Raw genomic sequence first — 56592 nt, 5'->3', positions numbered from 1 at the left:
AAACGTTCAAACGGGTTCCGGTTGCATACTCGACTATGGAACTCGAGGAAATCAACACCATCGCAGTTCTCGGTGCCGGCAACATGGGTCACGGGATCAGTGAAGTCGCCGCCCTCTCAGGGTACGACGTCAACATGCGTGACATCAACGACGAGTTCGTCCAGAACGGCTACGACCAGATCGAGTGGTCGCTGGGCAAACTCGCCGAGAGCGACCAGATAACCGAGGACGACGCCGACGCCGCCCTCGAACGGGTGACGCCGCTCGTCGACCTCGAGGAGGCCGTCGCCGACGCCGACGTCGTCATCGAGGCCGTTCCAGAGAAGATGGAGATCAAACGGGACGTCTGGGAGGACGTCGAGGCCTTTGCCCCAGACCACGCCGTCTTCACGACGAACACCTCGAGTCTGTCGATCACCGACCTCTCGGAGTTCACGGAGCGTCCCGAACGGTTCTGCGGGATGCACTTTTTCAACCCGCCGATCCGGATGGACCTCGTCGAGGTCATCTCCGGCGAGCACACCGACGACGCCACGCTCGACGTCGTCGAGGCGCTCGCGGAGGACTTCGGGAAGACGCCAGTACGCGTCCGGAAGGACGTCCCCGGGTTCATCGTCAACCGCATCCTCGTCCCGCTGATGAACGAGGCCGCCTGGCTCGTCGAGGACGACGTCGCCACCATCGAGGAGATCGACGCGACGACGAAGTTCGACGTCGGGCTGCCGATGGGGAGTTTCGAACTCGCAGACTACGTCGGCATCGACGTCGGCTACCACGTCCTCGAGTACATGCACGATGTCGCGGGCGATCGTTACGAGCCGTGTCCGCTGATGAACGAGAAAGTCGAGAACGAGGAGTTCGGCCAGAAGTCCGGCAAAGGCTTCTACGACTACGAGGACGGTGACGGCGCGGACGTCTCGATGGACGAGGACCTGTTCAGCGAGGCCGTCAAGGAACGCCTGCTGGCCGTGCTCGCGAACGAAGTCGCCTTCCTCGTCGGGAACGACGTCGCCTCGCCCGAGGAGATCGACACCGCGGTCAAACTCGGCGGGCGCTGGCCGAAAGGACCCGCGAAGTTCGCCGACGAATACGGCATCGCCACGCTCTTCGACGCCCTCGAGGACGCCTACGAGGAGACCGAACACCCACGGTACGAGCCCTTCGACTACTTCGCTACCGTCGCCGAGGAAGGCGGCTTCTACGACGACACGGACGACGAAGACGGCGCGCCAGAGTTCGACACGATCGAACTGACCTACTCCGGTGACAAGGTCGCACAGATCGAACTCAACCGCCCCCAGCAGATGAACTCCATCAGCCTGGAACTCATCGAGGAACTCGACGCCGCACTCGACCTCGTCGAGGAGGACGACGACGTTCGCGCGCTCTTGCTGACGGGTGCCGGCTCGAAGGCGTTCTCCGCAGGCGCGGACTTCATGAGCATCGCCGGCAGCGGCACCGACCCGTTCGGTGCGGTCGAACTCTCGAAGTACGGCCAGGAGACGTTCGGCCGCCTCGAGGAGATCGAGATGCCAGTCGTCGCCGCCATCGACGGCTACTGTCTGGGCGGCGGGATGGAACTCGCGACGTGTGCCGACGTCCGGATCGCCACCACGCGCTCGGAGTTCGGCCAGCCCGAGTTCGACCTCGGCCTGCTGCCGGGGTGGGGCGGCACGCAGCGTCTCCAGCGCATCGTCGGCATGGGCCGTGCAAAAGAGATCATCTTCACCGCAGAGCGGTTCCCCGCCGAGGAGATGGCCGAGTACGGGTTCGTCAACGAGGTCGTCGAACCCGACGAGTTCGAGACGGCCGCACACGAGTACGCCGCGAAACTCGCCGGCGGCCCGCCGCTCGCGATGCGCTTTACCAAGCGCGCGATGCACAGCGGCTGGGACAACCACGAGGCCGGACTTGAGGTCGAGTCGATGGGCTTCGGACACGTCGTCAACTCCGAGGACGTCCACGAGGGTATCAACGCCTTCTTCGGCGACGACGAACCCGAGTTCGAAGGCAAATAACGCCGGTCTCGACGCTCTGACTGTCGGTCTCGCCAGCGAACGGGCGTGACGGTTCGACGAGTTGTCGAGACCGGCCGGCGACCCGTCCGGCACTCGTTTGCGACACGGGATCGTCCTCGTCCAATCTCCTTCTCTCGCGCGTTCGCAGATCGGCCGTCGATGACCGAATGGTAAACCGTACGACGACGATCCGTGAATACCCGATCGCGTCACGAGTGCGATCGCAACGGCCTGATTCGCCCGACGGGATAACGGTGAGCGCGAGCTTTATCACTGGTTACTACCATGGGAAACCTGTAATGCTATCGATGAAGGGACAGGAGGGGGCCCGTCGATGAGCGACGGACCTGACGTGCTCGTCGTCGACGACGAAACCCAGCTCGCGGATCTGTTCGCGATGTGGCTCCAGCAGGACTGGGCCGTCGCGACGGCCTACGACGGCGAAGAGGCGCTCGAGATGTTGTCCGATTCGCTCGAGGTGGTCCTCCTCGATCGGCGAATGCCCGGGCGTTCGGGGGACGACGTCCTCCGGGAGATCCGGGACGTCGGATGCGACTGTCGGGTCGTCATGGTGACCGCGGTCGATCCCGACTTCGACATCATCGAGATGGGCTTCGACGATTACCTGGTCAAACCGGTCTCGAAGGACGAACTCGTCGAGGTCGTCCAGAGCGTCTCGAGGCGAGCCGACTACGAGGCCGACGTCCAGCGGTACTACTCGCTCGTCTCGAAGAAGGCGCTCCTCGAGGCAGAGAAGACGGAGTGGGAACTCGAGGACAACGAGGAGTACCGGCGACTCCGCGAGCGCGTCGACCGCCTTCGGAAGCGAGTCGACGATACCGTCTCGGGGATGACCAGCCACGACGACTTCGTGGGCGCATTTCAGGATCTCCGGTCCGAGAACTGATCGGTCTAGGGCGCCTGTCGGTAGACGAGGTTGCGCTGGACTTCGTTTGCCCCCTCGTAGATGACCGGAACGCGTGCGTCCCGGTAGACGCGAGCGATGCGTCGCTCGTCGAGAACCGACCGGCCGCCGTGGAACTGCATTCCCTGTTCGGCGACATCGACTGCAGTTTCGGTCGCTTTCGTCTTGGCCATCGCCGCCCAGTAGCCCTCGTTCGTGCGGTTTGCGACGTTCTCGCAGGCGCGCCAGGTCAACGTGCGAGCGCTCTCGAACGCGGTGAGCATGTCCGCGAGCCCGTGCTGAACCGACTGGAACTGATTGATCGTGCGGCCGAACTCCTCTCGTTCGTGGGTAAACTCCCAGGCTTCCTCGATGGCGGCCGCAGCCAGGCCGATCCCGTGGCCCGCGACGATCACCCGGCCGTGGTTAAAGAAGTCGGCGAGCAGCATGAAGCCGGCCCCTTCGCTGCCGATCAGGTTCTCCGCGGGGACGCGACAGTCGTCGAAGGTGATGTGTGCCTGCTTCGAGGCGCGCATCGCCATCTTCTCGGGGATGTGCTCGGCCTCGTACCCGTCGGTGTCCGTCGGGACGATGAAAAGCGAGTGGTTGCTGTACCGGTCGTCCTCGTCGTCGCCAGTCTGCGCGTAGACGGTCACCCAGTCGGCCTCGACGCCGTTCCCGATCCAGTACTTCTCACCGTTCAACACGTACTCGTCGCCGTCTCTCTCCGCCTGCGTCTGCATCCCCGCGAGGTCGCTTCCCGTCTCCGGTTCCGAGACGGCAAGCCCCGAGAGCTGGTCGCCCTCGGCGACGGGACGGACGTACTCCTCGCACTGCTCGTCGGTGCCGTACTCGTAGGTCATCTCGCAGCCGAAGCTGGCGAGCTGGAGCGTCAGGGCGATTCCAGCGTCCGCCCGGTAGAACTCCTCGGTGAGCGCGAGCAGTTGCGCCAGATCGAATCCTCGTCCGCCCCACTCTTCGGGGACGTCCTGGGCGACGAGACCCGCGTCCTGTCCGGCCTCGAGTATCTCTCTGGGGTACTCACCCGACTGGAAGTACTCCCGGGCGTTCGGTTCGATGTACTCGCTCGCGAACTCCCGTGCCTCGGCTTTCACGTCTCGAGCGCGTTCCGGAATCAGGCTGTCGTCGAGAAGCTCCATACGAAATATTCGGCATCGAGTCGTTTATAACCAAATATTGGTCCCCATGAACGTATTCGTCTTCGATACGTTGCAGGGCGCTACGATACAGCTGACACTGCATACCTGATGCGATTCGTAGAACAGTGTATGAAACTCGAGCGGCGTTGACGAGACGGTTCGCGTCTCGTTTGCACACCAGCAATCGAAGATTTCTGGGGAGGCTGTATCCTCTCCCTGCTCGCGCCTTCGGCGCTCGCTGATACTACTGGACAACACTCAGTACATACCTGATCGCGACTCGAGTGTGTTGCCGACGCAACCGCAAGACGGTTCGCGGTTGCGGCGGTACAGACTCACAGCCATCGTTCTGACGTGGTCGCCGCCGCGATTTCCGTATCGGTGCCGACTGTGTACAGAAGCGGCGTGACGACCGATCAATGGAAAGAAGGAGTCCGACACGTCGAGGAGTGCTGTCTCGATTCCAGTGAGGTTCAGCCAGCATCTGTCGCGAGCGCGCTCGCGAGATCGAGCAATTGAACCGCGGCTGTGTCTCCGATTCGGTAGTACGTCCACTTCCCTTGCCGTCGCGTCTTGACGAGCCCTGCATCTTTGAGTTCTCGAAGATGGCTAGCGACTGTCGACTGGGGCGCGTCCAAGACGACTTGCAGTTCACACGCGCACAACTCACCATCTCTGAGTGCTTCGAGGATTCGAATTCGGTGTTCGTTCGCCAGCGCTTTGAACACTGTGAGCGGGCCCTCCACCTGTTCATCGTCTGGAGCGAGTTCGAACAGCGACGTCAGTCGATTCTCCGGGTTCTCGTACAGTCGTTCGAGCGTCTGACGCGTTGATTCGGGCACTGAGTCGGTCATTCTTCCGTCTGTTTGTCTCTTATTTCGCGTCTCCCGTGAAGTATCTACTCGTATCTCGGGTCAACTCTGGTCCTTCGGTGTGTGGCAACGTGCTAGTCGATGTCCTGCACCCACAAATCGATGATGTTCGGTTTGGCACTAATCGGTTGCGGTCACTGGCCTGTGCACCACCTCGCGAAGGGATATATTGGGATCGACTATCTCAAAGAAGGAGGTTGAACAGTAGCCCGATAATCATGATACCCGTAGCGACTGTCACCGCAAACGATACGATGAGTTCCTTTTCCATCACCTTCTTGAGGATCATGAACTGCGGGAGCGAGAGTGCGGCGACGGACATCATGAACGCGAGTCCCGTACCAACGGGCAGTCCCTTCCCGATGAGCGATTCGACGACCGGGATCACGCCGAGGATGTTCGTGTAGATCGGCACGCCGACGGCGACCGCGCCGAAGACACCAAGCGGTCCAGACAGGTACCCGGTCACGATCGCCTGTGGAACGAAGCCGTGGATGGCTGCTCCGAGTCCAACACCGACCACGACGTACGGGAGGATGTCGGTGATGATGTCTTTCGCTTCGACGTACGCCTGTCGTGCACGTTCTCTGTGCGTTGGCTCGTCGATGTCGACGTCCGAATTGCCGAAATCGAACTCTTTGATGTACCTGTCGAGGCCGGCCTTGTTCAGGACGAACCCGCTCGTCATTCCGATGGTGATGCCGCTTACAGCGTACAGTGCCGTCAGTTCGAACCCGACGACACCTGGGAGAACGACGAGTGCGGCCTCGTTAATCATCGGGGAGACGGCGAGGAACGTCATCGTGATGCCAAACGGGATACCTGCCCCGACCATGCCGAGGAATATCGGAATCGTCGAGCACGAACAGAACGGCGAGACGATGCCGAGCAGTGCGGCGAGGAGGTAGCCGGTAATCGCCCGCTTGCCCGCGAGGTAATCTCTGATTTTCTCTGGCGGGAAGTACGTCCGCAGGTAGCCGACACCGAAGATCACCGCCACCAGCAGCGTGACGATTTTCAACGTATCGTAGACCCAGAAGTGGACTGCTGCTCTGGGTGCACCGGTCAGGCCGAGGGTATCGACGACCCACGTCGCAAACTGCTCGAAGACCATCTCGGCTACAGGCGCTCCTCGATGTACTCTTTCAGTTCTGCTTCAGATGGATTCGACCCAGTGAACACCATCTCGTCGTCGATTTCGAACCCGGGTGTCGACATGATGCCTTTCTCGGCAAGCTTCACGGTGTCGCCTTCCTTCTTGACCTCGGCGTCGAATCCGTGCTCGTCGACGACGTTCTGCGTTTTGTCTTTCAGGTTCGAACAGTTGCTACAACCGTCTGGTCCGTAGATCGTGATTTTCATCGTTCACCTCTGGCCGCTCCAACACCGTGAGCGCGACTGTAGACACTGCCACGGGCGACTGAACTCGTTCGACCTGTGGCGGTCACGGTCTCGCCAGGTTCCGGAGCTGCCATACATATCGCCATTTTTCGGTTTGACACAAATACGTTTCGATAATATTCGATTCGTTTTCACCGATCGGTCCGAGTATGATGGGCTATCCGGTCCTCTGGCAAACTGATCCACACCACGTGATAACCCCCGAATCCCGATTTATCGGCGCTGTAGGGCGGAACACTGACGCCAAGAGCGTAGCTAATCGAAGTCGGCTTCTCTGAGTGGTTTCTTTCGGATTGCGGTAGTCAAATCGACACAACTAAATTTGACTAGATCGGCTTCAGAGCTACGCATAACTCGGCGCAGTATCGACCGTGTTCGCCTTCTGGGTGACCGTCTGAATCGTCGGTACGGATCGTCACTACTCGATCAGACAGTCTCGCATCGTGGCTGTGTGGCCGACACCAGTACGATGCGAACGATTCGAGATATCTCAATTTGATTCCCACTTTAGAGGGAGGCGTCTCAAACGAGGTTCGGACACGACGACCCAACAGCGGAACTCACACGGATGACAGGGGAAAGCCCTTCATACGGACCGCGGTACGGCGTCCCGCAGCGACCGCCTCCCGCCCAGCCGCTGCGGCAAAGCGGGACAGCAGCCCGTATCAGCCGTGTGGGGACGTCAAATCTGGCCGACGACGAATGGCACCACACGACGCCGATCTACCGCCGGAAAGGAATCGCGAAACTGAAACGGTGTACACACTGCTCGCGACTCGGCGGCCAGTGCTGGCGGTACCTCGCCAGTACCGGCTGCGCCGCTCGAGCAGTGTGCGATGACTGTCGGGTGGCTACTCTCGAATCGGCGGTCCGTCGCCGATTTCGACTGCCTCGAGGCGAAGACGTACGACGCGTTCGGAACGACCGTCGACCGGAGGTCGGCCGCCGCCGTCAATCCGGAACCTGCGTGACGAAGGTCTCGTTTCGACGGCGGAGCTGTGAGATGTCCCACACCACGTCGCTGACGAGGTGTGCGTACAGGACGGCGGCGGTGAGTACGGCGAGTTCGGTGCTCTCGAGTGCGAGTACGGGAGCCAGTACGCCGACGATGACGAGGTGACTCAACAGTCTCGAGAGGACGCCGACGTCGCCCCGTTCGAAGATTCCATCCTGGTCGACGAGGGCGGTACGGGGGTTCTCGAGACAGAATCGAAGGGCGTCCCAGCTGCCCGTCTTGATCCGGGCGATGACGAAGTGATCGAGATCGATCAGGACACCGGCGGCGACCGCGTACGCGACGAGGAAGAAAGCGGGAACCTCGTATCCGAAGAGAGCGATCGGCGAGAACGCGTACGCCACCGCCGTGCCGACGACGAACGAGATGGCAGCGTGGTGTTTCGAGTAAATCGGCGGTCACCCGTCCTCGACGACGACGTGGAGGTACAAAACCGTCTCGCCCGGTTTCAGCCTCGACGAGAGCGACGACTGGCCGCTACGTCCCCTCCAACCGTGCTCTACCCGGTCAGGCCGACGAACGGCCAGTCATCGCTCTCGGCGTTCTCGTCGCCGATACTCGGCGCGCTGACGAGGACGAACGCGCTCTCGCGGTCGCCGTTTTTGATCTGGCGCGTCGACTCCGGCGAGATCCACACCGCGTCGCCGGTCTCCATCTCGACCGCTTCGCCGTCGACGACGACCGTCGCCTTCCCCTCGATGAGGACGTAGACCTCCTCGTGGTCGTTGTCGGTGTGGTCGTGTGGCCTGCTGTTCCAGCCGGGGTCACAGCGGGCGATCGTCACGCCGACCTGTTCGGTCTCGAGTGGCTCTCCGAGAAAGTGCATCGCGTTCGATACCTGCTCGACGTCTTCGTAGTTGACCTTCGTGTACGACATCCTACCGTCCTTTTCGAGGGGCAAATAGTAAAACCACGCTACTATTGTCTGTTTGCGGTCCGTCTCCGGCGTCGGCAGGCCGCGTTCGTCCTACCGGGCAACAGTCATACGGCCGGAAAACAGTCAGTGACCGCCCCGATCGCGTCTCGCGTGCGATCGATGTGTGAATCGCGCTGTCCGACAGTATCAGCCCTGGTGGGCGATCGGATCGAAGTCGTCGACGGGAATCACCGAGTAATCGACGGTCAGCGCGTCTTTCGTCGCCCGGATCTTGCCGACGAACGTCGAGATGTCCTCGAGCGTCCCCTCGAGGACGAACAGTTCCATACAGTAGTGGTTGCCGACGTGACTGTGGAAGTTCGAGGCGACCAGCTCCTCGTGTTCGTGACGGAGTTGCATCATCCGTTCCTCGACGCTCGTCGTCTCGTAGTCGAACAGTACCGTGACGATCCCCATCAGGTCGCGATCCTCGAGTCGGGTGTCCTCGAACTCGCCCAGGAGATTTCGCGAAGCTTCCCTGACGACTTCGCTCCGGCCGGTGTAGCCGTGCTCGTCTGCGAACTGGTCGATCCGCTCGAGAAGTTCGTCCGGCATCGAGACGCTGACGACTGCCATATAACAACTCGGGCCCGTGCGAGTATTAACCCTTATCATACGCGAGCTGTGAGCCGGCTCTCGACCCGGTCAGAGAGACGGCACTGCCGTCTGGCGTCGACTGGTACCGATAGGCACAAGACGTTCTCCCACGAGGCACACGCACACTGCATGTATCTCGCCCACGAGACGTGGCCAGACCTCGAGGAGTACGTCGCAGGCGAGTCGCTCGCGGTCGTCCCGCTCGGCTCGACCGAACAGCACGGGCCACACCTCCCCGAGGGGACCGACTACCTGATCGCTCGGGCGCTCGCCCGCGCGGCGACCGACCGAACGGGACACCTCTGTACGCCGCCCGTGACGGTCGGCGTCAGTCCCCACCACCGGCAGTTCCACGGGACGACGTGGGTCGACGCGCCGGTCTTTCGGGACTACGTCGAGAGCCTCTCGCGGAATCTCACCTACCATGGGATCGACCGCATCGTCTACGTCAACGCCCACGGGGGGAACGTCGACCACCTGCGCGAGGTGGGCCGTCGGCTGCGCGACGACGGCACTGCCTACGCCGTCGAGTGGATGTGGGACGAGTCGATCCCCGATCTCATCGACGAGGTCTTCGAGACGCCCGGTCCCCACGGCGGACCGAAAGAGACCGCGATGATCATGCACATCGCCCGCGACCTCGTCCGAGAGGAGCGCCTCGAGGACGCGCGCGACGGCGGCCGGACCGACCTCGAGAACGTCCCGGCGACCCTTCACGGCGCGCGCGTCTCGTACGACTCCGTGGAGATCAGCGACAACGGCGTCTTCGGCGACCAGACCGACGCGACGCCCGAGATCGGCGAGCGGCTGTTCGAGGCTGCGACGGACCAGCTCGTGGCACTGCTCGAGTGGCTCGACGACCAGCCGTTCGACGACCTGGTTCCCGACCCCCACGTCGATCCACAGCCCGGAAGCAGGCGGTGACCGCGGCTCGAGCGACGCCCGGCGGCAGCCGACGAGCGTGGTACCCAACAGGTATTTATACGGCCGGGTGCACGTCCCATCAACATCGGTGACGACGTGATTCCGACTCTCGAACGTTCGGACCGGTTCAGACTCGCACTGGCACTCGGCTTTTTCGCCGTAGCGGGCGCGACGAACCCGTCTCTCGACTCCGGAGTGGGGACTGTCGTCGCCACGTCCTTCGCTGTGGTCGGGGTCTACGCGCTCGCCCGGCACGCACGGACGATCTCGAGGAAGCGACTCGCGATCCTCTCGATCGGCCTCTGGTGTGCGTTTCTCGTCCTCTCGCTTGCGTACCTCGTCGGCCTCGAGACGGTCGCGGCCAGCACCCCCGGCGGGAGGGCCACCACGATCGCGCTCGTCGACGGCGTGACGTGGTCGATGCTCCTCGGTGCCGGCGGCTCGACGGCGTTTCTCGGATTCCGCGAACTCGGCGCACAACGGGGATCGGAGTCGCCGGAAGAGCAGGTCCTCGACCAGGACCTGGACCTCTAGGGCGTCGCGGTTCGGCTCTTGGGAAGTGATACAGGCGAGGTTCGGTCGAGAGCACCGCCAGTTCCGGTCGTTTTCACGCGACTCGAGAGGATCGCCGCCAGTTCGTCGATCTCAGGCGATCCGATAGCTCACCGCGATTCCCTCCCCGAGGGGCAACGCGATCGTCTCGAAGGCCGGATCCGCCGTCACCGCCTCGAGATAGTCGGCGATGCCTCGGGTGTGTTCGTTGACGTCGTCCGGGCCCTCGATGTCCTCGTCGGGTCGCTGCCCGCGTCTCGCTTTCGCCTCGTTCTCGACGATCTCGAGCAGTTTCTCGAACTGGATGGGGCCGGCCCGCATCGCGTTGTCGGCGACGATCGCGCCGCCGACGGGGACCTTCGATCGGACCGCCTCGAAGGCGTCGACGTACCGGTACTTCTGGTGGTCGATCAGGACGACGTCGAAGGGACCGTCGTAGCGGTCGACGGTCTCGAGTGCGTCGCCGAGTTCGTACCGCGCGACGTCGTCGTAGCCACCCTTTGCCATGTACTCGCGGGCCAACTCGAGTTCGTCCTCGTCGACCTCCGTGAGGACGACCTCGCCGTCGTCGGGCAGCGCGTCGGCGAACCAGTAGGCGGAGTAGCCGTAACCCGAGCCGAACTCGAAGATTCGCTCGGCGTCGGTCAACCGGGCGAGCAGTCGCAGGAACCCGCCGACCTCGGGGCCGACGTGGGGGAACCCCTCGGCGGCCGCGTGCTCGTCCATCTCGAGTAACGTCTCGTCCGGGTCGGGTCCGACCGCGCGAACGAACCGCGCGACGTCGTCGGTGAGAACGTTCATACGTGGCTCGGCGGCACCGATCCACCTAATCCTTCGGATGGCGGAACGGCGGCTACGTGGTTTTGCACCGTCTCGCTCGCGTGGGATCGCTATGCGTCGATCAGTACCTCCGTCGCTTTGATCACCGCGTCGACGTCGTCACCTTCTGCCAGTCCGAGTCGGTCGACCGAGTTGCTCGTAATAATCGCGGCGACGGTCTGGCCGTCGTCCAGTTCGAGGACGACTTCCGCAATCGGGTCGTTCGTCTCGACGGACTGTACCGTTCCGGTGAGCCTGTTTCGTGCACTCAGCGTCATGCGACGGTTCCTATCTCAGTCACGGGGTTAACGATTTGCCCAGAAATGCCAGCCCTGGCCAAATGCCAGCCCCGGCCGCCACCGTCCTGGACTCGAGGGGTGTCGGCCGTCAGTGCTCCGCGAGGTTTACCGAGACGTGCTTCGTCTGGAGATAGGAATCCAGCGCCTCGAGTCCCTTCTCTCGACCGATACCGCTCTTCTTGAAGCCGCCGAACGGCGTCTGATTCGAGTCGCCGAACCACTCGTTGACGTACACGCTTCCCGCCTCGACGTCGCGGGCGATCCGGAGCGCTCGTTTGACGTCCCTCGAGAAAACGCCGCCGGTGAGGCCAAACTCGACGTCGTTTGCGATCTCGACGGCCTCGTCGCGGTCCGAGAACGGGATGACGGCGAGGACGGGGCCGAAAATCTCCTCGTTCGCGATACGCATCCCGGGGTCGACGTCCGAGAACACCGTCGGCGGGACAAAGTGACCCTCGCGATCGAGCGCCTCGCCGCCACACTCGAGGGTCGCTCCTTCGCGGGTCCCGACGTCGATGTACCGCTTGACTTTCTCGAGGTGGGCGGCGTGGTTGAGCGGCCCCATGTCCGGGTCGTCGACGCCGGGGCCGAGGTCGTACGACTCGGCTACCTCGACGATGTGGTCGACGAACTCGTCGTACCGTGATTCGTGGACGATCGCGCGGTCGGCGGCAGAACAGATCTGTCCGGCGTTGGTGAAGATGCCGGTGGCGATCCAGTCGACCGCTTCCTCGAGGTCGGCGTCTGGCATGACGATCGCCGGATTCTTTCCGCCGAGTTCGAGCGTGACGGGCGTGATCGTCTCGGCCGCCGACGTCATGACGGCCTGCCCCGTCGGGACGCTGCCGGTGAACGTGATGGTGTCGACGCCGTCGTGTGCCGTGAGCGCCGCGCCGGGTTCGGTCTCGCCGGTGACGACGTTTACGACGCCGTCGGGGATGCCGGCTTCTCGGCAGCACTCGGCCAGCTCCAGCGCCGTAAGCGGCGTCGTCGGAGCGGGTTTGACCACGACGGTGTTGCCGGCGACGAGTGCTGGCGCTACACCGCGAGCCGTGATGTTGAGTGGGAAGTTCCAGGGGATGATCTGAGCGCTTACGCCGTACGGTTCGCGAACGGTGAGGTTCAGCGACTCGTGGCCGAGCGGAATACTCTCGCCCTCGAGTTTGTCCGCCGCACCGCCGTAGTACTCGAAGTACCGCGCGGCGCCCTCGACGTCCTGCCGTGCCTGTGACAGCGGCTTGCCCTGATCGCGACTCTCGAGGCGTGCGAGTTCCTCGGTCCGTTCCCGGAGTATCGCGCCGACTCGCTCGACGATCCGCCCGCGCTCTACCGGGGACTTCGTTCGCCAGGCCGAGAACGCATCACTCGCGGCCGCGACCGCCCGGTCGACGTCGGCTTCGGTTCCGGCCGCCACCTCGGCGATCGGTTCGCCCGTGGCGGGATCGGTGCTCGTGAGATGCTCGTCGGACGATGCAGCGACGTATTCGCCCCCGATGAAGAGGCGGGAGTAGTTTTGCTCGTCTGTCATGGTCGATCTCGCTCAGCAGTTGGATACTACCCAACTATTCTGGTAGTTACTGTACCACAGCTAGCAAGTTGCGGATAAATAAAACTCTATGACATTAATCTGATGATATAACCAGATGTGATTTCAAATTTGGCGCACTATCCGGGAGATGAAACAACTAGTGATTCATCCGTCCCGGCTTGCATCGGCGCGCCGTCCGCGCCAGCAGATACTTTTTGAGTTTCCACATCGTTATCACACGCGAGATGTCCGCGGACAATCCAGTCTCCGAGCACGTCGAGAACCTCGTCTACGAACCCGCGCAGGTTCACGACCACGGCGTCGACCTCACGGTCAGCGCCATCTACGACGTCGTCGCGCCTGGCCGACTCGACTTCGGCGGTGACGAACTCGAGGACGCGGACCTCGAGCCACACCCGACGACGAAACGGAATCCGGACGACGAGTACGAGTGGTGGGATCTCGAGGGCGGCCAGTACGTGATCCAGCACAACGAGTTCGTCACTGACGTCGAAGAACCGCTGTTCTTACAGCCGCGACACGAACTGCTGGCACGTGGCGGTTCGCACCCATCGATGCGGGTGTTCGACCACCTGCCGCTGGTGCCGTTGTCCGTCGCCGACGGCGGCCTTCGCCTCAAGGAGAACGCGCGCGTGTCGACGTTATTGCCGGCGACGGTGGATCGACCGTAGCCGGAACCGCCATCCGGCGCGACGGTGACGTCCAGTGTGTCGGCTCGAACGAGAACCGGCCGTTCGAACTCGTCGTACGGCTCTGGACCGTCTGCAAAGCCGGTTCAGCACATATTCTGGTGGCGGCCGTCGCGTCGAACGGACGATCCCGACTCGTCCGGGAACCGTCTCCCGGCCGGACATACATGATGATCGTCCATTAACTACATTTGCATTTGCGCGGTAGCGTATAATGTACAATGGTAACAATTGATATGGAGCAACCGGAGGGTCGCAAAGAGGCCCTGCGCCGAATGCTCACGATCCGGCTGTTCGACGAGACCGCCGAGAAGCGGTTCCTCGACGGCGACATTCCAGGGTTCGTCCACCCGTACATCGGTGAAGAGGCGGTCGCCGTCGGCGCGATCGGGGCGCTCGAGCCGGACGACTACATCACCAGCACGCACCGGGGACACGGCCACTGTCTCGCGAAGGGACTCGACCCGGAGCGGATGATGGCCGAACTGTACGGGAAACGCGAGGGCTACTGCAAGGGGAAAGGCGGTTCGATGCACATCGCGGACGTCGACGCCGGCATGCTGGGCGCAAACGGCATCGTCGGTGCCGGACCGCCGCTGGCGACCGGCGCAGCGTTTAGCATCCAGTACGACGACCGCGACCAGGTCGCGCTGGCGTTCTGTGGCGACGGCGGCATCGCTCAGGGGCAGGTCCACGAGGCGATCAACATGGCGGCCACGTGGGACCTTCCGGTCGTCTACGTCGTCGAGAACAACCAGTACGGCGAGGGGACGCCTGTCGAGAAACAACACAACGTCGAGAACCTGAGCGACACCGCCCACGCCTACGACATCCCCGGGTTCACGATCGACGGGATGGACGTGACGGCGGTGTACGAGGCCGTCGCCGAGGCCCGAGACCGGGCCGACGCCGGCGACGGCCCCACGCTGATCGAGGCGAAGACGTACCGCTATCGTGGCCACTTCGTCGGCGACGAAGAGGAGTACCGCACCGACGACGAGGTCGAGCGCTGGCAGCGCGAGGACGACCCGATCGAGACGTTCAAACAGCGACTCGTCGACCGCGACGAACTCACCGACGAGGAGTTCGAGCAACTCCGCGAGGAGATCGCGACGGCCGTCGACGAGGCGGTCGAGCACGCGCGAGAGGCACCGACGCCGGAACCGGACGAGGCCTACGAGGACATGTTCGCGGAACCGGCACCCGAAATACAGCACTTCGCGGCGCAGTTCCGCGCCGACGGCGGCGAGCGAGGTGACGACCGATGACAGCACACGCAGAACTCGAGACCGAAGCGACCGATCGGATGACCGTACGCGAGGCGATCAACCAGGCCCTCCGCGAGGAACTCGAGCGAGACGAGGACGTCTTCGTGATGGGCGAAGACGTCGGCGTCATGGGCGGCGTCCTCGGCGTCACCGACGGCCTTCTGGAGGAGTTCGGGGAAAAGCGGATCGTCGACTCGCCGATCAGCGAGGCCGGACTCGCAGGTCTCGGCACCGGGGCGGCCGCGACCGGCACGCGCCCGGTCATCGAGATCATGTTCTCGGACTTCCTGGGCGTCGCCGCCGAGCAGATCATCAACCAGATGGCGAAGATGCGCTACATGTTCGGCGGGAAGATCGAGATGCCCGTGACCGTCCGAACCACCGAGGGCGGCGGGATGGGTGCCGCGAGCCAGCACTCGGGGACCATCCACACCTGGATCGCACACTTCCCCGGCCTCAAGGCGGTCGCGCCGGGAACGCCGGCGGCCGCCAAGGGACTGCTGAAGTCGAGCATCCGGTCGAACGACCCGGTGTTCTTCTTCGAGAACAAGATGATCTACGAGGACAGCGGCGAGGTCCCGGTCGACGAGGAGTTCACGATCCCGATCGGCGAGGCGTCGGTCGAACGCACCGGCGACGACGTCACCGTCGTCGCGACCCAGCGCCTCGTCGGCGAATCGCTCGGCGTCGCGGACGACCTCGAGGGCGACGTCGACGTCGAAGTCATCGACCTCCGGTCGCTGTACCCACTCGACACCGACACGATCGTCTCGAGTCTGGAGAAGACGGGCCGACTCGTCGTCGCCGACGAGAGTCCGCTCTCCTACGGCACCCACGCGGAAATCGCGACGCGGGCCATGGAGGAGGGATTCTTCAGCCTCGACGCGCCCGTCCAGCGAGTCGGAACGCCAGACACGCACATTCCGTTCAGTCCGCCGCTCGAGGAGGAGGTCCTTCCCAGCGGGGCCGACGTCGAAAACGCCATCAACCGGATCGTCTGACCCAGGCGTTTTCACCGTGGCAACCATTGGACTCGTCGTCAACCCCGCAGCAGGGCGTGACATTCGTCGGCTGACCGGCGGTGCGAGCGTCGTCGACGACTACTCGAAGCGACGAATCGCCGAATGCGTGGCCGCTGGCGTGGGCGTTGCAGCGGACGAGTGCACGCTCGCGGTGATGCCGGACAGCGCTGGGATCGGTGCCCACGCCGTCTCGGAGGCCCCAGCGGCGGTGACGGCGGACTTACTCGAGATCTCCGTCGAGGGGGGCCCGGCGGACACGCGTCGTGCCGCCGCGCGCTTTCGGGACGAGGCCGACGTCGTGGTCGTCCTCGGCGGGGACGGGACGAACCGCGACGTCGCCCACGAGGTCGGCGACGTCCCACTCGTGAGCGTCTCGACCGGGACGAACAACGTCGTGCCGACGGCGGTCGACGGGACGGTCGCGGGTGCGGCGGCGGCGCTGATCGCGACCGAGGCGGTCGATCCCGACGCGGTCAGCATCGACCACGGAATGGTAGAGGCGGTCGCCGACACGCCGACGGGCGAGAGTCGACTCCAGGGGCTGGCGACGCTCGGCGTCCTCGACGTGGAGTTCGTCGGCACCCGCGCGATCCTCGACCCATCGACGGTCGTCGGTGGCGTCGTCTCTCGAGCGTTCTCCGCCGAAATCGGCCTCTCGAGCGTCGCCGGCGCGCTCACGACCCACCGTCCCGGAACGCCCGGCGGCGTCGGCTTCCGACTCGGGCCGCCGGAGACCGCCGCGGAGACGGTACAGGCGATCGTCGCCCCCGGCGTAGTCGAGCGCGTCGGCGTCGAGGAGTGGCGACCGCTCGCGGCCGACGAGTCGACGCGATTCGAGGTCGATCGCGGCGTCCTCTCGGTCGACGGCGAGCGCGAACTCGAACTCCAGAACGCGGTCGTCGACGTTGCACCGATCGACGACGGCCCCAGAATCGTCGACGTCGACGCCGTATTCGTGGCTGCAGAAGGTGCGTTGCGAACGGATCGACTCGAGTGACCGCAGTCGTCCCGTTTCGATCCGATCTCGAGGTCACTCGGTGAGCGGCAACACGACTCCGAAGAGCAGCGGCGAGAGAAAGCCGACGAGGAGACCGCCGACTGCCAGGTCGAAAAACAGCGTCTGTTCCCACGCCGGGATCGATTCGAAGTACGCGTTCCCGATCATCGCACCGCCTACGCCGACGACGAACAACCCCAGTCCGAGCAGCAGTCCGCGCTTCGTCAACGTCGGATAATCGAGGGTGCCGTATCGTCCCATGCCAATAGGCTCGACGGTCGATACCGTAAGTATTGCTATCCAGCGAGTGGAAATATCACCCCTGACTCGCCGCGTCTCGACGCGAATCACTCTGATCGTGCGCTCACGCCCGCGTCCAGTCGAGGTCGACGGGGAGGTCCTCGCGCAGCAGTTCCGAGACGTGACACGTCCGTTCGCCGTTTTCGACGATCCGCCCGAGGACGTCGTCGTCCGCGTCGGCCGCAATTTCGACGTCGACGGTGACCGACTCGAGTGACCCCTCCGCCGGCTCGCCGGTCATCTCGACGTCGACGGACTCGAGGTCGACGTCGCGGATGTCCGCCTGGATGGCGATGCTTCCCGAGAGGCAGGCGGCGAACGCGCCGAGGAAGTGATCGACGGGCGTCGGGGCGTCGCCGCCGCCGAACTGCGCTTCGGGGGCGAACTCGTACTCGAACGATCCTGCCGAGACCGTCCCGGTGAACTCCGGCCCCGCCGAGGCCGTCACCGACCGGTCGGGGCGCGTGACTGCGGCCGCCTCGGTCGGCGTGACGCCCTCGAAGAGGTCCCACGGTTCCTCGACGTACTCGACGAGCGTGGCGAGGAACCGGGCAGCGTCGGCACCGTCGACGATCCGGTGGTCGAACGAGAGGTCGAGCGGGAGCACCGGACGCACCGCGGGCTCGCCGTCGTCGCCCGGAACGACGCGCTCCTCGAGACTGTCGACGCCGAGGATCGCGATCTGCGGGGGATTGATGACCGGATCGAACGACTCCACGCCGAGGACGCCAAGGTTCGTGACGGTGAACGTCCCGCCCTGCAGGTCGTCCATCGTGTACTCGCCCTCGAGCGCGAGGTCGGTGACGCGCCGCCGTTCGTCGGCGAGTTCGTCGATCGACAGCGACTCGACGTCGCGCATCGCCGGCGTGACGAGTCCCTCCTCGACGTCGACGGCGATGCAGACGTGCTGGGCGTCGTAGATCCGATGGACGCCGTCCTCGTAGGTCGCGTTGAACTCGGGGTGCTCGATCAGCGTCGCGGAGAGCGCTCGCAGGAGGACGTCGGTGACCGAGACGTCCCCCTCGAGCTGGTCGGACGCCGCCGTCGCAGCGGCACGCAACGCCGCCGCGTCGGCCGTTCGGTGTTCGGTGACGTGGACGGCCTCGCGGTAACTCTGGCCGAGTCGATCGGCGATCGTCCGTCGCATCCCGCTCAGTTCGCGCTCTTCGACGCCGTCGCCGCCCGCCGCCTGCGCCTCTTCGACGTCCTCGGCGGTGACAGCCCCCTGCACGCCCGTCCCCTCGATGGTCGCGAGGTCGACGCCCAGTTCGTCGGCCCGCTGTTTGGCACGCGGCGTCGCCTTTACGTCACTGGTGTCTGCCGATCCCGCATCGGGTTCTGTCGCCGTGGCTGTCGACTCGGCCGGTTCGGGTGTTTCGTCGGCCTCGGCGTCGACCTCGAGGTCGCTCTCGACTTCCTGCTCGAGGTCGGACACGTCGGCGTCTTCGGGAGCCAGAATGCCGATCGGCGTGCTCGGCGGGACCGTCTCGCCCTCCTCGAGGTAGGTTCGACGCAGGATGCCGTCCGCTCGCGCCTCGACCTCACCGATGCTCTTTTCGGATTCGATCTCTGCGATCAGTTCTCCCTCCTCGACTGTCTCCCCCTCCTCGATCGCCCACTCGAGGAGCGTCCCCTGTTGCATCTCGAGGCCAAGTTTTGGCATTCGAATGATATATGACATTAATACACGTCCGTTCGACTCAAAGCTACTAAAGCGTATGCGTCGGGCGTTCGACGGCCGGACGCGACGGAGGAACTCACTCGTCTCGCTTCCAGTCGCCCGGTTCGACGGCGTAGTACTCTCCTTTGGCCTGTCGGGCGGTCGGCCACACGGTCACCAGCAGGATGCCGAGGTAGTACAGCACGACGGCGGCGACGACGGTAGTTCCGGCGATCCCTGGCACGGCCGCGGTTTCGAACCACGGCTCGCCCGAAACGAAGAACGTGATTCGAAACAGCCAGGCGACGAGCAAAATCGTCAACAGCGGAAAGTAAACCCGCTGTAACCGCCGGGTCATCGCCTCCCGGCCGGAGACCTTGAGGGTGGGCTTTCGGAGGTCGTCGGCGAGTTCACGCCGCCACTCCCGGTGGACCGATCCTTCCGGGTTGAACGCGTTCGCGAATACGTTCTCCTCGATCATTCGGACTCGCGAACGCGTCGCGTCGTACGCCCGATATCGCCTGACGTCGAACACGAGAAAGATCGTCAGCGCGAGCATGCCGATCAACAGGAAGTAGGGCGGACTGTCTTGCGAGGCGAACGACAGGGCGAGGACGGCGGCGATTACGCCGATGGCCCAGTCGATCGTGAGGTCGAGTCGACCGATCTGCGTCGACATCTGGCTCACCTCCCCGCGGTAGTAGTGTGGAAGCAGCGAGAGAAAGTCCGTCGACTTCTGTCCCGCGTCTGCAGCCACTTCACGGGCCGCTCTCGTTTCGGGGTCGAACGTCTCGTCGTCGTCCATGAACCTCTTACGCCGCCGACAGCAAAAGCGACTCGCAGCGATCCGCTTTCACGCCCCTCGAGCGCACCGCGCTCACTCCTCGTCTCGCGCGTCGGACGCTGGCGGCGTGACGCCGAGGCGGCCCTCGACGAACGCGGCGACGTCGGCGGCGAACGCCTCGACCTCGTCCCAGTCCGTGAACTCGACGTCGCTCGACGTGTCCACGTCCGGCATGGTACGTCTGGCGATCTGTTTCATGACCAGGCGCTTGAGAAAGCCGTACTCCGAGTAGCGCAACGCACCACCGAAGAGGCCGATCCGGTCGGGGTGCCACCCGGTGTCCTCGACGAACTCGTCGACGTAGCCGGCCGCCTGCGCCTGCCTCTCGTGTTTCTCGTCGGCGGACGACAGCGACACCTGGAAGAAGGCCGTCGGTTCCGCGGCCAGCACGTCGCGGTTCGACGTGACGAACTTGCGAACCGACGACTGGTGTCTGCCTGCATGGACCGACGCTCCGACGAGGATCGCGTCGACGTCGTCGATCGCGAGATCCGACGGACGCTCGCTGGCGTCGACGGCCGTGGCGTCGTGACCGCGCTTTGCGAGCGTTTCGACGATGCGATCGGCGACCTTCGCCGTCTGGCCTTCGCTGGAGCCGTAGCAGACGAGAAACGATAGCATGTGTCTGGATACGGCTACGACGTCAGCCCAGATAAACCGTCAGCCGCGCCACGATTGCGGGTCTCGAGAACGCACCCGGTTCGTCTCACTGCAACCGTTCTGCCCGCGCGTGGAACGACGACACGGCGTCGTACAGCGCGCGTCGCCGCGAGCCGTGCATGACGTAGTGGTCGCCGCCGTCGAGTTCCGTGTACACCGCCCGATCGCCTGCGACCTCGAGGTCGTCGTACAGCCGGGTCGCGTCCTCGCGACTCGAGATCACGTCGGCCGAGCCGCGAACGACCAGCGTCGGGACGTCGATCTCGCTCGCGTCGTAGGGAGGCGTCCCGTCACAGGCGTCCCGGACGTCCGCGAACGCACCCGTCTGGGCCACGTAGGCGTCCTCGCCGTCGATGCCCTGTCCCGACTCGACTTGCGTCCGCCACACCGCCTCGAACAGCTCCTCGTCGTCCTCGTCTCCCTTGCGATCCTCGACCGCCGCTCTCGTCTCGACGACGTACGCGTCGAGGTCCGGCTCGAGGCCCAGCGCTGCGAGGCCCGCTTCGAACTCGTAGGCCGGCAGGTAGACGGGCGCACACTGCGTCAGCGAGGCGAGGTCGGGATCGTTCTCGCTCGCGAAGACGCCACCGGTCATCGTCCCCCACGAGACGCCCACGAGGTGGACCGTCTCGTGTCGATCGGCGACGTACTCGTAGGCTGCCCTGACGTCCTGTTTCGCGTCGTTCGCACGTACCGGCGGGTCGTTCGCCTCCGGTGGCTCGTCGAACTCCGGCGGTCGCTCGCTGTCCCCGTACCCGCGGACGTCGAGTGCGAACGCGGCCCGCTCCTCGGCGGCGGCGTGGAGCCACGAGTACGAATCGTCACCGGGGACCGGCGGCGCGAACAGGGCGCGAGAACAGGTCAGCGCACCGTGGAGGAACACCACCGCCGCGTCGGGGTCCGGCGGTGACCGTTCCCAGAGGTTGAGTCGCGTTCCGTCGTCGGCCGTGATGTCGTGACTGTCCATGCCAACACGTCGCTCGCACGGACGATCAAACGACGGGTTGGCATTCGAACGTTCCGCGACTCGAGTCGCGAGCCGACGCGAGCGGTCGAATCGCCACCGGCCGTCGCTCGGGCGGACGAACGCAGGAGTTTTGACTCCTGGTACGCGTTCGAATGGCATGGAGATCGGGACGGCAGCAGTTTCTCGAGGAGAGTGCGCGACCGGCTACCTGGAGGTAGCCGACCTGCCGACGGGCGGGACGGAACGCCTGCCCGTGATCGTCGCTCGCGGTGAGCGCGCCGGGCCGACGCTGTGGATCACCGGCGGCGTCCACGGCAACGAGATGACGGGAATCGCGGCAGTACAGGACGTCCTCGCCGACGGCGTTCCCGACGGGCTCGCCGGCACCGTCGTCTGCGTTCCGACGTGCAACCCCGCGGGACTTCGTCGACTCGAGCGGACGTCGTACTACCACGACGACGATCCGAATCGGTTCTTCCCGGACTCGACGGCCGACCGGGTGCGCCCCCGGCGCGTCCAGGAACTGATCGACCGGCGGCTCTACGACGCCATCGTCGACTCCGCGGACGCACTGCTCGACTTCCACACCGCACAGGTCGGCTCGATGCCCTTCGTCATCCGGGATCGGGTCCTCTACGGCACCCAGCGCGACGAGGAGACGGCCCGGACACTCGCGGCGCGACTCGACTACCTCGCGCGTACGGTGGACCTTCCGCTCGTCACCGAGTATCCCACGGCGGAGTACGAAGACCGGAACCTCCACCGCTCGACTGCGGGGGCCGTCCTGAACGACGCCGGCATCCCCGCGCTAACGCTCGAGCTCGGCAGTTTCGACGTCGTCGAGGAGGAAAACCGGGCGGCAGGCGTCGCGGCCGCGTATCGAGCGATGGTCGGCCTGGGGATGCTCGAGGCGGTCCCCAGCCGGATCGACACGTCACACGAACTCGAGGCTCCGGTCGAGTTTCCGGTACGGCGGTACGTCGGCCCGCACGCGTCACGGTCGGGGTTCGTTCGCCACCAGGTCGCAGCCGGCGACGTGATCGCAGCCAGCGATCCCGTCGCGGACGTCGTCGACCCACACGGCGAGGTCCTCGAGACGCTCGAGAGCGAGCACGACGGCTACGTCCTCGGCCGACGGCCGCCAGTCGTCTACGAGAACGATCCCGTCGCGAGTATGGCAGTCCGCGACGAGGGGGAACTCGTGACAGCCCGCCAGTGAAACGACACCCTTAAAGGGAACACACTCGTCGTTTCTGATGCGGGACCGTGGGGTAGTGGTATCCTCTGCGGATGGGGTCCGTAGGACCCGAGTTCGACTCTCGGCGGTCCCATACAGATTCTCTACGTGTTCAACTCTTGGCCGTTCGTCTCCTCGAGACCGCCGCATTCGATTCTTGGTTTCGTGCTGCCGGACAACACGGTTCAGCCATCGATCGCACGCGAGACGCGGTCGTCGCTGACGACAGCCGTCGAGACGCGATCGAGTATGCACTGGCTGTTGTCAGATAGTCTCAGGACACCAGTTAGGAGAGAACGTGTGTCGTGGAATCGGCCAGAGGCTCATTGGATTCCGTAGTGAACGGTAAGTACAGGGCGTAGATTCGTCGTTCTACGATTGCAGTAATTGGAGGAACCGTTTTCCGTCACTTGCCAGGCCTTCGTACGGCCCCTGTGTGTACGTTTTCGGTACAATCGTCTGGTATGCTCTGTATCCCTCGCTAAGGAGGAGGTTCACCACGACCCAAAACGGCACGCCGTCGACACCACGCAACAGGATGCCGCCGAGGGCACAGACGATACTCCCGGTCACGAGCGGTCCACCGAGAATACCGATAGCCCGAACGAAAGTCGAGTCTACGCCACTCGACTGGCAGGTACCGTACCGAAAGAGACTCGAAATCCCGTCTATCCCGACGGTGAGTGAGAGCCGTCCGATGGTCGCTGTCTGACCGTCGGGGCTCCCGATCGTAATGTGTGCTCGTCCGCCCGTCAGCAGGATCGGCAGTGCATGCCCGAACTCGTGGCAGACCAGAAACCCGACCATCCCGACGGGAATCGCGAAGAACAGTATCAGAGCCGGTACGCTCTCCGCCATCGCTAGTCGTTCTTTTCTCGAAGCGGCCAATACGCGGCTAGTTCAACTGCTTCGAGCGGCCCGCTAACGATGGTGTTGGGGGCTGCAAGGAGAGCGACTAGCAGGCCGTCACCGTGTGGGCTGGATTCTGTTGACGTGATGATTAGTGATGATATAGATACATAATTAGCCGTTTCGGTTTGCGAAATCAGTCTCAGAGGTGCCTGAGAAGGTAAGTCCCCGCTAGAACGTCCAGAGCGGGAACCTGATTGCTCCCCCGCCTGCCAGGCAACCGACGACGTCCGGCGTGCGCTCGAGGATCGGACGATTCGGACGAACGGCGGTCACGCTACGGACGGTACTCAGCGCGGTCACTGTACTCGATCAGCGGGAAATCCTAAAAGAGACCGAGAACTTCGAGTACGACGTCGACCAACTTATCGACCCATCCGGTCTCTTCTCGATCCTCTTCCTCGGTGGAGCAGTCACCCGTCGAACATTGGTCTTTAGCTAAGCCTCAGCAGCCGGTTGGATGGTAGTAGCGAGCTGTTCTTGCAGGATTGGTCGTTGCCTGTGGATCTTCTGAGCGTCTTCGATCAGTCGTTGTAGCAGTGGCGGCGGTGAGTAGGCGAGATACTCTCTCAGTTCGCGGAGGATGAGCTGGGCGTGCGACCGAAAGGTCGCCGCCCAGCGTTCCGGCGGAAACACGATCCCATCATCAGCGTGCTCTATGACCAGACCGAGTAAATCACGACTCACGACCAAGGATAACAACGCTGCGTACAGCAGAATCTCTACGATGTGCTTCTTCGTCGTGTCGAACTCGTCCAGTTCGTACTGCGTCTTCAGTTCACGGAACAACAGCTCTACTTCCCATCTACATCGGTAGATCGTCGCTAGATCGGCCGGGAGAAACTCTTCCCGAGAAAGGTTCGTGATGTACAGATGGTAGTCGTCGGCGTCCTCGTTGCGGACGCCGACGACGCGGAACCGTTTCGTATCACGTGACTGCGTGCCCGCGTACTCTCGTCGGTCAAACTCGACCTCGACTTCCACGTCGATGTACTTCCGGGAGAGATCATCCACGATGTCGAAGATCTTCTCGCCTTCTAAGGGAATGGCGCGGCCGCGCCATTCCCGTAATTCCTCCGTTACAACCGGGTTCGCGCTCTTTTTCAGTCGGCTCACGAAGTAGCCGTCGTTCTCGTCGATCAACGCGAACCGCCGGTACTTGAAATAGGCGAGGTCGAAGATCGCTAGCCGTCCTTCCAGCCACGATCCTGTGTTAAACAACGTGCTGTCGTGCGTTTTCTCGTCTGTGACGTTGAAATGTTCGACTGTCTGGTCAGTGACGTTGTGGAGCAGGTGGAGCTTCGCTCCAGCCTGCTCCTCGTGACGTGCTTTGTACGCTTCAGAGAGCAACTCGTGCAACCGCAGGACGGTTCCATCAGCGACCATCACGTCCGAAACCGGTCGAACTCATCAGAGACGGTGTGAGGACAGCGACCTCGTCGAACCCGTATTCGACGAGGTCGCGGAGGTACTCTGCGAGCGTCGGAGTCAACCGCTGGTAGAAGCCGCCCGGAGAAAGTGACTCGTCAGCGGTAGAGTTGTAGGTACGTCTGAAGGCCGCAAGCGTTCGGCTTTCGCCTGCGGCGAAGCCGAACGCAAACGACCAGACAAGTGGCGGGAGCTGAAGCTTCCCCTCGCGCTCGACCACGCCGACGGCATCGGCGTGGTCTTCGAGCGCTTCAGAGGGAAGGAGGTTAGTGAGACGGCGTTCAATGTGACGTGAGGAGGTTTCGGTGTGCACAGCTGTCACCTCCTCATTCCTTCCGAAAAGCAACTCCGATAAGCCGCCGCTGTCATGCGGTTCTTGGCTTAGCTAAAGACGGATGCCCGTCGAACTTGCCATCTACCGAATGGTACGTCAACACACACTTAAAAGATCGGGTAGAACGGTCAGTGCACACGGACACGAACCACGAGATCGGAGGTGAGCGATGGCCGCCTCGTCGAGTCTGTCGAGTACGCGATCGAGAGTTTCGTCGGCTGTAGCCAGCACGTGATGGGTCTGGCCGATCGAATCGCCGATCCTAATCACCCGTGAGGTCGGTAGACCTTCCCGTTACCAGGCTGGTCGTCGCGGCATCCGCATCGGCAACGTACTCGAGCATCGTGCGCTTGATCTCGACGGGCGTGCCGTTGCCGAACGTCGCGTCGTGCCACGAGCTGCGCTCGAGGTCGAGCCGACGCTTCTCGGCCGCGAGTTCTTCTAATACGGTCTTGCTGTCCCGCTTTGCCGTAGCGACCGCCCGACGGGACGCGGTCGCTGCGGGACGGGCGTACAGCGGTCTGTATGAACCGAGAGGGTCCGCCGCTGGCTTCGAATACGGATCGCGTGTAGTCCCACGTCAGCTACGGTGGACAGCGGACGGGAGCGACGCGCCGTGGAGAACGTTTCTCTCGAGTCGACACTCACGCATCAGCGAACGCGAAAGACGGTCGTCTTTCGTCGCCGTCTCGCGCGACCACAGGTTGAATACGACAGCACTCGTAGCGACGACGGATCGCATGACGAGCGCGGGGATACTCACCGTCGGCGACGAACTCCTCGCCGGCGAGGTAGAAAACAGCAACGCGACGTGGCTCGCCGACCGGCTGACCGACAGCGGCGTCGCTGTCGCTGAAATTCGGGTGGTTCCCGACGAGCAGGCGTCGATCGAGACGGCCGTCGCCGAATTCGCCACCCGGTTCGATCACGTCGTCGTCACCGGCGGACTGGGATCGACGCCCGACGACGTGACCCTCGAGGGAGTCGCCGCGGCGCTCGAGCGGCCACTCGAGGAAAACACGGTCGCTCGTGCAGACGTCGCGGAGACGGTCCGCGAGATCGAAGCGAAGTACCCCGAGTTCGAGTTCGATCTAGAGCGGGCGGCCCGGTTCCCGGCCGGCGGGCGACCGATCCCGAACGACGAGGGGATCATGCCCGGCTGTGCCGTCGAGAACGTCGTCGTGCTGCCGGGAATTCCGTCGGAGATGAAAGCTGTCTTCGAGCGCGTCGAGGGGGAGTTCTCGGGCGACGTCACCTCGCGGACGGTCGTCGCGTACGCCCCGGAGAGCAACCTGAATCCACTGCTGGTCGAACTCCGGGAACGGTTCGACGTCCGGGTTGGCTGTTACCCCGAGGGCGAACGCAAGCGAATCAAGGTCTCTGCGCCGGGTCGCGATCGGGTTGCGTGGGCCTACGAGTGGTTGCGAACGCGTCCCGAAGTGCGAGAGTGAGACGGGCTGCTGTCCCCGTGTTCCGGGGCACCCTCGTGGTCGCGGGTGCGCCGGAACCGACGGACGGAAGTCCGTACGACGGTCGGAACTCGCGGCGTCGGGCCGCAAGGGATTAAGTACCACCGGAAATAGTGGGGGATATGGTCACGTTTCTCTCCGGGGGCACTGGGACGCCGAAGATGCTGGACGGCGCCGCCGTCGCGTTCTCACCGGAGGAGATCACGGTCGTCGCGAACACCGGCGACGACGTCGAGATCGGCGGACTGTTCGTCTCGCCGGACGTCGACACGCTGCTGTTCCAGGGTGGTGGCGTTCTCGACCGCGAGAAGTGGTGGGGGATCGACGGCGACACCCACCGGACGCACACCGCACTGCGGAACGTCGCGTCGGCGGCAGGGCTTCCCGACGGGCCACAGTACCTCGACGAGGAGTTGCAGACCGTCGGACGGGAGATCGCTCGCTGGCGGCGCTTCTCGGGGGTCGCCGAGTTCATGACGATCGGCGACCGGGATCGCGCCGTCCACGTCACGCGAACGAGTCTCCTCGATCAGGGCGAGACGCTGAGCGCAGTCACCGCGACGCTCGCGGACGCGTTCGGGCTGACGATCGACGTCGTGCCGATGAGCGACGACCCCGTCGCCAGTCTCGTTCATACCGACGAGGGAATGATGCACTTCCAGGAGTTCTGGGTCGGACGCGGCGGCGAACCAGCGGTCGAAAACGTCGAGTTCCGCGGGTCGTCGAAGGCCGAACCCGCACCGGGCGTCCTCGAGTCGCTCGAGGACACCGTCATCGTCGGGCCGTCGAATCCCATCACGAGCATCGGCCCGATGCTCTCGTTGCCGGGCGTCGGCGACGCGCTCCACGATACGACGGTCGTCGCGGTCTCGCCGTTTCTCGGCGACGAACCGTTCTCCGGACCGGCCGCCGACCTCATGGACGCGGTCGGTGCGGAGCCAGGCACCCGTGGACTCGTGGCCGCGTACCCTTTCGCCGACGCGTTCGTCGTCGACGAGAACGACGACGTGGCGTTCGACCGACCGACAATTCGAACCGACATCAGGATCGACGGCCGAGAGGACGCCGCACGGGTCGTCCGCGCCGCGACCGAAGCGATCGAACTGGTCTCGTAATCGATGTTCACGCCACCACTCGCACTGGCGAGTCTGAGCGGTCGATCCGACGCCGCGTGGGCACGCGCCGGGGCCGATCACGCCGGCGCAGCCTTCCTCGGCGGCATCGCGCTCGACGACGACGCTCGAGACGCCGCCAGACGGATGGTCGACCGCGGCCGAGAGGAGTTCCTTCCGCCCGATCCGCTCGCGTTCGTCGACCGACAGCTCGCCGCCCTCGAGGACGTCCCCATCGTATCCGGGGTCAACGTCCGGAGCGCGACGCTCGAGCCGATCGGACCGGTCGCCGAGTGCTGTCGCGACCACGGGGCGTTGCTCGAGATAAACGCTCACTGTCGACAGGACGAACTCTGTGCCGTCGGCTGTGGCGAGACGCTCCTCCGGGACGGCTCCCGGCTCTGTGAGTACGTCGCGACGGCGGCCGAGACGGGCGCGACCGTCGGCACGAAAGTCCGGGCCGAAGTGCCGGGCGTCGACCTCCCGGAACTGGCCGCCGACCTCGAGGCCGCGGGCGCGTCGTTCGTCCACGTCGACGCGATGGACACGGAGTCCGTGATCGAAGACGTCGCCGCGGCGACGAACCTGTTCGTGATCGCCAACAACGGCGTTCGCGACGAGGCGACGGTGCGGGAGTACGTCGAGTACGGCGCGGACGCGGTGAGCATCGGTCGGCCGAGCGACGATCCAGTCGTCCGCCGGCGCGTTCGCGAGGCCGTCGATCGGCAGCTGGCGCTCGAGACGGGTCCGTTCTCGGACGACGGGCGGTGAACGCGCTCGTGGTTCGACGGCTGGCCGAGCCGGTGCGACCACCAGTGATCGATCAAAATACTTTCCTGTAACAGACACATACTTTTGTCGATGAATCGGCCGTCCCTCCACGACAGTTTCGCGGTCGCGCTCGCGCTCGCCGTCGTCCTCGCCGGCTGCTCGGCACTCGAACCGGACCCGACCAGAGAAGATCGGGCAGTCGCCGCCCTCGAGCAGTCACAGGACCGACTCGAAGCGGTCGAATCGTACCGAACCAGCGGCACGATTCGTGTCGTCGCCAGCGCCAACGACCGGACCGAGCAGATGACGGTCGAGCACAGAAGCGTCGTCGACGTCGACGAACGGAAGATGCGGACGAACTCGACCGCCGACGGGGAGACGACGCAATCGTTCCTCGTCGACCGAACGACCTACCAGCAGTGCCCTCGCCCCTGGGGCGGCTGGGCGGTCGAGGAGGCAGAAAGCGACGGCAACTGGCTCGACCTGACGCCCGCGGCGTCACAGCTCTCGTTGCTCGAGGAGGGGTCGCTCACCTGGAACGGGACCGGGACCGTCGACGGACGCGAAGCGGTCCGTCTCGTCGGTCACCCGCCGGCGAGTGCGCTCGACGAGGAGCAGGCCGGGGGCGGGTCGATCCCCGGCCTCGGCGGGCCGAACGTCGAGGACGTGACGGTCGAACTCTGGATCGATCGGGAGACGGACCTGCCGCTCGAGTCGACGCTCGAGTTCGAGGTCACGGGCGGCGACGGATCGGCCCACGCGTCGTCGACGACCCGGTACGCCGAGTACGACGAACCGGTGTCGATCGAACTTCCCTACGACGAGATCGAGAATACGTACGAACTCGGCTGCCCTGGATCCTGACGCCGGTCGATAGTGTGCTACCGGTGACGGCCGCCGTCATCGATCACTGCTAAACCCCCTCGGCGCACATCATCGGGTATGCGCAGCCCCGACCAGAACGCAGAACTGGCGCTCTTGCTCGAGGTCGCCGGCACGCCCAAACCGGGGAACGTCGACCGCCACCGCGACCTCGAAGACCTGCGATTCGAACACTTCCTCGCGGGTGCCGTCGGTGCACGGAACGGTCTTCGGATGGCAGCCAGCGGTGCCTCGGTCGGCCCGGCGTTCGAGCGAAGCGTCGAGGAGATGGCCGACCAGGGCGGCGGCAACACGCAGTTCGGCGCGCTCCTGTTGCTCGTCCCGCTCGTCTGTGCCGCACGCGAGGATCTCTCCCAGCCCGTCCTCGAGTCGGTCGTCGAGGAGACGACGGTCGCCGACGCCGCGTCGTTCTACCGCGCGTTCGAACACGTGGACGTCTTCGTCTCCGATCCGCCAGAGGACATGGCACCGCTGGACGTGCGCCGCGGGAGCGATGCGATTCCGGCTCTCGAGGAGCGCGGACTGACGCTGCTCGACGTGATGGACCGCAGCGTCCCCGGTGACGACGTCGCTCGCGAGTGGGTAAGCGGCTTCGAGCGGTCGTTCGCCGCGGCCGAGCGGATCGCCGCGGCCGACGGCCCGTTACCGGACCGTGCCGCCGAGACGTTCCTCTCGTTGCTCGCCGACCGGCCGGACACGCTCGTCGTCAAGCGTCGCGGCGAAGCCGTCGCACGGGAGGTGACGGAACGGGCCGCCGAACTCGTAGACGCCGACGCGTTCGCGACCGACCGTGAGGCCGTCGAACGGTTCGCCGACGACCTCGTCGCGCGCGGGATCAATCCAGGGACGACGGCAGACCTCACCGCTGCCGGACTGTTCATCGCTCTAGAGCGCGAAGCCGTCGACGTATGAGCGAGCATTCCGGCGGCGAGGACGAGACGGCGACGTGGCCCGTCGATCTCCACGGCGTCACGGAGTCGATCGTGACGACGCTCGGGCCGAACGACCGCTGGAACGTCGCGGCGCTCGGCCTGTTCGCCGACGATCCCGTTACCGCCCGAACCTGGGGAAACACCCGCACTCGCCGCAACTTCCACCGGCAGGGCGGCGGCTACGTCCAGTTTACCAGCGATCCCGTCGACTTCGTCGACGCCGCCCTGTCGATCACCGAGCGCGACGATCCCGTCCTCGAGTCCGCCGACGCCTGGGTGCGCGTCGCCGCCGACCAGGTCGACGAGGGTACCGAGGACGGGACGCGATGGGAGGCCTGGGTACTCCGACCGCTCGAGTCGACGGTCCGCGACCGGCGAGTGCCGACGATCAACCGGGGGTTCAGTGCCGTGATCGAGGCGACGGTCGCCGCGTCTCGACTCGAAGTGGCCGGCTACGACGACGCGACGCTTCGCGATCGACTCGAGTACGCCGCGTCGGTCGTCGATCGGGCGGGCGGGCCGCGAGAGCGGGAGGCGATCGAGCGTGTTCGACAGTACTCCTCGTGGTAACCGGCCAATTCCCTGGTAGCGGGCGGCCGAAACCGGCGACGCAACGGTCGCGACCTGGACTTGCGACGGCGTACCTCAACCCTTTTATTATCGCTGTTCTTTGACTCGGACATGAGCGAAGACGAGGGCACGAACCAGACCGCCCAGGGTGTCTCGTCCGCGGACGAAGCCGACGAGACCGACGCCGAGGACGCTCCATCGGCGCCCGAAACCGAGCGGGATGAGGACGGTGACGCCGAACGTACTCCCGAGACGAGCGAGGACGTCCAGCAGATCCTCGATCGCGTCACCGAGTACGACGACGAACTCGCCCACGACGTCAACTCGATCGTCGAGACGGCGCGGGAACTCAACGAGACGGTCCAGGCCCAGCGAGCCGAACTCGAGGACCTCCGCGAACGGATCGAAGAGCAAGCCGAGACGATCGGCAACCTCCAGGACGAACTCGACGACCGCGAGCAGGAACTCGAGGAGAAAGACGAACGGGTCGACGAGCTCGAAAGCGCCGTCAAACGGACGCAGGCGGACTTCCAGAACTACAAGAAGCGCGCGAAAAAGCGCCAGAAACAGCTCGAAGAGCGCGCGACCGAGGATCTGGTCACGCGACTCGTCAGCGTCCGCGACGACCTGAAACGCGCACTCGAGGAGGAAAGCGGCGACGTCGAGGGGCTTCGCGACGGCGTCGAGATGACCCTCCGGGAGTTCGATCGCGTCCTCGACGAGGAGAACGTCGAGGAGATCGACCCCGAACCCGGGACCGAGGTCGACCCCCAGCGCCACGAGGTGATGGTTACGGTCGACAGCGCGCTGCCAGAGGGAACGATCGACGAGGTGTACACGTCCGGCTACGAGATGGGCGAGAAGGTCATCCAGAACGCACAGGTGACCGTGAGCAACGGCGAACTCGAGGACGAAGACGAGTTGGCGTCCGAAGAGGGAGACGACGAGTCCGAGGCCGGCGACGAGGACGACGCGATCGAACTCGAGGGCGACGTCGACGCGGACGACCGCGAAGACGAACCCGCTGACGAGTAACGTCGCGGAACACGTACGTTTGAAGACTTCTCGAGACCGATAACGTCCACAGCAGCGGCTGCCACGTTCGCTCGGACGTGAATTTAATTCGTCACCTCGACCCGTGTAGCAACCTTTAAAACAAAGTGCGCATAACTACCTCCAAGATGGCGAGCAACAAGATCCTCGGTATCGACCTCGGGACGACGAACAGCGCTTTCGCCGTCATGGAAGGCGGCGATCCGGAAATCATCGTAAACGCCGAGGGTGAGCGAACGACGCCCTCGGTCGTCGCCTTCACCGACGACGACGAGCGACTCGTCGGGAAGCCGGCGAAGAATCAGGCGATCCAGAACCCGGAGCGGACGATCGCCTCGATCAAGCGTCACATGGGGGAAGACGACTACACCGTCGAGATCGAGGGCGAGGAGTACACGCCCCAGCAGATCTCGGCGATGATCCTCCAGAAGATCAAACGCGACGCCGAAGACTACCTGGGTGACGAAGTCGAGAAGGCTGTCATCACGGTCCCGGCGTACTTCTCCGATCGCCAGCGCCAGGCGACCAAAGACGCCGGCGAGATCGCCGGCTTCGAGGTCGAACGGATCATCAACGAACCCACCGCCGCGTCGATGGCCTACGGACTCGACGACGAGTCCGACCAGACGGTGCTCGTCTACGACCTCGGCGGTGGCACCTTCGACGTCTCCATCCTGGATCTGGGTGGCGGCGTCTACGAGGTCGTCGCCACAAACGGTGACAACGACCTCGGCGGGGACGACTGGGACCACGCCATCATCGACTGGCTCGCCGACAACTTCGAGGACGAACACGGCATCGACCTCCGCGAGGACCGCCAGGCCCTCCAGCGGCTCAAAGACGCCGCCGAGGAGGCCAAGATCGAACTCTCCTCGCGCAAGGAGACCGAGATCAACCTGCCCTTTATCACGGCGACCGACGACGGCCCGATCCACCTGGAAGAGTCGCTGACCCGTGCCAAGTTCGAGTCACTCACGCAGGACCTGATCGACCGCACCGTCGAACCCACCGAGCAGGCACTCGAGGACGCAGGCTACAGCAAAGACGACATCGACGAAGTCCTCCTGGTCGGCGGGTCGACCCGGATGCCCCAGGTCTCCGAGAAGGTCGAGGAACTCATCGGCGAGGAGCCCCAGAAGAACGTCAACCCCGACGAGGCCGTCGCGCTGGGCGCGGCGATCCAGGGCGGCGTCCTCGGCGGCGAGGTCGACGACATCGTCCTGCTCGACGTCACGCCGCTTTCGCTCGGTATCGAAGTCAAAGGTGGCCTCTTCGAGCGCCTCATCGAGAAGAACACCACGATCCCGACCGAGGAGTCGAAGATCTTCACCACCGCCGCGGACAACCAGACCTCCGTGCAGGTGCGGGTCTTCCAGGGTGAGCGTGAACTCGCCGAGAAGAACGAACTGCTCGGCGAGTTCCACCTGACCGGCATCCCGCCGGCACCCGCCGGAACCCCCCAGATCGAGGTCACGTTCTCGATCGACGAGAACGGCATCGTCAACGTCTCCGCCGAGGACAAAGGGACCGGCACGACCGAGGAGATCACGATCGAGGGCGGTGCTGGCCTCTCGGACGCCGAGATCGACCGCATGCAGCGCGAGGCCGAAGAACACGCCGAGGAGGACAAGCAGCGCCGCGAACGCATCGAAGCCCGTAACACCGCCGAGGCGACGATCCAGCGCGCCGAGACCCTCCTCGAGGAGAACGACGAGGTCGACGACGACCTGCGCTCGAGCATCGAGGACGCGGTCGAAGACCTGGAGGAGACGATCGACGACACCGACGCCGGCGCAGAAGAGATCGAGGCCGCGACCGAAGAGCTGAGCAAAGAGCTCCAGGAGATCGGCAAGCAGATCTACCAGGGTGCCGCCGCCGGCGCGGGCGGTGCCGGCGCAGGTGCCGGCGCTGGTCCCGGTGGAATGGGCGGCGGTCCGAATCCCGGCCCCGAGGACGCTGCCGGTGAGGGCGAGGAGTTCGTCGACGCCGACTTCGAAGACGTAGACGACGACGAGCAGTAGCGACCCACTGCATCACGTAGCCGACACGTAACCGTCTGTTGACCGTTCCGTTCTCCGCCTCGACTCGAGGCGCGTTTTTCAAGTGTCTCAACACAGTATCGGTGTACAACGAATGAGCGAGGACTTCTACGACGTGCTCGGTGTGAGTCGGGACGCGTCTACCGAGGAGATCAAACAGGCCTACCGAAAGAAAGCAACCGAGTACCATCCGGACGTCAGCGACGATCCGGACGCTGAAGAGAAGTTCAAGAAGATCCAGAAGGCGAAGAAGATCCTGACCGACGAGGAAAAGCGGGAAGCCTACGACCGGATGGGCCACGACCGGTTCGAACAGGCCGAAAAACACGGCTTCGACGCCGGTGCCGGAGGCATGGGTGGCGACCCGTTCGGTGGCATGGGCGGCGCCGGGGGCATGGGCGGCGGCCTCGGTGACATCTTCGAGCAGTTCTTCGGCGGCGGTGGCCGCGGTCGCGACCGTCCGCGCAAGGGTCAGGACCTCCGGACCGCCCTGAAGATCGGCCTCGAGGAGGCCTACGAGGGCGTCGAAAAGCAGTTCACGATCGAACGGCCCGAGGAGTGTGAGGAGTGTGACGGCGCCGGTCATCCGCCGGAGGCCGACGCGCGGACCTGTCCCGAGTGCCAGGGTCGCGGGCAGGTCACGCAGGTCCAGCAGACGCCGCTCGGTCGCGTCCAGCAGACGACGACCTGTCCCCGCTGTGAGGGCGAGGGGACGCTGTACTCCGAGACCTGCAGCGAGTGTCACGGCGAGGGATACGTCCGCCAGGAGGCGACGCTGTCTGTCGAGGTGCCAGCGGGCATCCGCGACGGCCAGACCCTTCGGATGGAAAGCGAGGGTGCGCCGAGTCCAAACGGCGGACCCAACGGCGATCTGCTGATCGACATCTCGATCGCAGAGCACGAGGAGTTCGAACGCGACGGCGACGACCTCCGGTACCGGCTGCCGATCTCGTTCCCGCAGGCGACGTTCGGCGACACCGTCGAAGTGCCCACGCTCGACGGCCCGGTCGAACTCGAGATTCCCGAGGGGACCCAGAGCGGCGAGACGTTCCACCTCGAGGAGAAGGGAATGCCTCGCCTCCAGCGGCGGGGCTACGGCGACCTCTACGTGCAGGTACAGGTCGTCACCCCCGAGAGCCTGAACGCGGAACAGCGCGAGGCCCTCGAGGCGTTCGCCGAGGCCGGCGGCGAGGAGATCGACGTCGAGCAGGGCTTCTTCGAGCGACTCAAGTCGAGTTTCTGATCGGCGTCCTTTTGGCTCCGCAACCGGAACATCCGGTATGGACGCGGAGACGGTCGACGACCTGTTGACGCGGGACCGACGGAGCGAACGGCCGGCGCTCGAGGACGCGACGGGTCGCGAGTTCGACTACCACTGGTTCTGTACGTCCACGTGGAAGGCGGGAAACTTCCTGCGCCACAGCGGCGTCCGAAACGGGGTATCCGTCGGCGTCGTCGGCGATAGCCCCTTTGCGCTGCTCGCGTTTTTCGGGACGGCCCTGCTCGAGGCGACGACGCGGTTCGATCCACCGACGAGCCTCGCGGACGAGGCCGACTTCCGGACGCTCGTCGCCCCCGTCGACGACCTCGAGCGTTACGACGTCCCCCAGGGTGCCCAGCGCGTGGGATACGGGACGCAGCCGGAACGGCCGGACGTTCACCACTTCGACGCGGGGCTGTGGAGCGAGAACCCGTCGTTCCCGCCGCTCTCGATCGATCCGGAGACGCCGTTGCTCTCCGACGGCGAACGGACGGTCTCACACGGCGACGTCGTGACCGCGGCGTCGGCGGTCGCCGACGAATACGAACTCGACGAAGACACGCGGGTCGCCGTCGCGGGAGCGCTGTCCGACCACCGGGCGGTAACGGCGGGCCTGATCGCGCCGTTGCTCGCCGGGGGAACGATCGTGCTGCTGGACGAGGGTACCGTCGCCGACCGCGCCGACGTCGCCGTCGGCGGTGACGGCGACCTCGAGCGGATCGACCTCGAGCGCGTCCCGCTCTGATGCTGCCTGCTGTCCCTGTGTCCCGAAAACCGTGAGCCGTCCGGCGGGTGCGTCGGAACTGACTCGCATTCATCGTTGTGGGGCTCTCGTCGCGACCGGCGGTTACAAGAGCCGACGCGCGAAACGCACGCGTATGCAACTCGAGTGTCTCTTCTTCGGTCCGTTTCGCGAGGACGTCGGCGAGGAGGCCGTCGACTGGGAGACCGACGCCGAGACGGTCGGTGACCTCCTCGCCGACCTCGAGACCGAGTACCCGGTTCTCGAGGGGCGACTCGTCGACGGCGACGACCTGGCCGGGGAGACGGTCGTCACGAAGAACAAGAAGGACGTTCGGCACATCGACGGCCTCGAGACCGAACTCGAGGACGGGGACGTCTACCGGCTTGTGCCGTCGGTCTACGGTGGGTAGGGTGCTTTGGCGGTCGACCGGCCAGCCGGACACGGTATCCTCGGGGCCACTCTTTTTCGCGGTGACTGTCGAAAGATAGCGTATGACAGCCGACGACCGCTGGCGAGACCTTCGAACGGCCTGTGAGCGACTCGAGCCAGGCGCAGAACTCGTGACGCCAGTCTCCGAGCGGCGGTTTCGGATCGGCGCGACCTACGGCGATCGAATCGTCGTCCGCTTTACCGACAGCGGCGAGGAGCGCCCGCTGGGACGCGAACAGTTCGAGCTATTCGTGGATCGACTGGCAGACGGGCCGATCGACGTCACGCAGTTGACGCCCGGCATCGAACCGTACGCGACGGTCCTGACGCTGTCCGACGAGTACGCGGTCGACGACGACGCCGTCACGTACGCACCCGAGGACGCGACGGCCGGCGAGACGCCGTACCTCGTCTCACCCGCGGCGGCACGCACGCGACCGGAGCGCCTCCACGACGACGCGCTGTTGCTCGCAGACCACCTCGAGCGACACGAGGTGGACGATCCGGGGTCGCTCGAGACCGACGCACTGGCCGATCGGTACGTCCTGCTGTCGGACGTCCAGCGCGGTGCCGACCGGCTTCGGCGGGAGGCCAGCGAGGTGGTACTCGACCGCCTGGGACCGGGTCAGTCGCTGCGCGGCCGGTTCGGAACGGTCCACCGGACGACGCGTGAGCGACGACGGCCGAAAGACGAGGCGACGGTGCTCGACGCGCTCGACGAGCACGGCGTTCCCCACGAGTGGGTACTCGGGATCGACCCGGACAAACTCGACGTCGTGGTCGCCGCGACCGACCTCTCCGAAGCGGAGGTGTACGACGTCGACGAACAGGTCTATGCCCAGAAGACGGGCGTCGACGAGGACGAGAAGTTCTCGCGCCTGCAGGGACTCGCCGACAGGATCGACGAACTCGAGGGCGAAGACGGCGAGCAACTCCGCGCGGAACTCGAGGACCTCGAGGATCGGATCGACGAGGCGCTGTCGGCCGACTAGCGATGTCATAGAACGGCATGATCTACGATGTGAGCGCCCTGATTCGATAAGTCAGAGGGTCTATGCAGCAAATCGGTGACTATAGAGAGTATACCCTCATAGACGGTATCCTCGGGACCAATCAGTTTTCAACCTCATACTTCCAAGCCAGTAACCCGAAGCTGACCAAGACCGTGGCCGGACCTAAAATATCCACTATGGTTCCAAAGGCACCATTCCCTCCCAACAGATACGCACCGATAGCAACGAGTAACATAATGACCGCCCACCCGCGAAGTAGCCGCTTTACAGGAACTGATCCTGTGCTGTCATCCGAGACGGTCACATTATATCAAAAATACAATTTCCAGTGATTAAATTCTTTGATACCGTCTGAATATGAGGTGAGTGATTGCTCAGAATGACCCACCCCATATCAATACACAAAAATATCTCAACTACGGTTGCAATTATGCCAAGTGAGAATAAAATAGCACAGTAATTTTATTATATATTACTTCAATTTTAATTTAACTACTATAATATAATTCTAAGTTCGTTCAGTTCGCGCTTTGTATCTTGCACGGCAGCGAGAACATCTATTGAAACTGGCAGAATGTCCAGCAATAAATACGCACGACCTACGTATCGGTCAATTCACCACCGAAGTGGGTGTAATCAACACCGTGGAAAGGGTTCTGTGACACCCCCGACTGGGGATCAGTCCGCCGAGGGTGCGACCAGGTCGACCGTGGCGTCGGGGACGGTCCCGTCGTCGTTCCAGTCGCGGGCGTCGTAGTACTCGCCGATCGCCGCCTCGAGATCTGGAATCTCGTAGGGGAGACGGTCGTCCTCGCGGTCGAAGCCGCGCTGGTTGTTGAAGTGGCGTTCGAGTTCGACCGTCTTCGCCCCCACCTCGAGCAACGCGTCGTGGTCGGCGTCGAACAGCGCCTCGAGGCGGTCGTCGGTCACGTAGTCGCTGCCGAAGGCACAGACGATCCCGGAGTCGCGGAAGGCGGCGCGATTTTCCTGTTCGACGAGCGTCTCGGCCTTGCCGAGCGTCCCCTCTGGATCGAGTTCGCCGCTGTACTCGAGACTGAGCATGCCGGCGTACATGTGGTCGCCACCCCGGTTGGCGACGGCGTAGGACAGCCCCTGTCCGTGGAGGACGCGACCGTCGTGGGCGGCGAACTCCATGCCCTTGACGGTGTAGTCGTCGACGCCCAGGTCGTCGTGGACGCGGGCGACGCCTTCCGCGAGGTCGTCGCCGATGCCCTCGCGGTAGGCAATCTTTTCGGTGACCTCCTGTGCGAGGTCGGCGTTGCCGAACTCGTCTTCTGCGGCGAGGTAGGCCGCGACGGTCACGCCTGCAGAGATGGTGTCCATGCCGAGCGTGTCACACAGTTCGTTCGCCTTCATCACGTCGACGATGTCGCCGACGCCGTGGCTGGAGCCGAAGGCGTAGACGGTCTCGAACTCCGGCCCCTCGGTCTCGACGCCAGTCTCCTCGTCGCGGGTGGGCAGCTTGCAGGCGTAGGCACACGCCGAACACGCGCCTTTCTTGTACTTTTTCTCCTCGACGGCGTTGCCGCCGATTCCCTCGACGTTCTCGAACTGGTACTCCTGGAAGTACCGCGTCGGCAGCGAGAAGTTGTCGTTGATGAACTCCGTGCCGCCGGTCGTCCCCTGGCGTCGCATCAGGTCGTCCGACGTCGCGGCCTCGCGGTGGACGTCCATCTGTACTGGCGGGATCTCGACGTCTGGGTCGGCATCGCCGTCGAAGGTGACGCACTTGACGTTTTTCGACCCGAGCACCGCGCCGAGGCCGCCGCGGCCGAACGCCCGCGAGTCGAACGTCATCACCGAGGCGAAGCGCACGAGGTTCTCACCTGCGGGTCCGATCGCGATGCAGTGTTCCGGCCCGAGGTCGTGGTGCTCGGCCACGTAGTCGGACGTTTCGGGGACGGTGGCTCCCTCGAGTTCGGGCACCGCCTCGAACTCGACGCCGTCGTCGGTGACGTGGATGGCGAGCAACTCGTCGCTCTCGCCGACGACCTCGAGGACGCTGATGCCGGCGCTCGTGAAGTTTCGCGAGAGGTAGCCGCCAGCGTTCGTCGAGACGAGACCGTCGGTCAGCGGCGAGAGGCCGGTCATGTTCATCCGGCCGGTAAAGGACATCCGACTCTGCTGGAGCGGGCCGGTCGAGAGGTACGCCCGGTTTTCCGGACCGAACGGATCGGCGTCGAACGGGATGCGTTCGTGTGCGAGCGCTGTCGCGACGGCTCGACCGCCGACGTACGTCTCGAGGACGTCGTCGACGTCCGTTTTCGTCGCGGTTCGATCGCTCACGTCGACGGTGAGCAGCGGACCAGTAGCGTGGCGCATACTGGGACGTACGTGGCGAGAAATATAGATTGTATCAATCCGATGCCGTCGCCGATTCGATCGCAGGGCCAGCCTATCGACGGCGGGTGGAACGGCCGTCGTGAAGGCGAGCGGTCGGCAGCGTCGATCCTGGCGGACGGAGCGCGGGTCGAGCGTCGAGCTACCGCCAGAACGAGGCATTCCCCAGACAGTATAACAACGCGATCCACCCGACGAAAAGTCCCGCAACGACGACCAGAAAGTCCGCCAGACACGTCTCGAAGATAACGCAGTAGCCGACGCCAACTGTAAGTAGAACCAGGGCGAGAGCAAACAGTATATGACAGCGACGTTCAACTTTCGGCTCCATGTACTGCCATAGTACAATCGGACCTAAATAGTTATATCAGGCAGAAATGATCTTCTTGCGACCAGGAACACTGTCTGTTCGGTACACATACTTTTCTAGCGGACGGTGGTGGCCCGACGACCGGTGGTGGACGTGCGACCCGTTTCAGGACCGTCGGTCCTCGAGTGGGTCACTCCGAGTCGTCTTCGGACTGTGGCCCGCCGCCAGTCTGAGCCTCTTCGGCCTCGCCCCAGCCGCCGGCGTCGACGACTTCGAAGAGCTTGCGCCAGTTCTCGTCGTCTTCGCTCTCGGGAAGCTGGTCGCGAAGCTGCTGGAAGTCCGAGGGTGGAACCGCCGTCCGCACGAGATCGACGACGACCCGGGAGTGGTAGGCCGCCTCTGGTGCGTCTACGTTCTCGATCTCGCTGACCCGGTCGACGAACTCGTGCCAGTCGAACCGCTGGCCGTGTTCGTGGACGGCTCCGGTCAGGTACCAGCCGATCTCCATCGGGAGCGACGCGGCGAGATCCTCGGCGTTCCCTTCGGGGATGCGCTGGCCGAGCGTCGTGAGCGTCGCCCGGATCGTGCGGACCGTCCTGCCCGTGTCCGGAAGTTCGAGTCGGTGCTGAATCTGGCCTGTGAACTCGTCGAAGTTCATGCGGCTAACACGTCCACACGGAGCATGGTGAATCTTGGCGGGGATTGCGGGGCTGATCCCGGCGTCGCGAATCGCTGTCCTCGGGTCGGTCGAGCGCTGTTCGCCTCGAGCGACGCTGTCTTTACTCCTCGCGCGTGGCGACGTAGTCGCACTCGCTCACACACTCCTCCTTGAGGGGGTCTTCGCCGAGCACCTGTTCGGGCCTCGCTCCGCTCCGGAAGACGGTGACACCCTTGACGCCGAGGTCCCGTGCGGTGCGGAAGACGTCCGCGACGTCCTCGACGGACGCCGATCGGGGGAGATTCACCGTCTTGCTCACCGCGTTGTCGACGTGTTCCTGGAACGCGGCCTGGATGCGGAGGTGGCCCTCGGCGGGCACGTCGTGGGCCGTGTGGAACAGCGGCTTCACGTCGTCGGGTATCTCCTCGACGTCCTGGATCGTGGTTCGGTCGCGGAGGTCCGCCACGAGGTCCTCGGAGTAGAATCCGCGCTCTTTCGCGAGGTCGACGAACCGATCGTCGACGATCTCGAGGCCGCCCACGACGTGTTTCGTATAGGCCACGTTGTAGATCGGTTCGATGCTGGCCGAGCAGCCGGCGATGAGCGAGATCGTCCCCGTGGGGGCGATGGTGGTGGTCGTGGCGTTGCGCATCGGCTCCTCGCGGGTGGAGTCGTCCCACTCCGGAAACGGCCCGCGTTCCGCAGCCAGTTCTCTCGAGGCCGCCCACGACTCGTCGTGGACGAACGCCATCACCTCGTCGGCGACTGCGACGGCCTCCGCCGAGTAGTACGGGACGCGAAGGTCGATGAGCAGGTCGTGAAAGCCCATCACGCCCAGGCCGATCTTGCGGGTTCTGGCCATCGTCGCCTCGATTTCCGGGACCGGAAACGTCGACGCCTCGATGGCGTCGTCGAGAAAGCGCACGGCGAGGTGGACGGTCTCGCGGAGTTTCGCCCAGTCGATCTCGTCGCCGTCGGTGTGCCGGGCGAGGTTGATCGACCCGAGGACGCAGGCCTCGTAGGGGAGCAGCGGCACCTCGCCGCAGGGGTTCGTCGCCTCGAGTCGACCGAGGTGTGGCGTCGGGTTGTCCTCGTTGATCGCGTCCAGAAAGAGGATGCCGGGGTCGCCGGTCTCCCAGGCCATCTCGGCGATCAGATCGAAGAGAGCGTCGGGATCGATCCGCTCGACGACCTCGCCCGTCCGCGGATTGACGAGGGCGTAGGGCTCGTCGGCGTCGGAGGCTGCCCAGAACGCCGCGTCGGTCGCCACCGAGAGGTTGAAGTTCTGGAAGGCGTCCGTCTCCGCCTTGGCGGTGACGAACGACTGGACGTCGGGGTGAGACGCCTCGAGGACGCCCATGTTCGCCCCGCGTCGACGGCCGCCCTGTTTGATCTGCTCGGTGGCGGCGTCGAAGATCCGCATAAAACTCACCGGCCCCGACGCCACGCCGTCCGTCTTCATCACGACGTCGCCTTCGGGGCGGAGGTTCGAGAACGAAAAGCCGGTGCCGCCACCGCTCTGGTGGACCAGCGCGGTCTGTTCGAGCGCGGTGAAGATCGACTCGAGGGAGTCCTCGATCGGCAGGACGAAGCAGGCGGCGAGTTGCTGGAGGTCCGTCCCGGCGTTCATCAGCGTCGGCGAGTTGGGGAGGAACTCGAGGGCGGTCATCGCCTCGTAGAACGCCCGTTCGGTCGCGTCGACGTCGCCGCCGAATCGCGCTTCGACCTGGGCGAGGGTTTCCGCGACGCGACCAAAGAGTTCCGCTGGCGTCTCGACGACCTCGCCGTCCTCGTCGCGTTGCAGGTACCGCCGACGGAGGACCGTCTCGGCGACTGTGTCGAGTGTGTCCATATCTCGTACTCCGGGTCGCAGACAGTAAGAGATTGGCCGCTCGTCGACCGGGGACCGACCTGACGAGCGTGAAGACGTTCTCGGTCGCGTGAGTACCCGAAAGACGATCTGGGTGTTGCTGGTACAACCTCGTATGGTCGAGACGGAGTGGCCGGAACTCGGCGGCGCGGAGGTACAGTACGGCGACCACACGTGGGAGCTCACCGGCATGGTCGACGTCGGCAACACCGGCGACGTTCTGGCGGTCGAAGCGAAACAGGTAGACGATGTCCGCCAGCGGAGGGCCACCCTCCGGTTCGGTCTGGAAGACGATTCCCACGCCCTGAACCCCGGCGATCTGGGAACGCACTTCGACAGACTCGAGCGAGCGCGAAACGCGCAGTATCTCGTCGTCAAAAAGGAGCCGCGGACGTATCGGTACGAACTGCGCGGAATCGAGTACGAGTGATCCTGTCGGACGTGACTGTGTGCCGACCCGCCCTCGAGTGGGTATTATTGACGTGGCCGACGAAGAACTGTCCATGACGCTCGTTGCCTTCGACTTCGACGAGACACTCACCCAGTGGGATCTCTCGGTTCTCCTCGGCAGAGAGTACGACGTCGGGAGTGAGATTCGTGGCCTCCTCGAGCAGGGGCTGCGCGACGAGGTGGACTTCGAGACGAGCCTCCGACAGCGCGTCTCGCTCCTCGAAGGAATGCCGGAAGAGCGCGTCGACGCCGCGTTCGAGCGGTGTACGTTGCGCGACGGCGCTGCCGAGTTGCTCACCGACCTCCGACGATCCGACGTGTCCGTGGCGATCGTTACCGGCAGTTTCGAGCGCGGCGTGGAGGCGGCGCTCGAGCGAGCCGAGGTCGCGGTCGATCACCTCGTCGCGAACCGACTCGTGCTGGAAAACGGTGCGCTGACGGGCGACGTCGACGGCCCGCTGCTCGAGGGCCAGAAGGATCAGGCGCTCGTAGAACTCGCCGTCGCCGAGGGGACCGACCTCGACCGGACGATCGCGGTCGGCGGCGGGGCGACCGACGTCCCGATGCTCCAGGCGGCCGGGGCCGCCGTCGGATACGACCCGGAGCAGGCCGTCGAACGGTACTGCGACGACGTCGTGACGTCGATGCGAAAACTCCGCCTCTACTTCGAACAGCACGACGTCGTCGAGACGGGCGGGGCCGAACGCTGATCGGGTGGCCCCTGCGAGTTATATATAGGCACGTCACGTTCTGCGACCCGGGAGCGCAACTTGCGACGCAATCGACGCACGACGAGAGCCGTCGGCCGTCTCCTCGGTACCGAGGACGTGCGTGACGATAACGATCGTCGGGGACCTGCTGTTCGGTGGACGCTGCCGGCAGCGGCGTCCCGACAGGAGAACAGACCGCTCGACCGAGCAAACTCACACAGATCATGGACATCGCTGACATCGTTTCGAAAGAATACGTCGAATTCACTCCGGAGACGCCCGTCTCGAAGCTCGTCGGGACGTTCGCGGATACCGACGTCGAGGGCGTCGTGATACACGGCGACGAGTTCGAGGGGGTCGTCACCAGGAGACAACTCGTCACCTCACATCGCAAACCCAACGAAAAGCTCGAGTCGCTCACCTGGCACGTCCCCCGGCTCGCGCCCGACGAGGACATTCGCAAGGTGGCACAGCTCATGATCGACGGCGATTCCCAGTTGCTGCCCGTGTTCGAAGGACGGGAGCTGATCGGCGTCGTCACCGCCGACGCGATCCTCCGGAAGGTCGAGCCGTTCCTCGACGCGGCGACCGTCGCCGAGGCTCACTCTGCCGACCTCGTCTCGGTCGACCCGGCGTCGACCCTCGGAAACGCGCTCAACGTCTTCCGGGAGAACCGAATTACGCACCTCCCGGTCGTCGAGGACGACACGGCGGTCGGCATCCTCAGCCTCTACGACGTGACCGACCTCACGGTCCGAGCCGAGGTGCAAAGCCAGGGCGGTGACGCCGGCGGGAGGGACCCGTTCGGGGGAGAGATATCCACCAGCACCGCTCGCGCACGCCGCGGCGGCTTCGGCGCGCGGGAGGGAGAGTCGGCACGAATGCTGGATCTGCCAGTTCGAGACGTCATGGCCTCGCCGGTGCGGACGATTCGGCCGAGCGAGACGCTCGACGTGGCCGTCGACGAGATGTTCGAGATCGACGCGTCGTCGCTGGTCGTCACGGACGACGGCTCCCCACACGGAATCGTCACGAAGACCGACGTCCTCGACTCGCTCACGTGGGAAGCCGGCGGCAACCGGAGCGTCCAGGTCTACGGGATCGACATGGTCGACGACGTATCCTACGACGAGATCGTGGCGATGGTCGAGAAGTTCGACGACAGAGACCACGAGATGAACGTGCTGGACGCGAAGGTCCACCTCCACGAACACGACGAGACCCGCCGCGGGCGACCACTCCTGCTCGCCCGCATCCGCCTGCACACCGACCGGGGCCTGTACGTCGCCTCCGGCGAGGGGTACGGCGCGAGTCACGCGCTCAACGAGGCACGCGAGGTCCTCGAGCGACAGATCCGCGACGAGAAGACCTACGGACGGAGCAAGAAGCCACCGAGCGAAGAGTTCTGGGAGAAACGCTTCGGCTGGCTGCTCGAGGAGTGATCGCTTCGTTCTCGTTCGACGAGCATCTCACAACGCCGTCGTACGACGGGCCGAGAACGGTGCGCGTCCCGAAGGTTAAGGAGACGGTCTGCGAATCCCTGCGCAATGGTCGACCCGGTCGGCGACTCGCTCGGCTTGCTGGTGTTTCGCGTCGCGATCGCGTTCGGCATCGGCGCGCTCGTCGGACTGGAGCGAGAGCAAAGCGAGTCCGGTGGGGCTTTCGCCGGAAGTCGCACGTTTCCGCTGTTCGCGCTCCTCGGTGCGCTCGTCCAGGCGTTCTTCCCGTCGATGCTCGCCGTCGTGGTGGTCGCCCTGACGATTCCGTTGACGGTGGCGTACGTCGGGAAGGTCTGGCTCGAACGCGACATCGGACTCACGACGCTGATGGCCGCACTGCTCACCGTCGTCCTCGGGGCGATGACGACCCACTCGGAGCGCGGAGCCGTCCTCGCGGTCATCGTCGCCGGCGTCGTCACGGCGATTCTCTCCGCGAAAGGGCCGATCCACGGGTTCGCAGACCGGATCGACGAGCGCGAACGCCGTGCCTCGGTCAAGTTCATCCTCGTCGTCCTGGTCGTCTTTCCGCTGTTACCCGACCGCGAACTCGAGGTGCTGTTCGGGCTCAACCCGCGGTTCGTCTGGCTCATGGTGGTGTTCGTCACCGGACTGAGCTTCGTCGCCTACGTCCTGAGCCGAGTCGTCGGGGCAAAGCGGGGCATCGCGCTGACGGGTGTGCTGGGCGGGTTCGTCTCCTCGACCGCGACGACGGTCTCGATGGCCGAACGAGCGAGTCAGACGCCCTCGCTCTATCGAGTGTGTGCGTTCTCGACGGTCGTCGCGTCGCTCGTGATGTTTCCTCGTGCTCTCGTCGAGGTCGCCGTCGTCAACCGGGAGCTACTCCCCGCCGTCGCCGTCCCGCTCGGGGCGATGACCGTGTTCGGATCGATCGTCGCCGTGGCCGTCTACAGGCAAGCGGCCACGACGGCCGACGTCGAGACCGAGATCGAGAACCCATTTCGGCTGCGACCGGCGCTGTTCTTCGGGGCGGTCTTCGCCGTGGTCTTGCTCGTCTCCGAGTCTGCCTACTCGTGGTTCGGGTCGTCGGGCGTCTACGTGACGGCGTTCGTCTCGGGACTCGCCGACGTGGACGCGATCACGATCACGCTGAGTCGGCTCGCCGCCGAGGACACGATCTCACAGCAAGTTGCGACGACTGGCATCGTCGTCGGCGCCGTCGCGAACACCCTCGTGAAGGTGGGGCTCGTGTGGCTCCTCGGAACCTACCAACTCGCTCGCCTGGTGACGGCCGTTCTCGGGGCCGTCTCGATCGTCGGCCTCCTGTTCGTCGTTGCCGTGTGACCTCGAGGGGCCTGGTCAGGCCCGGATGAGTTCGAGGACGCGCTCGTAGTACCGGCCGAATCCGTCGTCGGAACGCGACCTGGGTCGCTCGAGGCCGACGTCGACGACCTCGCGAACGCGGCCGGGTTCGCTGTCCATGACGACGATGCGATCCGCGAGCGTGATCGCCTCCTCGACGTCGTGGGTGACGAACAGGATTGTCTTGCCGGTCTCGCGCCAGACCTCGAGCAGTTCGTCCTGGAGCATCTCCCTGGTCTGGGCGTCGACCGCGCCGAACGGCTCGTCCATCAACAGGAGTTCGGGATCGACCGCCAGCGCGCGGGCGATCGCGACGCGCTGTTTCATCCCGCCGGAGAGTTCTTTCGGGTAGCTGTCCCCGAACTCCTCGAGGCCGACGAGCGAGAGGAGTCGCCGGACGCGTTCGTCACGCTCGGTTGCCGTGAGAGCCTGCTTCTCGAGGCCGAAGCCGACGTTTCCGGCGACCGTCCGCCAGGGAAAGAGAAGGTACTCCTGGAAGACGACGCCGAGTTCGGGGCCCGGTCCGTCGACTGGCTCGCCGTCGAGCGAGACGGTGCCGGCAGTCGCCGACTCGAGGCCGGCGATGATCCGAAAGAGCGTGGTCTTGCCACAGCCGGAGGGGCCGACGATGCAGACGAACTCGCCGGGATCGACCGCGAAGGAGACGTCCTCGAGCGCTCGCACGGGCTCTTGTGCACTCGAGTAGTGCTTGCTGACGCCGTCGACGACGACGTGGGCACGGTCGCCCTCGAGGTCGGCATCGTCTACCGCCACGCCAGAACCCTCCGTTGGACGGCGCGAAACGCCACGTCGACGAGCAAGAACAGCAGGCTCAACACGAGAATGTAGGTGATGACGACGTCGACCTGCAGGTTGTTCGAGGCGCGCAGGATCCGGCGACCGATACCGGGGACGCCGAATATCTCGGCGGCGACGACGAGCATCCAGCAGCGGCCGATGCCGGTTCGAATGCCGGTCGTGACGTCCGGGAGGGCGGCGGGGAGGACGACCGAGCGGACGAGCTCGAGGTCGCCCTGGACGCCCAGGCTGCGGGCGACGTCGAGCAGGTCCGACGAGACGCCCTCGACGCCCCCGTAGGCGGCGTAGAAGTTGATCCAGAACGCGCCGACCGCGATGATGAACGCGGCACCGGCGTGGTTGATGCCGAACCACGCGACGGCGAAGCCGATCAGCGCCAGCGGCGGGACGGGGCGGAGCACGCGGACGGTCGGCGCGGCGACGCCGTCGAGCAGCGGGCTCCACGCGAGGGCGACGCCGGCGGCGATGCCGAGCGTCGTCCCGACGACGGTACCGGGGAGCCAGTGGCGGACGCTCTGTCCGAGCGCGGCCGCCATCTCGCCCGACGCTGCTTCGGCGTAGAACGTCTCGGCGACGGCGGGCGGCGACGGCAGCACGTACGCCGGCTGAAACAGCGAGACGAGCCACCACGCCGCGACGAAGGCGACGATACCCGCAACCCCGAGTAGGGCTCGTTTCGGACGGAACTCGACGACCGATACGCCGGTGTCGTCTTCCGTCCGAGCGCGTCCGTCACCGACGTCGGTCGCCATCGTTCACACCTCCGTTCATAGGTCGTCGTAGACGCTGTAGTCGAATATCTGCTCGAGCGACAGCTGCTCGTCGATCTGGCCGTTCTCGTGGGCAAACTGCGCGAAGATCTCCGTCCCGTTCTCGATCTCCCGCGGGTCGCTCACGAAGTTCGAGAGCGGGCCCTGCAACGCCGCCAGCGCCTGCTCCTCGGGCAGCCCGATGGCGTCCTCGACGATGGCGGCGGTCGCTTCGGGCTCGTTCCCGATGAACTCGGTCGCCCTGACGTGTTGCTCGAGGAACTGGGTGGCGACGTCCGTGTCACGGACGGCGTCGCTGACGAGCGTCACCGCCGCTGGCTGGCCGGGCATGATCTCGGCGGCGGTCCGGAACGACTGTATCGCCGTCCCTTCCCGTTCGGCGCGGGTCGGGACGGGCTCCATGATCGACGTGCCGTCGACTTCGCCGCTGGCGATGGCCTGCCAGACGGCGTTCGCGCCGCCTATCTCGACGACGTCGGCCACCTCCTCGGGAGCGACGCCTTCCACGTCCTGGAGCCAGTACCGGAGCAAGACGTCGGGGACCGACCCCTGCGGGAAGGTCCCGAACCGGAACTTGCGACCGTGTTCTTCCTCCCAGACGTCGAAGGCGTCGACACCGTGGTCGGCCCAGAGGGCCTGGAACTCCTCGTGGACCATGACCGCCATCGGCTCTTTGATGTTCGTCGCCGCGACCTTCGCGGGGAGCCCACGATCGATGACGATCATCGCCGGGACGATGCCGAACATGGCGATATCGACCTCGCCGCCGCCGTACGCCTGGACGATCGCCGGTCCGTCGGTAAACTCCCGGCCGTCGATCTCCGCATCGACGTCCGCGAAGTACCCTTCCGCCTCCATCACGAAGTACTGGAGGTCGGGGAAGATCGGCATGTACGCGACGGTGAGTTCGTCGTCGCTGCCAAGACAGCCGGCGATTCCGACCGCGGCCGTCGCACCAGCTCCTTCGAGATACCTCCGCCGAGAGATCCGTGTCGGCTCGAGCGTCATTACCCGTGATACCGACCGACGACTTATGGCCGAACGGGTGACGACAAGTCGCCCCTCGACTTCAGACGGGCCGAAACGACCGTCGTCTGCCGGACGGCACCGGTGTGTCGCGGCTCACCCGGAGAACCGGCCCGACTCGATCGTCGTAGGTACTGGCCAAACTGCCCGGGAAGCGTGTCACTCGAGAGCACGCTTCCCTCTACCGTCGACGACAATTCCAACAGAACCATAACGGAACCGGAAACAGCTACCAGCGAGGAACGCTCCAATGACCGACGCCCTCCACGCCGGGACGGTGCTCCTGCAGGGAGCTATCGCCGCGACGCTGGTCGTCGGCCTGCGACGGCGCGATCCCTCTGTCGTCGCGAACGCGATCGTGTCGCTCGTCGCCGCCCTCACACCGGCGATCGCCGAGGCCGTCCTGTGGACGACACTCGAGGTCGACGTCACGTTCGATGCGGTGCTCTCGCTGTGGGTCGCGGCGGCAGGATTTTTCCACATGCTCGGAATGCTCGGATGGTACGACACGGTATGGTGGTGGGACCACGTCACGCACACGGTGTCGGCGGCGCTCGTCGCGGCGGTCGTCTACGCCAGCATCGTCACCGTCGAGAGCCACACGGCCGGATTCCGGCTCTCGAAAGGAGGGCTGATCGGCGTGACGTTCCTGTTCACGATGGCCGGCGGCGTGTTCTGGGAACTCCTCGAGGTCGTCGCGCGGGACGTGAGCAGACGGATCGGTTTCGAGCCGGTGCTCAAACACTACGGGAAGTACGACACGCCGCTGGATCTCGTCTTCGACGGTGTGGGTGCGCTCGTGGTCGCCGCGTTCGACGTTCGCATTTTCGTTCCGATCTTCGGCCAGGTGCCCCAGTTTACGAAGTCGCTGTTGGTCGCGAGCGTCGCTCTCGTCGTCGGGGGCTCGATCGTGATGGCCGTCTTCCTCGGGTACACCCGGGACCTCGCCTGGAGCAGCGGGTGATCCGTCCCGGATCGTCGGCCCGAGACGGACGAGTCCTGGATCGACGACTCTCGCCGACTCGCGGCAGTCCGCTCGCGTGACGCAAACTTATGTGGCGCTTCGATGCGTACGCTGGCACATGAGCGAAGATTGGCGTCAGGCGATCGAGCAGCAGCGGGCCCAGAAAGACGAGTACTTCGGGAACCACCCGCACTCGCCGATTCCGCCGAACGAACGCGACGCGTTCGACGGACTCGAGTACTTCCCGGTCGACGAGGACTACCGGTTCGAACTCCCGCTAGCAGAGTACGACGAAAAGGAGCGGATCACGGTCGGAACCAGCACGGACGGCGAACGGGAGTACCTGCAGTGGGGCGAGTTTCGCTTTCCGGTCGACGGCGAGGAGGTGACGCTGCAGGCCTACAAGTCGGACCCCGACGACGACCGCCTCTGGGTCCCCTTCCGCGACGCGACCAGCGGCGAGGAGACCTACGGTGCCGGCCGGTACCTCGACCTCGAACCCGAGAGCCACCGGACGCCCGACGGTGAGTGGATTCTCGACTTCAACGAGGCGTACAATCCCACCTGCGCGTACTCCGACCAGTACGAGTGTCCCCTCCCGCCGATGGACAACTGGCTCGAGGTCCCGATCGAAGCGGGCGAGAAGACGTATCACTAGTCGGTGTCGGACGGCGTCGACCCGTCCTCGTCGGCTTCCCGCGAGCCCTCCCCGTTGGCGTACGCTCGCCCGGCAGCCGTCTCGTCCGTCGCCCGGTCGGTCTTGAATCCACCTTTCGGACCGACGTAGCGGGTCCAGAGGACGAGAAAGCTCGGCAGGACGAAGACGCTCCCGAGAAACGCGTACGTGATCGTGAGACCGGTGATCAGCCCGAACTGCTGGAGCGGCGGCAAGATCGCGACGGTGAGCACGCCGAACCCGCCCACCGTCGTCGCGGCGCTCCCGAGGAGTGCCCCGCCCGTCCCGGTGACGCTCCGACCGAGGGCGTCCCAGAGTGTCCGGCCCCGCCGGCGCTCGAGCACGTAGCGTTCGGTCATGTGGATGTTGTACGCGACGCCGAGGCCGACCGTGAGGCTGGTGATCGTCCCCGTCATCACGTTGAACGGGATCTCGAGCAGGAACATCGTGCCGAGGATCCACGCGACCGAGAGGACGATCGGCAACAGCGTGATCGCGCCCAGCAGCGCGCTCCGGTGGACCCGACGATAGGCGACCATCAAGAACGCGAACACGGCCACGAGCGTCACGAGGAGGCTCTCGATCACCGTCCGGAACAGTTCGTCCTCGACGATCCCGAAGACGATCACCTGCCCGGTCGCAGTCGCCTCGAGGCCGTTCCCGTCGAGTATCGTGGCCACGTCGCGAGTGTCCTCGGTCACGAGGTCGGTCCCGGCGTCGCCTCGCACCGAAACGACGAGCCGGATCGCCTCGTACTCGCCGTCGTCGGTCCGGTAGATCACGTCGGCGGCCCGCTCCTCGTCCGCCGCGAACAGGTCGTCGTAGACCGACTCGAGGTCCCCGTCGGGTACTCCGTCGCCGTCGGTATCAGCGTCGGTGAACGTCTCGTTGAACGACTCGTTCGTGTCGGCGACCCGGTCCATCACCGATAGCGGGCTCTGGACGTCCGCCTCGCCGCTCGCGAGGACGGCCGCCGCATCCGTCTCGGCAGCCACCGACTCGGCCGTGTCGACGCGCTCTAGCGTGTCGTTGCCAGTCACGTCGCCCTCGACGACCACCTGCGACTGGGTGTCCCGGCGGAGGAACTCGTCGTTGACGTACTCGAGGTTCTCCTTTGCGGTGTAGTTGCCCGGCGCGAACGGCTCGGGAAGCGACGCCATCCAATCTGCGGGTTCGTCGGCGATGAAGTCCTCCTGTTCGAACGACGTGTCGAGCTGGGTCGCCCCGTAGACGCCGCCTGCGGTCAGGAGCAGCGAGACGAGCACGACGGCCCAGGGAATCCGCCGGGCGATCCGCTGGCCGGCCGACAGCAGCTGGCTGACCGCCCCGCCGCCGGTGCCGAACGCGCGCTTGCGCCGGTCGACGCCGTACCCCTCGAGCGTATCGTCGAGCTGGACTTTCATCGCGGGGATCAGCGCGCCAAAGATGGCGAGTGCAGCGGCGATGCCAAACGCGCTCGCCACGCCGAACTCGCGGATCGGGCCGACCGGGCTGACGAGGTTCGAGAGGAAGCCGATGACGGCCGTCGCCGTGACCCAGACGAGTGCGACGCCGAGTCCGCCGAGGGCGACGGCCATCGCGGTCCGCGTCGACTCGCCGTCGTCGGGTCCGCTCGTCTCGCGCTGCTCTCGGTGTCGCATGAACACGTGAATCGCGTAGTCGATCGACAGCCCGACGAGCAACACCGGCACCGCGATCATGATCTGGTTGAAGCCGATCCCGACCCAGCCCATGAAGCCGAACGTCCAGACGAGCACCAGGACGATCCCCACGAGGCCGAGCGCGATATCGAGAACGTCCCGGTAGGCGATCGTCAACACGACGGCGACGAACAGCAGGGCCAGCGGGAGGACGATCCCGATACTGTCCTCGAGCGAGCGGTCGATCTCGTCGGTGATGATGCCGACGCCGAAGACGAACCCGTCGTCGCCGTAGCGATCGTCGAGGATCGACGACATCGCGAGCTGTGCGTCGACTATCTGTTCCGGTGCTTCGCCCTCGACGGTCTGGGCCTCCGGGGTCTCCTGGGCCACGAAGAGCGTCCGCGCGTCGGCGCTCGTCTCACCCGAGTCGTAAGATGTCGGCAGGAAGACGTACGCTTCGCCGGTACCGTCCTCGTCGAGCACCGTCTCGAGGACGTCCTCGAGTTCGGACTCGTTCATCGACTCGAGCCGGTCGATCTGTTCGTCGAGCGTCGGATCGATTCCCTCTTCCAGCGACTCGACGTCGGCCTCGAGTTGCTCGCCGCGCTCTTCGAGGTCGTCGATCTCGTCGGCGAGGACGCGATCCTGGACGTCCCCGTAGACTTCCTCGAGTCTCGTCTCCAGCACTCGCTGACTCTGATCGACGTCCTCGCCGCGCTCGAGTGCCGCGAGGTCGGCCGTGACGGACCGCATCTCGGAGACGAGCTCCGAGAACGTCTCGGCCTGTTCGTCGGTCAGTTCCGCCTCGGCGTCGTCCTCGATCTCCTCGAACTCGTCTTCGATCCGGTCGGACTCGGCGTCGTACTCGAACGCGGTGATCTCGTCGCGCCGGTAGGAGGCGTTGAGTTGCTCGTACTCGCGCTGGAGCTGCTGGGTCTCGTTGAGCAGGTCCGCGAGCGTCTCGGCGGTGGCGTTGAGGTCCTCGCCGTCGGCCTCGAGTTCCTCGCGTCGCTCCTCGAGGTCGCTGGCTTGCTCCTCCTGGATGGCGACCGTCGCGACGACCGACGAGAGGTCGGAGAAGGCGTCGTCCTCGGCGAGCGTCTCGTTTATCGTCTCGTTCTCGCGCAACGTCCGCTGTAACTCGAGCGTCGAGAGCAGCGACGACTTCGAGAGGGCGTCGTCCTCGCGGACGACGACCTGTGCGATCGTCTGGTTGTCGTCGGTCCCGAAGTTCTCGTCTGCATACTCGAGCGTCGTCGCTTCCTCGCTTTCCGTCTCGAACTGGTCGAGCGACGACGCCTGCTCGAGGTCGGTCACGCCGCTGCCCAGCAGTGCCGACAGCGCGAGCATGACGACGATCACCGTCAGGCTTCGTCGCGTGATCGCCCCGACGAGGCGCTCACCGAGTCCCATACGAACCTCCGTGACCGGTGGCAAACGCGAAACGTCGTGTCGTACTCATACGTGGTCCTGAACTGTCGCAGCGACAGCGTCCGCCTGGCCGACTCGCAGTTTCGAACGGACGACAGATCTTGCCGTCGTACTACGGCCCCACGGGAAAACCTTTCCACCACCCATCGCTCCGCCTCGGTTTCTATCGGCGCACAGCCGCGGTCGCCCCTGCCGCCACCGATCTGCAGCGAAACGACCCACTTATTGGTTCTCGCCGCCCGGAACTGACGTATGAGAGACCTCTTCCTGCGCGCCGCCCGGGGCGAACGAACGGAACGCCCTCCGGTCTGGCTGATGCGCCAGGCCGGCCGGTACATCCCCGAGTACCGGGAGATCCGCTCGGAACACACGTTTTACGAGGCGATCACGACGCCCGAGGTCGCCGAGCGCGTCACCATGCTCCCCTGGGAGCTGTTCGAGCCCGACGGCATCGTGATGTACTCCGACATCCTGACCGCCCTCGAGCCGCTTGGCTTCTCCTATCACATCGAGTCCGGCGTCGGGCCGGTCGTCGAGAACCCCGTCGAGGGGCCAGACGACGTCGACCGCGAGCGAGCACCCGTCGACGAGACGCTCCCGTACGTCGGGGAACTGCTCGAGCGCCTCCAGGAACGACTCGACGGACGGGCGGCCGTGCTCGGGTTCGCCGGCGGGCCGTTCACGCTCGCCGCCTACGCCGCCCAGGGGGAGCCCTCGCGGAACTTCATGGCGTTGCGGCGACTGCGCGTCGCGGATCCCGACGCGTTCCAGACGCTGCTCTCGGCCTTCGCCGACGTCGTCGCCGAGTACCTGGCCTACCAGGTCGACCACGGCGCGGACGTCGTGAAGCTGTTCGACACCTACGCCGGCCTGCTCGGCCCCGACGACTACCGCGAGTTCCTGCTGCCGTTGCACCAGCGCATCCTCGAGTCGGTCGACGCGCCGACGATCGTCTTCGCGCGCAACATGGGCGGCAGGCTCGACCTGCTCGAGGAGAGCGGCGCGGACGTCGTTGCCTTAGACTGGACCGTCGACATGGCCAGCGCCCGCGAGCAACTCGGCGAGACGCCGGTGCAGGGCAACCTCGACCCGGCGGTGCTACTGGGCGACGAGGCGTCCGTCCGCGAACGGACGAGAGAAGTGATCGACGCGGCCGGCCCCTCCGGACACGTGCTGAACCTCGGCCACGGCGTCAACCGGAAGACGCCGGTCGAGAACGTGCGAGCGTTCGTCGAGACGGCGAAATCGGTCGACCGGAGCTAACTCGAGAACTGTTTTGCGAGCCCGCGGGCCTCCCGGACCCGACTTGGGATCCCCATCCGACCGGTGTAGTTCGTCGCGAGGTGGACGCCGTCGGGCAGTTCCATCCCCTCGAGTGCGTCCCAGGAGTCGTCGTGTGCGGGGAACCCCCGGTGGAGGCGTTCGACCTCGAGGAACTCGGCGTCGCGGCCGGTCACCATCTCGTACTCCCGGCGGGCGATGTCGGCGAGTCGCTCGTCCGACTCGTCGACGAGGTCGGGTTCCCACATCCCGCCGAAAAAGCACGTCGTGACGTCGTCGCGGCCGAACGCCCGGCCGTTCCAGGAGACGCCGAGCGTGTGCAGCCGTTCGTCCTTTCGCACCTGGTAGCCGAAGCCGTCCACCGGCGCGTCGGCCTCGAGGTAGACGAGCGCGAGCGGGTTGTAGTGCAACCCACGGAGTCGCTCGGCGGCGTCAGGGGCGACGTCGGCCAGGAGGTCGGCGCTCGCGTCCGCCGGCGTCGTGACGACGACCTCGTCGACGGGCTCCGACTCGCCACCTGCTTCGAGGACGTAGCCGTCGCCGTCCTCGCCGATGGCCTCGACGGGGGTGTCGAGTCGGACTCGGTCGCTCGTCGCCTCGTAGAGGGCTTCCGGCAGACGCTGGTTGCCGTCCTCGAACACCACGGCGGGCGAACTGCTGCCGCCGAGGGCGACGCGTTTGATCGCCGGTACGAGCAGGTTCCCGTCGCGCTGCTCGAGTCGGAGGAGCCCCTGGAGGGAGTGTTTTGCCGGCATTCGGGCGGGATCGGAGCCGAAGATGCCGCCGAACAGCGGCCCGATGACGTTGTGATACGCCTCGGGACCGAACTTCCGGGTGAACAGGTCGGCGGCCGTCTCCTCGGGGCGTGCGTCCGCGGTCAGCGGCTCCGCCAGCAGCCGGAGTTTGCCGCGCCAGGAGAGGGCGTCCGTCCGGAGGAACGCGGGCAGCGAGGTCGGCACCTCGCGGAGCGTTCCGTCGGCGTAGACGTACAGCGGGAGGTCGTCGTCCGCGACGACGAGTTCGTGGCGCAGGCGCAGGTCGTTCGTCAGCTCCGCGAGGGTGTCGGAGAGGCGCATCCGCTGGGGGCCGTACTCGACGACGGTGCCGTTCTGTCGACCGCTCCGGATCACGCCGCCGGGGGACGACGACGCCTCGAAGGTGACGCTGTCGACACCGCGGCGCTCGAG

At 65.1% G+C, this 56592-nt stretch carries 53 protein-coding genes, 1 tRNA gene and 2 pseudogenes (1 of these 56 running past the window's edge); 30 read left to right on the top strand and 26 right to left on the bottom strand.

The genetic code is table 11. The features are described from left to right. Nucleotides 1-35 precede the first annotated feature (35 nt). Complete coding sequence (locus tag MU558_RS18450; protein ID WP_246970590.1) at nucleotides 36-2018, top strand: 3-hydroxyacyl-CoA dehydrogenase/enoyl-CoA hydratase family protein; 1983 nt, start codon at nucleotides 36-38, stop codon at nucleotides 2016-2018. A 334-nt stretch (nucleotides 2019-2352) separates the two neighbouring features. Further along, on the top strand, nucleotides 2353-2925 hold the full coding sequence (locus MU558_RS18445; RefSeq protein WP_246970588.1) for a HalX domain-containing protein: 573 nt from the start codon (nucleotides 2353-2355) through the stop codon (nucleotides 2923-2925). A 5-nt stretch (nucleotides 2926-2930) separates the two neighbouring features. On the opposite strand, the gene MU558_RS18440 is transcribed toward MU558_RS18445, so the two are convergent. From MU558_RS18440 to MU558_RS18425, 4 genes are all read right to left on the bottom strand, one after another. Then, nucleotides 2931-4082 carry an acyl-CoA dehydrogenase family protein gene (locus tag MU558_RS18440; RefSeq protein WP_246970586.1) on the bottom strand — a complete coding sequence of 384 codons (1152 nt, stop codon included), beginning with the start codon at nucleotides 4080-4082 and terminating at the stop codon, nucleotides 2931-2933. A gap of 473 nt (nucleotides 4083-4555) precedes the next feature. Continuing rightward, nucleotides 4556-4936, bottom strand: a complete 381-nt coding sequence (locus tag MU558_RS18435) for an ArsR/SmtB family transcription factor (RefSeq protein WP_246970584.1) — start codon at nucleotides 4934-4936, stop codon at nucleotides 4556-4558. Between the two features lie 202 nt (nucleotides 4937-5138). Then, nucleotides 5139-6068 carry a permease gene (locus tag MU558_RS18430; RefSeq protein WP_246970581.1) on the bottom strand — a complete coding sequence of 310 codons (930 nt, stop codon included), beginning with the start codon at nucleotides 6066-6068 and terminating at the stop codon, nucleotides 5139-5141. Between the two features lie 5 nt (nucleotides 6069-6073). Then, the gene (locus tag MU558_RS18425) at nucleotides 6074-6316 is read right to left on the bottom strand and encodes a thioredoxin family protein (protein ID WP_246970579.1); all 243 of its coding nucleotides are present in this window, start codon (nucleotides 6314-6316) and stop codon (nucleotides 6074-6076) included. 875 nt (nucleotides 6317-7191) lie between these two features. Here MU558_RS18425 and MU558_RS23200 point away from each other — a divergent pair. Beyond that, nucleotides 7192-7326, top strand: coding sequence for a hypothetical protein (locus MU558_RS23200; protein WP_265781476.1), 135 nt, complete (start codon nucleotides 7192-7194; stop codon nucleotides 7324-7326). On the opposite strand, the gene MU558_RS18420 is transcribed toward MU558_RS23200, so the two are convergent. From MU558_RS18420 to nikR, 3 genes are all read right to left on the bottom strand, one after another. After that, a complete protein-coding gene (locus MU558_RS18420) occupies nucleotides 7307-7714 on the bottom strand; it encodes a hypothetical protein (protein ID WP_246970576.1) in 408 nt (135 codons plus the stop codon). The two genes, MU558_RS23200 and MU558_RS18420, sit on opposite strands and share 20 nt — an antisense overlap. Nucleotides 7715-7869: 155 nt before the next feature. Beyond that, complete coding sequence (locus tag MU558_RS18415; protein WP_246970573.1) at nucleotides 7870-8247, bottom strand: cupin domain-containing protein; 378 nt, start codon at nucleotides 8245-8247, stop codon at nucleotides 7870-7872. A gap of 186 nt (nucleotides 8248-8433) precedes the next feature. Then, a complete protein-coding gene (gene nikR / locus MU558_RS18410; protein ID WP_246970570.1) occupies nucleotides 8434-8862 on the bottom strand; it encodes a nickel-responsive transcriptional regulator NikR in 429 nt (142 codons plus the stop codon). A gap of 150 nt (nucleotides 8863-9012) precedes the next feature. Between nikR and MU558_RS18405 the strand changes: the two genes are divergently transcribed. Further along, a complete protein-coding gene (locus MU558_RS18405) occupies nucleotides 9013-9807 on the top strand; it encodes a creatininase family protein (protein ID WP_246970568.1) in 795 nt (264 codons plus the stop codon). 96 nt (nucleotides 9808-9903) lie between these two features. Continuing rightward, on the top strand, nucleotides 9904-10341 hold the full coding sequence (locus tag MU558_RS18400; protein ID WP_246970566.1) for a hypothetical protein: 438 nt from the start codon (nucleotides 9904-9906) through the stop codon (nucleotides 10339-10341). Nucleotides 10342-10452: 111 nt separating this feature from the next. On the opposite strand, the gene MU558_RS18395 is transcribed toward MU558_RS18400, so the two are convergent. The 3 genes from MU558_RS18395 to MU558_RS18385 form a co-directional block, all read right to left on the bottom strand. Then, entirely contained in the window at nucleotides 10453-11160 is a 708-nt protein-coding gene (locus MU558_RS18395) for an O-methyltransferase (protein WP_246970564.1), read from the bottom strand. 89 nt (nucleotides 11161-11249) lie between these two features. Further along, the gene (locus MU558_RS18390) at nucleotides 11250-11456 is read right to left on the bottom strand and encodes a TOBE domain-containing protein (protein ID WP_246970563.1); all 207 of its coding nucleotides are present in this window, start codon (nucleotides 11454-11456) and stop codon (nucleotides 11250-11252) included. 109 nt (nucleotides 11457-11565) lie between these two features. Next, a complete protein-coding gene (locus MU558_RS18385) occupies nucleotides 11566-13005 on the bottom strand; it encodes an aldehyde dehydrogenase family protein (protein ID WP_246970561.1) in 1440 nt (479 codons plus the stop codon). Nucleotides 13006-13250: 245 nt separating this feature from the next. Between MU558_RS18385 and MU558_RS18380 the strand changes: the two genes are divergently transcribed. From MU558_RS18380 to MU558_RS18365, 4 genes are all read left to right on the top strand, one after another. Next, nucleotides 13251-13697, top strand: coding sequence for a dCTP deaminase/dUTPase family protein (locus MU558_RS18380; RefSeq protein WP_246970559.1), 447 nt, complete (start codon nucleotides 13251-13253; stop codon nucleotides 13695-13697). 239 nt (nucleotides 13698-13936) lie between these two features. Next, a complete protein-coding gene (locus tag MU558_RS18375) occupies nucleotides 13937-14983 on the top strand; it encodes a thiamine pyrophosphate-dependent dehydrogenase E1 component subunit alpha (protein ID WP_246970557.1) in 1047 nt (348 codons plus the stop codon). Then, entirely contained in the window at nucleotides 14980-15984 is a 1005-nt protein-coding gene (locus tag MU558_RS18370) for an alpha-ketoacid dehydrogenase subunit beta (RefSeq protein WP_246970556.1), read from the top strand. The genes MU558_RS18375 and MU558_RS18370 overlap by 4 nt, the downstream gene beginning before the upstream one ends. 16 nt (nucleotides 15985-16000) lie before the next feature. Further along, nucleotides 16001-17002 carry an NAD(+)/NADH kinase gene (locus MU558_RS18365; RefSeq protein ID WP_246970553.1) on the top strand — a complete coding sequence of 334 codons (1002 nt, stop codon included), beginning with the start codon at nucleotides 16001-16003 and terminating at the stop codon, nucleotides 17000-17002. A gap of 33 nt (nucleotides 17003-17035) precedes the next feature. Here the strand turns inward: MU558_RS18365 and MU558_RS18360 are convergent, their stop codons facing one another. The 5 genes from MU558_RS18360 to MU558_RS18340 all read right to left on the bottom strand — a co-directional run bounded on the left by MU558_RS18360 (nucleotide 17036) and on the right by MU558_RS18340 (nucleotide 21433). After that, nucleotides 17036-17263, bottom strand: coding sequence for a DUF7860 family protein (locus MU558_RS18360; RefSeq protein ID WP_246970550.1), 228 nt, complete (start codon nucleotides 17261-17263; stop codon nucleotides 17036-17038). Between the two features lie 103 nt (nucleotides 17264-17366). Continuing rightward, entirely contained in the window at nucleotides 17367-18983 is a 1617-nt protein-coding gene (locus tag MU558_RS18355) for a 2-oxo acid dehydrogenase subunit E2 (protein ID WP_246970547.1), read from the bottom strand. A 76-nt stretch (nucleotides 18984-19059) separates the two neighbouring features. Continuing rightward, nucleotides 19060-19767, bottom strand: a complete 708-nt coding sequence (locus MU558_RS18350) for a DUF2270 domain-containing protein (protein ID WP_246970544.1) — start codon at nucleotides 19765-19767, stop codon at nucleotides 19060-19062. 72 nt (nucleotides 19768-19839) lie between these two features. Then, nucleotides 19840-20427: a flavodoxin domain-containing protein gene (locus MU558_RS18345; RefSeq protein WP_246970542.1), complete on the bottom strand. Its 588-nt coding sequence runs from the start codon at nucleotides 20425-20427 to the stop codon at nucleotides 19840-19842. An 85-nt stretch (nucleotides 20428-20512) separates the two neighbouring features. Next, nucleotides 20513-21433, bottom strand: a complete 921-nt coding sequence (locus tag MU558_RS18340; RefSeq protein WP_246970539.1) for an alpha/beta fold hydrolase — start codon at nucleotides 21431-21433, stop codon at nucleotides 20513-20515. Nucleotides 21434-21590: 157 nt separating this feature from the next. On the opposite strand from MU558_RS18340, the gene MU558_RS18335 reads away from it, so the two are divergent. Together MU558_RS18335 and MU558_RS18330 are read left to right on the top strand one after the other, a co-directional pair. After that, entirely contained in the window at nucleotides 21591-22652 is a 1062-nt protein-coding gene (locus MU558_RS18335) for a succinylglutamate desuccinylase/aspartoacylase family protein (RefSeq protein ID WP_246970537.1), read from the top strand. Between the two features lie 41 nt (nucleotides 22653-22693). Then, nucleotides 22694-22764, top strand: a tRNA-Pro gene (locus MU558_RS18330). 278 nt (nucleotides 22765-23042) lie between these two features. On the opposite strand, the gene MU558_RS18325 is transcribed toward MU558_RS18330, so the two are convergent. The 3 genes and pseudogenes from MU558_RS18325 to MU558_RS23555 all read right to left on the bottom strand — a co-directional run. Then, the gene (locus tag MU558_RS18325; protein WP_246970534.1) at nucleotides 23043-23528 is read right to left on the bottom strand and encodes a hypothetical protein; all 486 of its coding nucleotides are present in this window, start codon (nucleotides 23526-23528) and stop codon (nucleotides 23043-23045) included. A 489-nt stretch (nucleotides 23529-24017) separates the two neighbouring features. After that, nucleotides 24018-25320: pseudogene (locus MU558_RS18320) on the bottom strand (IS4 family transposase). Nucleotides 25321-25613: 293 nt separating this feature from the next. Further along, nucleotides 25614-25792: pseudogene (locus MU558_RS23555) on the bottom strand (PD-(D/E)XK family putative nuclease); the annotation flags it as partial. Between the two features lie 289 nt (nucleotides 25793-26081). On the opposite strand from MU558_RS23555, the gene MU558_RS18310 reads away from it, so the two are divergent. From MU558_RS18310 to MU558_RS18255, 12 genes are all read left to right on the top strand, one after another. Beyond that, nucleotides 26082-26792, top strand: a complete 711-nt coding sequence (locus tag MU558_RS18310) for a competence/damage-inducible protein A (RefSeq protein WP_246970531.1) — start codon at nucleotides 26082-26084, stop codon at nucleotides 26790-26792. 140 nt (nucleotides 26793-26932) lie between these two features. Beyond that, nucleotides 26933-27925, top strand: coding sequence for a 2-phospho-L-lactate transferase (cofD, locus tag MU558_RS18305; protein WP_246970529.1), 993 nt, complete (start codon nucleotides 26933-26935; stop codon nucleotides 27923-27925). A 3-nt stretch (nucleotides 27926-27928) separates the two neighbouring features. Continuing rightward, nucleotides 27929-28693: a beta/alpha barrel domain-containing protein gene (locus MU558_RS18300; RefSeq protein ID WP_246970527.1), complete on the top strand. Its 765-nt coding sequence runs from the start codon at nucleotides 27929-27931 to the stop codon at nucleotides 28691-28693. Between the two features lie 90 nt (nucleotides 28694-28783). Continuing rightward, nucleotides 28784-29557, top strand: coding sequence for a hypothetical protein (locus tag MU558_RS18295; protein WP_246970525.1), 774 nt, complete (start codon nucleotides 28784-28786; stop codon nucleotides 29555-29557). A gap of 78 nt (nucleotides 29558-29635) precedes the next feature. Further along, entirely contained in the window at nucleotides 29636-30487 is an 852-nt protein-coding gene (locus MU558_RS18290) for a triphosphoribosyl-dephospho-CoA synthase (protein WP_246970523.1), read from the top strand. Further along, entirely contained in the window at nucleotides 30484-31077 is a 594-nt protein-coding gene (locus MU558_RS18285; RefSeq protein ID WP_246970521.1) for a DUF447 domain-containing protein, read from the top strand. The genes MU558_RS18290 and MU558_RS18285 overlap by 4 nt, the downstream gene beginning before the upstream one ends. A gap of 111 nt (nucleotides 31078-31188) precedes the next feature. Beyond that, nucleotides 31189-32112, top strand: a complete 924-nt coding sequence (locus MU558_RS18280) for a nucleotide exchange factor GrpE (protein ID WP_246970519.1) — start codon at nucleotides 31189-31191, stop codon at nucleotides 32110-32112. A gap of 146 nt (nucleotides 32113-32258) precedes the next feature. Further along, nucleotides 32259-34151: a molecular chaperone DnaK gene (gene dnaK, locus MU558_RS18275; RefSeq protein ID WP_246970517.1), complete on the top strand. Its 1893-nt coding sequence runs from the start codon at nucleotides 32259-32261 to the stop codon at nucleotides 34149-34151. A 112-nt stretch (nucleotides 34152-34263) separates the two neighbouring features. Beyond that, nucleotides 34264-35412, top strand: coding sequence for a molecular chaperone DnaJ (gene dnaJ, locus MU558_RS18270; RefSeq protein WP_246970514.1), 1149 nt, complete (start codon nucleotides 34264-34266; stop codon nucleotides 35410-35412). A 37-nt stretch (nucleotides 35413-35449) separates the two neighbouring features. Further along, nucleotides 35450-36175 carry an acyl-CoA synthetase family protein gene (locus MU558_RS18265; RefSeq protein WP_246970512.1) on the top strand — a complete coding sequence of 242 codons (726 nt, stop codon included), beginning with the start codon at nucleotides 35450-35452 and terminating at the stop codon, nucleotides 36173-36175. 133 nt (nucleotides 36176-36308) lie between these two features. Next, entirely contained in the window at nucleotides 36309-36584 is a 276-nt protein-coding gene (locus MU558_RS18260) for a ubiquitin-like small modifier protein 1 (RefSeq protein WP_246970510.1), read from the top strand. 82 nt (nucleotides 36585-36666) lie between these two features. Next, complete coding sequence (locus tag MU558_RS18255) at nucleotides 36667-37596, top strand: DUF7983 family protein (protein ID WP_246970507.1); 930 nt, start codon at nucleotides 36667-36669, stop codon at nucleotides 37594-37596. A 699-nt stretch (nucleotides 37597-38295) separates the two neighbouring features. Here MU558_RS18255 and MU558_RS18250 read toward each other — a convergent pair. From MU558_RS18250 to MU558_RS18235, 3 genes are all read right to left on the bottom strand, one after another. Next, nucleotides 38296-39960, bottom strand: a complete 1665-nt coding sequence (locus MU558_RS18250; RefSeq protein ID WP_246970505.1) for an aldehyde ferredoxin oxidoreductase family protein — start codon at nucleotides 39958-39960, stop codon at nucleotides 38296-38298. A 518-nt stretch (nucleotides 39961-40478) separates the two neighbouring features. After that, the gene (locus tag MU558_RS18240) at nucleotides 40479-40946 is read right to left on the bottom strand and encodes a DUF2267 domain-containing protein (RefSeq protein ID WP_246970501.1); all 468 of its coding nucleotides are present in this window, start codon (nucleotides 40944-40946) and stop codon (nucleotides 40479-40481) included. A 121-nt stretch (nucleotides 40947-41067) separates the two neighbouring features. Beyond that, nucleotides 41068-42798 (bottom strand): adenosylcobalamin-dependent ribonucleoside-diphosphate reductase, encoded by a 1731-nt coding sequence (locus tag MU558_RS18235; protein WP_246970498.1) that lies wholly within the window; start codon nucleotides 42796-42798, stop codon nucleotides 41068-41070. A 133-nt stretch (nucleotides 42799-42931) separates the two neighbouring features. Between MU558_RS18235 and MU558_RS18230 the strand changes: the two genes are divergently transcribed. The 4 genes from MU558_RS18230 (at nucleotide 42932) to MU558_RS18215 (ending at nucleotide 46777) form a co-directional block, all read left to right on the top strand. Further along, nucleotides 42932-43246, top strand: a complete 315-nt coding sequence (locus MU558_RS18230; RefSeq protein ID WP_246970496.1) for a hypothetical protein — start codon at nucleotides 42932-42934, stop codon at nucleotides 43244-43246. 73 nt (nucleotides 43247-43319) lie between these two features. Then, nucleotides 43320-43976 (top strand): HAD family hydrolase, encoded by a 657-nt coding sequence (locus tag MU558_RS18225; RefSeq protein ID WP_246970488.1) that lies wholly within the window; start codon nucleotides 43320-43322, stop codon nucleotides 43974-43976. A 224-nt stretch (nucleotides 43977-44200) separates the two neighbouring features. Next, nucleotides 44201-45418 (top strand): CBS domain-containing protein, encoded by a 1218-nt coding sequence (locus tag MU558_RS18220; protein WP_246975050.1) that lies wholly within the window; start codon nucleotides 44201-44203, stop codon nucleotides 45416-45418. A 105-nt stretch (nucleotides 45419-45523) separates the two neighbouring features. Next, the gene (locus MU558_RS18215) at nucleotides 45524-46777 is read left to right on the top strand and encodes an MgtC/SapB family protein (RefSeq protein ID WP_246970485.1); all 1254 of its coding nucleotides are present in this window, start codon (nucleotides 45524-45526) and stop codon (nucleotides 46775-46777) included. A gap of 15 nt (nucleotides 46778-46792) precedes the next feature. Here the strand turns inward: MU558_RS18215 and MU558_RS18210 are convergent, their stop codons facing one another. From MU558_RS18210 to MU558_RS18200, 3 genes are read right to left on the bottom strand one after another with little or no spacing between them, the layout of a single operon-like run. Then, the gene (locus MU558_RS18210) at nucleotides 46793-47569 is read right to left on the bottom strand and encodes an ABC transporter ATP-binding protein (RefSeq protein WP_246970483.1); all 777 of its coding nucleotides are present in this window, start codon (nucleotides 47567-47569) and stop codon (nucleotides 46793-46795) included. Next, the gene (locus tag MU558_RS18205) at nucleotides 47560-48366 is read right to left on the bottom strand and encodes an ABC transporter permease (RefSeq protein WP_246970480.1); all 807 of its coding nucleotides are present in this window, start codon (nucleotides 48364-48366) and stop codon (nucleotides 47560-47562) included. The genes MU558_RS18210 and MU558_RS18205 overlap by 10 nt, the downstream gene beginning before the upstream one ends. A 15-nt stretch (nucleotides 48367-48381) precedes the next feature. Further along, nucleotides 48382-49392 (bottom strand): ABC transporter substrate-binding protein, encoded by a 1011-nt coding sequence (locus MU558_RS18200; RefSeq protein ID WP_246970477.1) that lies wholly within the window; start codon nucleotides 49390-49392, stop codon nucleotides 48382-48384. A gap of 268 nt (nucleotides 49393-49660) precedes the next feature. On the opposite strand from MU558_RS18200, the gene MU558_RS18195 reads away from it, so the two are divergent. Together MU558_RS18195 and MU558_RS18190 are read left to right on the top strand one after the other, a co-directional pair. Next, the gene (locus MU558_RS18195) at nucleotides 49661-50374 is read left to right on the top strand and encodes a DUF2238 domain-containing protein (protein ID WP_246970475.1); all 714 of its coding nucleotides are present in this window, start codon (nucleotides 49661-49663) and stop codon (nucleotides 50372-50374) included. A gap of 118 nt (nucleotides 50375-50492) precedes the next feature. Next, complete coding sequence (locus tag MU558_RS18190; protein WP_246970473.1) at nucleotides 50493-51032, top strand: DUF1684 domain-containing protein; 540 nt, start codon at nucleotides 50493-50495, stop codon at nucleotides 51030-51032. Here MU558_RS18190 and MU558_RS18185 read toward each other — a convergent pair. Further along, nucleotides 51029-54106, bottom strand: a complete 3078-nt coding sequence (locus tag MU558_RS18185) for an MMPL family transporter (protein ID WP_246970471.1) — start codon at nucleotides 54104-54106, stop codon at nucleotides 51029-51031. The genes MU558_RS18190 and MU558_RS18185 overlap by 4 nt on opposite strands. A gap of 270 nt (nucleotides 54107-54376) precedes the next feature. Here MU558_RS18185 and hemE point away from each other — a divergent pair, with 270 nt between their 5' ends. Then, nucleotides 54377-55387 carry a uroporphyrinogen decarboxylase gene (gene hemE / locus MU558_RS18180; RefSeq protein ID WP_246970469.1) on the top strand — a complete coding sequence of 337 codons (1011 nt, stop codon included), beginning with the start codon at nucleotides 54377-54379 and terminating at the stop codon, nucleotides 55385-55387. On the opposite strand, the gene hemG is transcribed toward hemE, so the two are convergent. Continuing rightward, nucleotides 55384-56592, bottom strand: the 3' portion of a protein-coding gene (gene hemG, locus MU558_RS18175; protein ID WP_246970467.1) for a protoporphyrinogen oxidase. Its footprint extends 102 nt past the window's final position; 1209 of the gene's 1311 nt are visible here — the last part of the coding sequence; the start codon falls outside the window, past its right edge — the gene reads right to left on this strand; the stop codon is at nucleotides 55384-55386. The two genes, hemE and hemG, sit on opposite strands and share 4 nt — an antisense overlap.

Origin of the sequence: Natribaculum luteum (assembly GCF_023008545.1) — an archaeon.
Taxonomy (GTDB): domain Archaea; phylum Halobacteriota; class Halobacteria; order Halobacteriales; family Natrialbaceae; genus Natribaculum; species Natribaculum luteum.
This window is presented reverse-complemented; position numbering and strand designations above follow the sequence as displayed.

Bases quoted from the DNA above. Each gene is read 5' to 3' on its own strand.
- MU558_RS18260 (WP_246970510.1), top strand. From the start codon at position 36,309: ATGCAACTCGAGTGTCTCTTCTTCGGTCCGTTTCGCGAGGACGTCGGC.
- MU558_RS18340 (WP_246970539.1), bottom strand. From the start codon at position 21,433: ATGGACAGTCACGACATCACGGCCGACGACGGAACGCGACTCAACCTC.
- MU558_RS18225 (WP_246970488.1), top strand. From the start codon at position 43,320: ATGACGCTCGTTGCCTTCGACTTCGACGAGACACTCACCCAGTGGGAT.
- MU558_RS18300 (WP_246970527.1), top strand. From the start codon at position 27,929: ATGTTCACGCCACCACTCGCACTGGCGAGTCTGAGCGGTCGATCCGAC.
- MU558_RS18355 (WP_246970547.1), bottom strand. From the start codon at position 18,983: ATGTCATATATCATTCGAATGCCAAAACTTGGCCTCGAGATGCAACAG.
- MU558_RS18405 (WP_246970568.1), top strand. From the start codon at position 9,013: ATGTATCTCGCCCACGAGACGTGGCCAGACCTCGAGGAGTACGTCGCA.
- hemE (WP_246970469.1), top strand. From the start codon at position 54,377: ATGAGAGACCTCTTCCTGCGCGCCGCCCGGGGCGAACGAACGGAACGC.
- MU558_RS18380 (WP_246970559.1), top strand. From the start codon at position 13,251: ATGTCCGCGGACAATCCAGTCTCCGAGCACGTCGAGAACCTCGTCTAC.
- MU558_RS18325 (WP_246970534.1), bottom strand. From the start codon at position 23,528: ATGGCGGAGAGCGTACCGGCTCTGATACTGTTCTTCGCGATTCCCGTC.
- nikR (WP_246970570.1), bottom strand. From the start codon at position 8,862: ATGGCAGTCGTCAGCGTCTCGATGCCGGACGAACTTCTCGAGCGGATC.
- cofD (WP_246970529.1), top strand. From the start codon at position 26,933: ATGGTCACGTTTCTCTCCGGGGGCACTGGGACGCCGAAGATGCTGGAC.
- MU558_RS18435 (WP_246970584.1), bottom strand. From the start codon at position 4,936: ATGACCGACTCAGTGCCCGAATCAACGCGTCAGACGCTCGAACGACTG.
- MU558_RS18370 (WP_246970556.1), top strand. From the start codon at position 14,980: ATGACAGCACACGCAGAACTCGAGACCGAAGCGACCGATCGGATGACC.
- MU558_RS18220 (WP_246975050.1), top strand. From the start codon at position 44,201: ATGGACATCGCTGACATCGTTTCGAAAGAATACGTCGAATTCACTCCG.
- MU558_RS18415 (WP_246970573.1), bottom strand. From the start codon at position 8,247: ATGTCGTACACGAAGGTCAACTACGAAGACGTCGAGCAGGTATCGAAC.
- MU558_RS18195 (WP_246970475.1), top strand. From the start codon at position 49,661: ATGACCGACGCCCTCCACGCCGGGACGGTGCTCCTGCAGGGAGCTATC.
- MU558_RS18200 (WP_246970477.1), bottom strand. From the start codon at position 49,392: ATGACGCTCGAGCCGACACGGATCTCTCGGCGGAGGTATCTCGAAGGA.
- MU558_RS18360 (WP_246970550.1), bottom strand. From the start codon at position 17,263: ATGGGACGATACGGCACCCTCGATTATCCGACGTTGACGAAGCGCGGA.
- MU558_RS18310 (WP_246970531.1), top strand. From the start codon at position 26,082: ATGACGAGCGCGGGGATACTCACCGTCGGCGACGAACTCCTCGCCGGC.
- dnaK (WP_246970517.1), top strand. From the start codon at position 32,259: ATGGCGAGCAACAAGATCCTCGGTATCGACCTCGGGACGACGAACAGC.
- MU558_RS18425 (WP_246970579.1), bottom strand. From the start codon at position 6,316: ATGAAAATCACGATCTACGGACCAGACGGTTGTAGCAACTGTTCGAAC.
- dnaJ (WP_246970514.1), top strand. From the start codon at position 34,264: ATGAGCGAGGACTTCTACGACGTGCTCGGTGTGAGTCGGGACGCGTCT.
- MU558_RS18345 (WP_246970542.1), bottom strand. From the start codon at position 20,427: ATGCTATCGTTTCTCGTCTGCTACGGCTCCAGCGAAGGCCAGACGGCG.
- MU558_RS18445 (WP_246970588.1), top strand. From the start codon at position 2,353: ATGAGCGACGGACCTGACGTGCTCGTCGTCGACGACGAAACCCAGCTC.
- MU558_RS18350 (WP_246970544.1), bottom strand. From the start codon at position 19,767: ATGGACGACGACGAGACGTTCGACCCCGAAACGAGAGCGGCCCGTGAA.
- MU558_RS18250 (WP_246970505.1), bottom strand. From the start codon at position 39,960: ATGCGCCACGCTACTGGTCCGCTGCTCACCGTCGACGTGAGCGATCGA.
- MU558_RS18230 (WP_246970496.1), top strand. From the start codon at position 42,932: ATGGTCGAGACGGAGTGGCCGGAACTCGGCGGCGCGGAGGTACAGTAC.
- MU558_RS18280 (WP_246970519.1), top strand. From the start codon at position 31,189: ATGAGCGAAGACGAGGGCACGAACCAGACCGCCCAGGGTGTCTCGTCC.
- MU558_RS18235 (WP_246970498.1), bottom strand. From the start codon at position 42,798: ATGGACACACTCGACACAGTCGCCGAGACGGTCCTCCGTCGGCGGTAC.
- MU558_RS18450 (WP_246970590.1), top strand. From the start codon at position 36: ATGGAACTCGAGGAAATCAACACCATCGCAGTTCTCGGTGCCGGCAAC.
- MU558_RS18430 (WP_246970581.1), bottom strand. From the start codon at position 6,068: ATGGTCTTCGAGCAGTTTGCGACGTGGGTCGTCGATACCCTCGGCCTG.
- MU558_RS18240 (WP_246970501.1), bottom strand. From the start codon at position 40,946: ATGAACTTCGACGAGTTCACAGGCCAGATTCAGCACCGACTCGAACTT.
- MU558_RS18335 (WP_246970537.1), top strand. From the start codon at position 21,591: ATGGAGATCGGGACGGCAGCAGTTTCTCGAGGAGAGTGCGCGACCGGC.
- MU558_RS18440 (WP_246970586.1), bottom strand. From the start codon at position 4,082: ATGGAGCTTCTCGACGACAGCCTGATTCCGGAACGCGCTCGAGACGTG.
- MU558_RS18190 (WP_246970473.1), top strand. From the start codon at position 50,493: ATGAGCGAAGATTGGCGTCAGGCGATCGAGCAGCAGCGGGCCCAGAAA.
- MU558_RS18390 (WP_246970563.1), bottom strand. From the start codon at position 11,456: ATGACGCTGAGTGCACGAAACAGGCTCACCGGAACGGTACAGTCCGTC.
- MU558_RS18185 (WP_246970471.1), bottom strand. From the start codon at position 54,106: ATGGGACTCGGTGAGCGCCTCGTCGGGGCGATCACGCGACGAAGCCTG.
- MU558_RS18255 (WP_246970507.1), top strand. From the start codon at position 36,667: ATGACAGCCGACGACCGCTGGCGAGACCTTCGAACGGCCTGTGAGCGA.
- MU558_RS18395 (WP_246970564.1), bottom strand. From the start codon at position 11,160: ATGAACGTTCTCACCGACGACGTCGCGCGGTTCGTTCGCGCGGTCGGA.
- MU558_RS18205 (WP_246970480.1), bottom strand. From the start codon at position 48,366: ATGGCGACCGACGTCGGTGACGGACGCGCTCGGACGGAAGACGACACC.
- MU558_RS18215 (WP_246970485.1), top strand. From the start codon at position 45,524: ATGGTCGACCCGGTCGGCGACTCGCTCGGCTTGCTGGTGTTTCGCGTC.
- MU558_RS18385 (WP_246970561.1), bottom strand. From the start codon at position 13,005: ATGACAGACGAGCAAAACTACTCCCGCCTCTTCATCGGGGGCGAATAC.
- MU558_RS18295 (WP_246970525.1), top strand. From the start codon at position 28,784: ATGAATCGGCCGTCCCTCCACGACAGTTTCGCGGTCGCGCTCGCGCTC.
- MU558_RS18265 (WP_246970512.1), top strand. From the start codon at position 35,450: ATGGACGCGGAGACGGTCGACGACCTGTTGACGCGGGACCGACGGAGC.
- MU558_RS18285 (WP_246970521.1), top strand. From the start codon at position 30,484: ATGAGCGAGCATTCCGGCGGCGAGGACGAGACGGCGACGTGGCCCGTC.
- MU558_RS23200 (WP_265781476.1), top strand. From the start codon at position 7,192: ATGACTGTCGGGTGGCTACTCTCGAATCGGCGGTCCGTCGCCGATTTC.
- MU558_RS18375 (WP_246970557.1), top strand. From the start codon at position 13,937: ATGGTAACAATTGATATGGAGCAACCGGAGGGTCGCAAAGAGGCCCTG.
- MU558_RS18290 (WP_246970523.1), top strand. From the start codon at position 29,636: ATGCGCAGCCCCGACCAGAACGCAGAACTGGCGCTCTTGCTCGAGGTC.